The following is a 57492-nucleotide window of genomic DNA, read 5'->3' as shown; positions in this document are numbered from 1 at the left end:
AGCGTAGTATCTCCAAACGAACCATTTTTTACTAAAACAAGCGGACGTATCCGCATAGCAATCCGGCTCGCAAAAAAACCGCCATTCGCGAGATTCTTCTCCGAATGGCGGTTAGCTCCTTGCCTTATGTTGCTTTGCTGGATTAAGAAGTCCTTCTATTCTGCCCTAGCTGCCTCCCAATCCGAACGCAGCAGACCCATCTCGAGAACATCGACATATCGGCCTTTCTTATACTGTCTCTCGCGCAAGCGCCCTTCCTCGCGGAAGCCGCAGGAGCGGTAGCAGCGAATGCCGCGTTCGTTGAAGTCGTATACCTCCAGCTCCAGCCGGTTGAGCCCGAGATCGAGAAATGAATAGTCGATCAGCAGCCTCATCGCTTCCGTGCCGTAGCCTTGCCCATGATCGTCGGCATTGCCGATGACGATGCCGATGCGGCCGACCCGGTTTTTCCAATCGATGGAGTCCAGGTTGATCTGTCCGATATAAAGCTGCGTGTCGGCATGAGCGATGACGAATCCGGCCCGATCCGGCTTGCGTTCCATCATCGCCTGAAGGAACGATTCCGTCGCCTCGACCGTCTGAGGCATCAAGAAGATATCCGACAGCGATTCCACGATCGAAGGGTCGTTGACCCAATGGCGGATCGGCACGAGGTCTTCATAGCGGTATTCGCGAAGCATGACTTTCCGGCCGAGCAAATACGGCATCTTTCTCCTCCTCTAACCTAATGGCTTAGCGGCATGTTTTCTGGAGTTAAGCCTCCAGAGTTACGCCTCCAGAAATCCTTTGACTTGCGCCCTCTGCAGCAGGTCTTTAATGAAGGAAGACAGAACCGGCGATACTCGATCGACGAAATCGATTCGTTTCAGCGCTTGCGATAGGCGAATGCCGTTCTCCTTCCAGCTGAAGCCTTCCGTGTAGTAGTTGTGCAGCATCGGCTGAAGCCGATCGATCGCCGCCGCGAAGATTGCTTCGGGCGTCCTCATCTCCTCGAACTCGCGCCAGAGCGCCATCAGCTCCGAAGCTTGGTCTTCCGGCAGCAAGCCGAAGATCCGGTTCGCGGCCTCTTGCTCTCGGGCCTCTTTATCAGTATAGCCCTGGACATCGTAAGCGAAGGTGTCGCCCGCATCGATCTCCACGATATCATGGACGAGGAGCAGCTTGATCGTATGATTCAAGTCCGGCTTCGGATCGGCCGTATATTCGTGAAGGGTCATCGCCATCAGCGTGATATGCCAGGAATGCTCCGCCGTGTTCTCCCGGCGGCTGCGGTCGGTAATCAACGTACGCCGCAGCACCGTCTTTAAACGATCGATCTCCATCAGAAAAGCAATTTGCCGGTCCAGCCTGGCCATCCCCCAGGTTTCTTGTTGCTCCGCCATCGTACGTCTCTCTCCTTCTCTCTCTTCTTTGCTCTTCATTGCTGCCTTAACAAATCCATCCAATGAGCGGGAAGCGCGATCGCTTCTTGCGCGATATGCTCCGGCGACCACAGAGGAAGCAGCTCGCTCGGCTTCATCGCCTCCGGCTCCGGAATCAAGCCGGTCGCCCAGGCGATCAGGCCGACGATTCGCTCGGCGGCAATGCCCTCCGCCCGGAGCTCGGACAACGCGACCGAGCCGTGCCGCTTCGAGAGCCTCTTGCCGTCGTCGCCGAGCCACAGGGGTCCATGCGCGTAACGCGGAGCGTCTGCGCCTAAAGCGTCGAATAGGGCGAGCTGCCTAGGGGTCGAATCGAGCAAGTCCCACCCCCGGAAGACGTCGGTGATTCCCATGGCGATGTCGTCCACGACGACGGCAAGCTGATAGCCGACGATGCCGTCGGCCCGCTGCACCGCGAAATCTCCCGCGCTAAGGAACGTCCTCTCTCCGGCTACGCCGTCCGCGAACGAGATCGCCCGATCGGGCATCGCGAAGTGTAAGGACGGAGACTTGATCTCGGCTCTTATTCGCCGCTCTTCCTCGGAAAGTTCTCTGCACCCGCAGCGGGGAGGCGAGCCCTCCGATTTCAAGCCATGAGGCGCGTTCGCCATCATGAGCAGCTCAGCCCGGCTGCAGTAGCAGAAATACAGCCGCCCGTCTTGCTTAAGCCGTTCGATCGCATCCCGATAAAGCTCGCCACGCTCGCTCTGCGTATAAGGACCGTACGGTCCTCCGACGTCCGGACCCTCGTCCCAATCGAGTCCGAGCCAACGCATCTCTTCTATTAATAGTTCCGAATAGGCGGGTTTGCATCTGGCTCTGTCCAAGTCCTCCATGCGGAGAATCATCGTTCCCCCGGCCGCTCTCGTCTGAAGCCAGGCGAGCAGCGCGGTGGAAGCATTGCCGAGATGCATTCGTCCGGACGGCGTCGGAGCGAATCGGCCCCTCGCCGGTTGCCCGTTCCTGATTGTCACCGGTATCCGCTCCCCCTTTCTTCCTCTATTGTAACATAGAACAATTCATATTCAGTTCATATTGTTCGATCATGATGGTGTCGTTCCATCCGTGTTTCGTTAAGAAGCTCGTTATGTCGACTCGGCTGAGTTATGATAGACCAAAGGGGTGTTATTCGTGGCAAGAATACTCATCGTGGACGATGATCCGCATATTCGGGAGCTGGTGCGCGTCTTTCTGGAGCGGGAAGGCTTCGAAATCCGGGAAGCGGCGGACGGCGTCGAGGCGCTTGCGCTTCTGGAGTCCACCCAGGTGGATATGGCCATCCTCGATATCATGATGCCGAATATGGATGGCTGGGAATTGTGCTCGGAGCTCAAAGCCCATTATGATTTTCCGCTCCTGATGCTGACCGCCAAAGGCGAGACCTCGCAGAAGGTCAAAGGCTTTCAGCTGGGAACCGACGATTATCTCGTGAAGCCGTTCGAGCCGGTCGAGCTCGTGTTCCGCGTGAAGGCGCTGCTTCGCCGCTACCATATCTCGACCTCCCAGTCGTTGCAGCTCGGACGCGTCCAATTGAACCATAAGACATACGAGCTTACGGTCGACGGGGTCGCCCATACCCTTCCGCTCAAGGAATTCGAGCTGCTCTACAAGCTCGGCAGCTACCCGGGCAAGACCTTCTCCAGAGAACAGATCATCGAACAAATCTGGGGGTACGATTACGAAGGCGACGAGCGCACGGTCGACGTGCACATCCGGCGGCTTCGGGAACGCTTCACCGAAGAAGAGCACGGCTTTCGCATCACGACCATTCGCGGCCTCGGCTATCGGCTGGAGGTGCTCCCTTGAAGCAAGACGGACCTCGGGACGATTGGCGCAGCGGCCACTCTTCTTTTCATGATCGGATCAGTCGGCACGAGGAGCATTTAAAGCGGCGGCTTGAGCGACTGGAACGGAAGATCGCATCCAAGCAGCAACGATTCGCGGAGCGAAGCCGGAGAATCGAGGAGCGGCGGCGGCGTATCGAAGAACGCAGGAAGCATCAAGCGTTTCGCCAGGAGTTCGAAGGCGGCCATCAGCCGAAGTGGTATCACGTGGTGTTCGGCGTGCTCGGCTTCTTCGCGTTCTTCTCCTTGTGCTGGATGGCCGCGCATTTCCTGACGCGGCTCCTCGATCAATATTGGGCATACGGTCGAATTCACACGACGGTTCGCGAGTACGTCGCCATCGTGATCTCCCTGTTCCTGTTCGGGTTCGCGATGAAGCTGGTCAGCCTGATCTTCCGTCCGGGTCGACGTCGGGTGATCAACGTCTTCACGATGATGATCGACGCGATGCAGCGAATGTCCAAAGGCGATTTCAACGTCAACCTGGAGGCCGATCCCCGCTACGCCGGGCAATTCTCCGTGCTGATCCGCAACCTGAACCGGATGGCGAACGAGCTCGGACAGCTCGAGCAGATGCGGCAAGAGTTCATCTCGAACGTGTCCCACGAGATTCAATCGCCGTTGACGGCGATCAAGGGGTTCGCGCAAGCGCTGCAGGGCAACGATCTGACTCCCGAGCAGCGGCAGCATTATCTGGAGATCATCGAGACCGAGAGCGATCGCCTCTCCCGGTTAAGCGACAATTTGCTTAAGCTGACGTCCCTCGAATCGCAGCATCATCCTTATCAGCCGCACAGCTACCGGTTGGACCGCCAGCTTCGGCAGCTCGTCCTCTCTTGCGAGCCTCTATGGGAGGCGAAGCAATTGGAGCTCGACGTTCAATTGAAGGAGCTCGTCGTGAACGCGGACGAAGAGCTGCTTAATCAAGTTTGGAGCAACCTTCTGCACAACAGCATCAAATTCACGCCCGCTTCCGGTCAATTGACGATCAAGCTGGAGCAGGAGGACAATCAAGCGGTGGCGAGTTTCGCGGATACCGGAATCGGCATCGATGAGCACAATCTCCCTCACCTCTTCGAACGGTTCTTCAAGGTAGATCGGTCGCGCAATCGCTCTGCGGGCGGCAGCGGTCTGGGGCTGTCCATCGTCAAAAAGATCGTGGAGATGCACGAAGGAACGGTGAGCGTAACCAGCAAGCCCGGAGTCGGGACGACCTTCGTCGTTCGTTTGCCTCTCCAGCAACAGCCTCCTTCGGAATCGTCGACATAAAACAAACCTCCTCGCCATTTCCATGGCGAGGAGGTTTGTTGTCTATGCAGTCGGCAGCAGCGACCGGAGCACGTAGTTGAAGAACAGGGCTTGCAGAGAACGGGAGGAATAGGTATTCGTCTTCTTCATCATGCAAGCCAGATGATTCTTCAACGTCTTGGGAGAGATGTGCATCTGAGCCGCGATATCGTCATTGCGCATACCTTCGATCACCAGAATTCGCATGACTTGCGTCTCTCTCGGCGTCAGTCGGTAGTTCTTGGCAAAGGACATGAAGAGCGGGTTCAGCAGGCTGACCGGAACGTTCGGAGCTTCGTAATTCTGGCTGTCGGTAGGAAAGAAAGTATTGAGCATTTTCATGGGTGGTGGACTCCTTCGTCTATTTGTGAGGGTGTGTGATATCCAATCGGAAAGTTCTGACCAAATCCTGCAGCTCGGCGGCTACCGTCGACAGCATCTGGGAGGACGCCGAGATCTCCTCGCTTGAAGCCAGCTGCTGTTCCGTAGCCCCTGCGACTTGTTCGGCGGTAGATGCGGTCTTGTTAGCCAGCTCTCCCATGCTGACAATGGAGGCTGCTACTTCTTCGGAGCTCGCCGACAGCTGCTCGGCAGCGGCTGCCGCCTCTTGAATGCGAAGGTTCACGTCCTGAGCCGATCGGGCCAGCGAATCGAGGGTCGATTCCGCCGACTCCACAGCCGCAACGCTCAGTTGCACTTCATCCAACCCTCGCTTCATCGTAAGGACGGCTTGAACGGTGCTGGCTTCGACTTCCTTCGATAATTCCGTAATGTTGTGTACGGACTCATCCGTCTGGGCGGCCAGCTTGCGGACTTCGCCTGCGACGACGGCGAACCCGGAGCCGTGCTCACCCGCATGGGACGCTTCGATTGCGGCATTCAGGGCGAGCAGGTGAGTCTGAGCGGCAATCTCGCCGATCAAAGCCGAGAATCGGCCGATCTGACGGGCTTGCTCCTCCATTCTCCGCAAGTCGGCGCTCGCTTGCTGAACCGACTGACGCAACGATTGCATTCGATCGACGATAAGCCGAATTTGCCGAACTCCGTCTCCCGCCGATTGGGACGCGCTGCCGCTAAGGTCGGCCACCTCGGAGGTCGTCTCCGCGATCCGTTGCACTCCTTCGGCCATCTCTTCGACGACCCGTTCCATTTCCCCGGTGACCGCTGCCTGCTTCTCCGCATCGGAGGCGACCTGCATGATCATCTCGGCCACGTGCTGAGAGGCGCTCGTGTTCTGATCCGAGCTGGCGTAAAGCTGGTCGGCCGTGGACGCTACGTCGCCCGCGCTATCCTGCATACGCTCGACCGAGGCTTTGAGATGCTGAACGGTGCCGTTCAACGACTCCATCATTTTCCCGAATTCGTCTTTGCGGTTGACGGCCATCTTCTCGACGGTCAGATCCCCGGAGGAGATTCTCCTCATCGCTTCTTGGGCCGCCAGCAAAGGACGAGTGATGTTGCGGATGAGAATAAACGCGATCGACGCCAGCAGAACCAACGCCAGAACGGTAATGCCGATCGTGACGAGAAGAACGAGCCGGTACTGCTCTTGCCCTTTCTCCGAGCTCTCCATGGCGCCGTTATGGTTGAATTCGATCATCCTGTCGAGCACTTCGTTAGCCTGTTGGAAAGAAACCGCACCTTGAGCCGAAGCCTCTTCCGAGCTTTGGCCGTTCGAGCCGCCGGATGCGGCCGAGAAGCTCTTCCTGAACTCTCCCCAATGCTGGCGCAGCAGCTCATAGTTGGAACGATCCTCTTCGTTCGAAATGGCGGACTCGTAGCTATCGACCAGCTGTCCGACGGATTCGACCAGGGTGCCCATCATGTTCGTGTATGTACTTTTTTGGTTCTCGTCGGATTCCAGCATGAGCTGGTAGTACTGGTTCTGGAACTGGCTCAGCCCGACCTTGATTTGGTTGACGGTCTCAACCCCGTTTAGCCAATGGGTCGTTACCTCCTTTGCATGCTCTCTTTCCGCTCGAATCCCTAAAATGCTTACGATTGCCGAAAGGGCAAACAGAAGAAAAATCGAGGCGAACACGGAGAACATTTTTCTGCGAACGGTTCCATTCATCCATTACTTTCCTCCTGGGGACTGTGGCCTATTGCCCTTCACAAATGTCTTACTTACGTTATGATAAGGACAAAGCATTAAATTTTTTACCTGATTCTTATTTATCATTTGTTAGTTTCGCTCACACTTCTAGGAGGATTTGCATGACTAGATCGCTTAGGCTTACAATGGTGGCTATGTTCATCCCCCTTCTCGCGCTGTCGATATTGTTTCTCTTTTTGATCGGCTGGCTTAATCGCGATATCGCTTCCGGCATCAAAGCGGAGCCCCTCTGGCTCTTCCCCTTGGCCGCAAGCATCGTACTGACGGCTGTCGCTTCGTTGTCTTATTGGGTTATGCGCCTTAAGCTTCAACCTATCCTGGAGCTTGAGAAGCAAAGGAAGAACGAGCGTGAAAGACGCCGTTCGATGATGAGCGCTTCCGTCCATTCCGTCCTGCTCGTCGATTCCGCCGGACGAATGCGGTATGTTAATCCGGCCGCGAAGCGCCTGTTTGGGATCGATCATCTGACGGAAGAGGCCATCTTCATAGATGAGTATTTGACGACGAACAGCGGGCTGCGAATGAAGCAAGGAATCGCGGAAGTCATGGACACGGGTTATGTTTCGCTGTCGCTAGAGCTTCGAAGACCGGACGATTCCCGGGCGAACGTCGATGCGTCCCTTTCTCTCCTGTCTTCGCTCGATTGCGATAACGAACGCTGCATCACCGTCGTTATGAAGGACTTATCCCCGCAGATTCGCCTGGCCGAGGAATATAAGGCGGCCATGGAGCAAGCCGAGCAATCGAATCGTTCGAAGAGCGGCTTTCTCGCCCGCGTCAGCCACGAGATTCGTACCCCTCTTCATGCGGTTATCGGGCTGTCTCAGTTGATGGACGATTCGGAGCTGGGCAAGCAGCAGCAGGAATACTTGAGTCAAATCAGGGTCATCTCCCGCAATCTGGTGAGGACGCTGAACGATCTGCTCGATTTCTCCAAGCTGGAGTCCGACAAGCTCTCGATGGAGAACGTGGAGTTCCGCTTGGAGCACACTCTGGACCACCTCAAGCACATGATGCTTGCTCTTGTCGGAAACAAGCCGATCTCCATCCGCATTTCGAAGGATCGCGCCGTTCCCGATACGCTGTTCGGAGATCCGGTTAGAATCGAGCAAGTTCTCTACAACCTGGCCAGCAATGCCATTAAATTTACGGATCATGGAGAAATCGAGCTTCTAGTCGAATTGGAACGGGGGGAAAATAACGAACTTTACGCGCTTTACTCGGTTAGGGACACCGGCATCGGGATGACGGAGCAGCAGCTGATGCAGCTATTCATTCCTTATCGGCAGGTGAATTCGACCCTGCAACGTCAATATGGCGGAACCGGACTGGGCCTCGTCATCTCCAAGACGCTGGTCGAGCTGATGGGCGGACAGCTCGAAGCGGCAAGCGAACACGGTCAAGGGAGCGTGTTCCGGTTCCGGCTTCCGATGATCGGCTCCTGCCAAGAATCCGCTCGGGGGCATGCCCCGAGGACAGGCTCGTCGGACGGCCGGCTTCTGGACAAGCTGGCGAGCGTTCTGCTTATCGAGGATCACGAGATCAGCCGAATGATCGCTTCCAAGATGTTAAGAAGCCTTCACTGCGAGGTTTACGAGGCCGAGAACGCGAACGAAGCGTTCGAGCTGCTCAAGGATATCGGCTCGAGGATCGATCTGGTGCTGATGGATCTCCACATGCCCGGAATAGACGGCATCTCGGCCGTGAGAACGATACGCTCGTTCCCGGAGTATAAGAGCATTCCGATCGTGATCCAGACGGCCGATACGACGATGGAACAGCACAATCGCTGTCTGGCCGCGGGAGCGAACGAAGTGTTGACGAAGCCCGTGGAGATGGTTCATCTCAAGCAAGTACTGGAACGTTGGATCGGCGCTGCTCTTCGCGAACAAGCGCCCGCAAGCGCGCCCGATCCCCAAGCCTCGTTAAAGCTCGAAGGACTGAACGTGGCCGATGCGATCGTTCGGGTGGATGGGCGAATTCCCTTCTATGTCGCGATGCTGACTCGGTTTCAAGAGCGCTATCGGGAATTGATTCCGGCTCTGCGGCGGTCGCTGGAAGCCGAAGAATTCGCCGGGACAAGGCGCGTTCTTCATACCTTCCGGGGAGCGGCGAGCCATCTGTCCGCACAGGAAGTCTATGCGGCGGCTACCCGCTTGGAGGACTCGCTGAAGACTCCTCGCGAGGACCGCATGGCGCTGCTCGACGAGCTGGACGTCCAGCTTCAAATCGTGTTCCAGTCCATTGATAAATATAAGAAAAGTATTAGTTTAGCTAACATTTCAGACACAGGTGGAGATTTGCATTGACGAAGATTCTGGTCATTGAAGACGATCCAATTCTCGGCGAGATGCTGACTTTGTATTTGGCCGAAGAACAGTTCGATGTCATCCGAGTGGAGTCGGCTGGACAAGGCTTCCGCGCTCTCGTCGAGTTTAAGCCTGAGGTCATCATCTTGGATTTAATGCTTCCGGACGCGGACGGGCCTGCTCTATGCACCGTTTTCCGCGAGAAAACGACCGTTCCGATCATCGTCACTTCGATGAAGAACACGGTCGCCGATCGGATTCAAGCGATTAGCTTGGGGGCGGACGACTATTTAACGAAGCCCTACAGCGTTCAAGAATTGAAAGTCAGAATCCAAGCCGTATTGCGCCGAATATCCGTCTCGCAAGCGGATTCGGAGACGAGCGTTCCTCCTAGCCTGGACCGAATCGCCTTGAATACGGAACGACGTACGATCGTGCTGGAAGGCAACATCATCGAGACGACGTTCTCGGAATACGAAATGATGAAACTTTTTACCCAGTACCCGGGTCGCGTATTCAGTCGGGAAGAGCTGCTCAATTCCGTACGTGGGATCGATTCCTTCGTTAACGAAAGGGCTATCGACGTCCATATTACGAATCTTCGGAGAAAGATCGAGAAGAACCCCAAAGAGCCCCAGCACATCAAGACCGTGTGGGGCATAGGCTATAAATTCTTGAAATGATTATTCGAAAGATTAATCCAGCTCGTTAAGAAGCTTCTTATTCGGAAGATAATGAATCGCGCGAATAAACCGAATGGTCCGGGTCTTCGCTCGCATGACGATGGAATGAGTCTCGGCCCGTTGCTCCGACAAGTAGCGGACGCCGCCCAGGAATTCTCCGGGGGTAACGCCCGTAGCCGCGAAGATGACATCGTCCGTTCCGATCATATCGTCCATCGTCAGCACCCGGTAAGGATCTTCGATCCCCATCTCGACGCAGCGCTTGTATTCGTTCCCGTCCGACGGCATCAATCGTCCCTGAAGCTCGCCTCCGAGGCAGCGAAGCGCGGCCGCGGCGAGCACGCCTTCCGGCGCTCCGCCCGAGCCGACATAAAGATCGATGCCGGCCTCCGGGAAAGCGGGAGCCATGGCGCCCGCAACGTCGCCATCCGAGAGGAACTTGATCCGCACCCCAACCTTGCGAAGCGTCTTGATCATGGATTCGTGTCTCGTTCGATCCAGAATCATTACGGTTAAGTCGGACACTTTCTTATGCAGGTGAGTCGCCGCCTTCTGCAAGGTCAGCTCCAAAGGATCCGTCAGGCTCAGCTTGCCGGCGAGCTCCGGACCTACGGCCAGCTTCTCCATGTACATATCGGGGGCATGAAGCAAGTTCCCCTTGCCGGCGACGGCTATGACCGACAAAGCGTTGTTCAGTCCCTTCGCGACGATCTCCGTTCCTTCCAACGGATCGACGGCGACATCGAGTTCCGGCCCGTTGCCGCTGCCCACCTCTTCCCCGATGTACAGCATGGGCGCCTCGTCCATCTCCCCTTCACCGATAACGACCGTCCCCTTCATGGAGACCGTATCGAACATCGATCTCATCGCGGAAGTCGCGGCCCCGTCCGCGCTGTTCTTGTCCCCTCTTCCCAGCCATGGCGCGGAAGCCAATGCCGCCAGCTCCGTGACGCGTACAATCTCAAGCGCTAATTCCCTCTCCATGTTCGTCCCCCCTGTTTATCTAGCCGACAACGCTCTGCCAGCGTTCCAGTATGATCCCCGCCGTCTCTTCGATCGCTCGTTCCGTCACGTCGATGACCGGGCATCCCAGCTTCTTCATCATCTCATCCGCGTAGCGAAGCTCCGCTTCGATTCTCTCCAAGGAAGCATATTGCGCATGAACGGGAAGTCCGAGCGCCTTCAGCCGCTCCATCCGTATCTTAAGAAGACGTTCCGGCTGCATCGTCAAGCCGATCGTGATTCGCTCGGACGGAACGGCCGGAAGAAACAGCTCGGCCGGCGGCTTCACCTCCGGCGTCAGCGGATAGTTCGCCGTACGATAGCCTTTATGGGCCAGATAAATGCTCAAAGGCGTCTTGGACGTTCGAGAGATGCCGACAAGGACGATCTGGGCGTTCACCAACCCGCGGACATCCTTGCCATCGTCGTAACGGACCGCGAATTCGACGGCTTCGATTTTGCGAAAATAATGATCGTCCATCTCATGCAAAAGCCCCGGCTTGTACTTCGGCGAATCGTTAAACGTGTCGATGAACGCCTGCATCATGGGGCCCATGACGTCGACGGCTTTGACGCCGGCGCGAATGGCCTCGTCCCTCATCGTCTCCCGAAGCTCGGGCTGGACGAGGGTGTACGCGATAAATCCGCCGGTTCGAGCCGCTTCGATGACGAGCGCGCGAACCTCTTCCTCCTGCTTTATGCCGCCATATCGTTTGATCTTTACGTTCTCTAAAGCGAATTGGCGGACAGTCGCCTTGGCCACCGCCTCGGCCGTCTCTCCCACTGCATCCGAGCAGACGTAGATGATTTTCAACTCTTCACCCGGCACCGCTTCTCCTCCTACCCTGCTACAAATCCGAGGCTAACTCGACCATTGCTTGAGTGATATTCGTCTTGGTGATGCGTCCGACGACTTCCTGCTCTTGTTGTCCTTCCGACGGAGATCGGACTTGCACGACCGGCAAGCTGTTCAACTGATGCGCCATCATTCGTCTGGCCGCTTCCAGCAAGGTGTCCTCCGGAGCGACCGTCACCAGCTGCGAGTGCTTCGTCATGACCATCCGAATCGGAATCGTCGACGCGCCCTGGTTGCCCATCGTGAACTTCAGAAGGTCCTTCGGGGTTACCATGCCGATCAAATGATCGTCTTCGTCGGTCACGATCAAGCTCCCCACATTCTCCACGAACAGGCTGATGACGGCGTCTCCGACGTTAGCCGTGTCGCGAATGACGACCGGGCGGCTCATTCGGTCCTTGACCTTCCATTCGAGCATCCGATTGCGAGCCGAGCGTTCCGGCTTGAGCGCTTTGCCCAGGAAGTAGCCGACCTTCGGCTTCGCATCGATATAACCGAGCATCACCAAGACGGACAAGTCCGACCGAATCGTAGGGCGGCTGACTCCGAGAGTCTCCGCGATCTGCTCGCCGGTGATGGGCGCTCCGCGCGTTACCAAATCGACGATCTCCAATTGACGGGAAGTGAGTTCGATTCTCGCCCCCTCCTTCTTGTCCCTCTATAACCATTACGTTAAAAATCCTATTTATTGTATATCATAGTTTCATTTATGATACAACAATAAATTAATTAGTATGTCATATATAAACATGAAGGCCAAAAAAAATCGCCCCTCGCGTTCGTTTGGGGCGATTGAAATCCATTATTGGTTTACCGATCCAGGTTCCTCAGGCTGTATTCGTAAGTCGGCGATTCCCTGAGGCTCCTGCCAATCCACCCGCGAAACGCCAGAATCATGAGGCTGACCCAGAAAGCGCTCAGCAAGAAGCCGGCAAGAATGTCGCTCGGATAATGAACCCCGAGATAAATGCGGCTTGTTCCCATCAATAAGAACCAAGCGGCGGCCAGCACGAGAAGAGCCGAACGCAGGATCGGATGCGAGACGTGCTTCCACAGAAGGTATGCCGTGATGACGGCCAAGGTGAAGGAAGCCATCGCGTGCCCGCTCGGGAAGCTGAAGCCTTCTTCCTCTACCAGCCGATGGATCGTCGGACGATCGCGCTCGAAGAGAGGCTTCATTACATTATTGAGGATCGTGGAGCCGCCGAGAGCCGCGACAAACAGAACGAGTTCCTTGCGATGGCCGAGGAAGAACGCCATCAGCGACAGAAGAATCAACGCGATAATGACCGTATACAGGGTCGAGCCGATGGTGGACATCGTCTCCATGAAGCTCGTTAAGCCGCTTGATTCCCAGCCCTGTACGGTCTCGATAATCGGTTCGTCGAAGCCGGTCGCGGAATCCGTTCCTACGAAGACGGCCATGAGAAGAAAGGCGGCTAAGCTTAATACGCAGGCGGTTCTCACCCGTTAATCCCCCTTGAAGCTTACTGTGATATGGATAATCTCGCTGCGGCTGGCGAGCCTTATCGGCGGTCCCCAGGTTCCGAAGCCGGAGGACACGAAGGCGTGCATGCTTCCTTTAATCAAGTAGCCCCAGTCCAACTCGAACAAGCGGCGGGTGATCCAATGATTCGGCGCGAATTGCCCGCGATGCGTATGGCCGGAGACCAGAATGTCGACGCCCGCTTCCGCCGCTGCCGCATATTGATAGGGCTGATGATCCATGGCGATAATCGGCAGGTCGGGATTCAACCCTTCGACCAGCTCCTTCATGGACAATCGGCCCGACGGATTCATCGACTCGGCGGTCTTATCCTTCCGTCCGGCAATCTGAATGCGGCCTTCGGCGACTAGCGCCGTCTCGTCTTGGAGAACCGGGATGCCGCTTGCCTTCATCCGGCCGACGAATTCGTCGACATGGCCGCCGTAATATTCGTGGTTGCCGAGCACGGCAAACGTGCCGTAGCGGGCTCGAAGCCGAGCAAGGCGCTCATCGTTGCGATTGCGAACGATAGGCTCGATGTCCTCGTCCATCACGTCTCCCGCCAATAGGATGAGGTCGGGCTCAATAGGATTAACGACATTAATTAATCGATCGAGATGGCGGTTGCCGACCAGGTTGCCCAGATGAAGGTCGGATGCGACGACCAGCTCCAGCTTCGCCAGATCCCCCGCCTTCTTGTCGACGGACACTTGATATCGGCGAACGATCGGAACCCAGGCGTTCCAAGAGCCGACGGCAAGCAGGATAACGAGCAAAGCCGCCGCGACCGTTCCCGCAACGAGGATGTATTCGGAAGCGGGAATCCCGAGCAGAAGGCCGACTAGCGCTAGCAAATCGGCGATAATCGATAGAAGGATAGCATATTCGAACACCGCGAAATAATAGGATCCGATCACCTTGAGGAAACGCGATAATGGCCGGGGCTTGAACTTGCTCCGGCCCAGGAAGTAGCTGAAGGCGATGACGGCCGCTACGCCCCAATACCATGCGACCGGGTAATCCGGCCAAATCTCGGCGAGATACAAGCTGCCATTCCATATGATATAGAATGATAGAGCGCTATAAAGAAGTAAAATGGGCAAAAAAGTCATCAAAACGCGTCGGTTCATTCGGACGGCAGCTCCCCTAGAAGGAAGGATTAGTAAGCTGTGAGCTATTATATCACAACATCCCTCTCCTCCCCAATCGCCTTCTCCCCGCCGTCTAGACGATAAGCGCGCTCGGTTCGCCTTGGTACAGCACCTTCAATCGGTGCAGGGCGCGCGTGCAGGCGACATAGAGCAGCTTCGCATCCTCGGCGGCGTAGCTCTCCCGATCCGCATCCGCCAGGATCACGGCATCGAACTCCAGCCCCTTGGACAAGTACGAGGGCAGGACGGTGATCCCGCCATGATAAGCTTGCTGGTCCGCTTGCAGCAGCGAAGCCTCTACTCCCGCCTTCTGCAGTTCCGCATGCAGAAGCTTGCTCTTGGCCGCCGTCCGGCAGAGAACGGCGATGGTCGAGATGCCCGTTCCGCCGCTCCAAGCCTGGATCGTGCTTGCGATTTCCTTGGCAAGCGCCGAGCTCGATGCTTCTACGGCAACGGTCTCCACCGGATCGCCGCTTCGGAATACCGGTACGGCCGGCTTTACTTCGCCTTCCATGCCGGAGAGAATCCGATTGGCGAACTCGATGATCTCGGTCGTCGAACGGTAGCTTCGGTCCAGTTCATAGTAAGCCGTGTCGTCCTTGGCGAACAGATCCGAGAGCTCCGTCCAGGAACGGATTCCCGCGTAATCGTGAATCCCTTGCTGAAGATCGCCCAGCACCGTCAGAGACGGGATTCTCTGCCTCCCGGCCAGCACGGCTAACTGCAAGGGGGAATAGTCCTGAGCTTCGTCGATGACGATATGATCGTAAGCGGGTTCGGCCGAGCCGTACAATTGCAAATGGATGTAGGCAAGGATCGGAAGATCCTCGGGAGGAATGACGATCGGCTTGCGCTTCGATGCCGCCGGCCGGTACGTTGCCTCATCCGGAAAATACGCGCGGTAAAATTCCGCCGCCGAGAGCGGAGGGATTTTGCCCGAGTAGCTCTTCCACTTCGCCATGGCCGCCGCTTTGATCGTTTTATCGCTCCAGCGCGCGCGTCCCAGCTGGATTTCCATCCATCTCTTCAGCCGATTAAGCAGCCGTTCGCGCCGCTTCATGACCGGCTCGTCCGAAGGCTCCTCGCGGAACCATTCCCGAATTCGGTCCGCCTGCAGCTCGACCCCGGCGGCGGGACTGAACGTATCGTCCGGGATCAGCTTCTCCTCGAAGCGGGCTAGCGCTTCGCGAAGCCGTCCTACGTAAGCCGCGCTGCCTTTGACTCGTCCGGGAGCGCTCTCCCGCTCCTCCTTCGAAGCCTTGCGCTCGAACCATTTCTCGAGAGAGCTTGCGGGACTCTCGGGGACGACGGTTCCTCCCAGAAGCTCGAGAGCCCATTCCTCGAAGGTCGTCTGGCGAATGTCGCCCACGCCGAGCTCCGGAAGCACGCCCGATATATAGTCGAGGAACATCCGGCTCGGAGCGAGGATCATCATTCGTTCGGCGCGTACTCGATCCTTGTAGCGATAAAGAAGATAAGCGAGCCGATGGAGCGCGACGGTCGTCTTCCCGCTTCCCGCCACCCCCTGAATGAACAGCGCTTTGTTCTTTTCCGTACGAATAATGGCATCCTGCTCCTGCTGAATCGTCGAGACGATGTCCTTCAGCTTATTGTCCTTGCTTTCCCCAAGACGGTGGAGCAGGAATTCGTCGGTAGCCAGCGCCTCGCCTCCCTGGCCTTCCTCATAGCTGTCCACCACGCGCTGCAGCTCGCTTTCCCGAATAAGCAAATTGCGCTTCAAAGAGACCCTTCCGTTCACGATTCCGTCGGGAGAGTCGTAGGTCACGGAAGGATCTCCTCCGGTGAAGGAATAGAACAAGCTCGAGATGGGAGCCCTCCAGTCGATAACGAGAGGCTTCTGCGTCTCCTCGTCGCCGACTCCGGATTTGCCGATATATAGAGGCTGCGCCTCGCTATGCCCTTCCTCCTGGAAGTCCAATCGTCCGAAGTACGGTTCGCGCTCCGCGATTTCCAGCCTTTTTTTGCGCTGCTGCCTTAGATCGTCCAGCACCTGCTCCGCGATATCCTGACCCGTGTATGGCGCTCCGATCGCCTTGCGCTGCGCCTGAATCTCGCCTAATACTTTCTCCAGCTTAAGCGTTTCTTCTTGAAATTTCGCGTTGGCCGACATTCGTTCTCCTCCCGGATGTATATTCGTCTCTTAAATGTGGACAATTAATGTAGCACACCTTAATAAGGAAATCAATTCCGGAAACGCGTGATGTAAATCACGTTCAAAATCGGCGAAACGGGGTAAGGTGGTTATAGAGGCCAATTGCCCCATACAACGAATAAACGAGGTGTTATCCATGAGTTATACCAACATTCTGGTGGCTTACGACGGTTCCGAGCAGTCGGACAAGGCGCTGAATCAAGCGGTTCAAATCGCGAATCGGTTCGGCTCGAAGCTGACCGTCGTTCACGTCTTCTATCTTCCGGTCTACAACTCCGGGGATCTCCTTATCAATACGTCTGCCGAACTCGCGCAGAAATTGACGGATCAATCCTCCCAGGTGCTGGAGAAGGCGAAGGTTCGGGTTCCGGACAGCATCCCGGCGGATTACAAGCTGCTGGAAGGCAGCCCGGCGATCGCCATCCTCGACAAGGCCGATCAGATTCAGGCCGACCTCATCGTTATCGGCAGCAGAGGATTGGGACCGATACGCGAATTCGTTCTGGGCAGCGTCAGCCACAACGTCGTGCAGCATTCGAAGCTCCCGGTTCTTGTCGTTAAATAAGCAAATAAGCTTATAAGCAAATAAGCTCTTATCAACAAAAGCCCTCCGCAGCGGATTCGCCGTTGCCGAGGGCTTTATCTTTTTCTTGTTTTAATCGGTCCGTCTTATTTATCCGCTTCGCTCCAAGCCTGCTCGGCCGCGTCGATCAGGCGGAAGAACAGGTCGTCGTTCGTATCGAGCTCCGCTTCCACCGCTTCGATCTCTTCTTCGCTTCCCGATTCCCCCAGGAAAAAGAGCGAATGGCTCCACTCGTTGCCGCGATCGCTTTGAAGCGTAGCTTCATACGGCTGCTTGTGTCCTTCTACCTCGAATTGCACGTGAGCTACATAGCCGTTTGCTTCGTCATAGTTCATTCTTGCCCCTAGAATATGCAGCTTCATCGCCTGCCACGTCTCCTTCTGAACGTTCGTTCTTCACCTCTATCCTATCATATCCCCGGGCCGAGCTCCAAAGCCGATTTCGGCGGCAAGCCGCCGGGCGAAGAAGATTCTGAGAATTTTCTTATTCGATTTTCATCTTTCCATCCGTTTGCCGCCGCAGCAGCCTTTCCCTTCTTATAGGGAATTCCTGCTTTTATTTATCGTGATATAGTAGTTTGGCACCAAGAGAAACGAGGAGGTTACACGAATGAACGCAATCAAATCCATTATCCGTCATATACGCAAGTTCGCCGTCGCCGGTCTGGCCATGTCCGTCCTCATTGGGGGAGCGGCAGAGATCGTCGCCCCGAAGCAGGCTAGCGCCGCAACGACGACCTCGTCGACGAAGGCAAGCAAGATTATCGCCAAGGCCAAAACTTATCTCGGTAAACCATATAAATTCGGAGCGACGACAGGCAAGACCGCCTCGTTCGACTGCTCTTCGTTAACTCAGTATTTGTACAGGCTGAATGGCGTTTCTCTGCCTAGATCGTCCGCCGCTCAGTCGAAATCGGGCAAATACGTCTCCAAGGCCAACCTGAAGCCGGGCGATCTGGTGTTCTTCTACTCCCCGATTCACCATGTCGGCATTTACATCGGGAACGGCAAAATCATTCATACGTACGGGAAACCGGGCGTTACGATCGACTCGATCGATTCCGGCTGGTGGAAAACGCACTACAAGACGGCCCGTCGCGTCTTGTAAGCCGCTTGCGGCAAAGAAGGCTATCCGGCTCGATCGGATAGTCTTCTTTTTTCGTATCCTTTAACTTTTCCTCATCTTCATCTTCCCGGAATGAATCAAATGTACCTTCACGTCGAGCTCGACGGGCAGCTCCGCGAAATTCGTCTTTCCGCTCTTCATCTTCTTCCATCTGGCATGGTGATAACGATAAATGTGGCCTTCGAAGTTGAAGAGATCGACTCCCCGGCTCCTTGCTAACCGAAGGGTCGACTCGATCTGTTCGATGACCTCCTTGGTCGCCAGTTCTTGGATTTCGTTCTCCGCGAGATTCTTATCGTATTCGGTCAGGATCGCCCGCACTCTAAGCTTCAGTTTCATGGAAGGAGTCGGCGACTTACCGAAATGGTAATCGTTCGACGATCTCTTCACCTGCAAGACGGAAGCGATTCGATCCCGTTTCTTGAGCGTAATGGTTTGGCCGTGAGTGCTTCCCATAAACCAACGCGCCCCTTCGAGCTGTTTTTCGGTGAACTTTCCGGCATAGCTGCCGTTATTCAGGACGAAGGCTCCGTCGAAGATCGGCGTCCTCAACCTCTTGCCGTCGTTGCCCACCCAATGGTTCTCGTTCAGCTTCAGTTTGGGAATATAAACGGTGCAAGGGCAGCTTTTATAGGCGCGGACCAAATCCCTCATGTCGTTGTTCGTCGTGAACGGCAATCCCCGCTTATTCGAATTCGGCTGGTATATATTCGTGTTCAGCGGAGATGTCGAGATCCTGCCGGTCGTTTGGAACATATCCCCGATCGGATTTTCGCTCCCGAGCACGTTGATCGTATAGCGGATAGCGCTGTTCCGGTTGATTCCGTCCAGGAGCTCGTCCAGATTCGCAATGGAGGATTCGTCCAACAGGACGGTCATCATATGATCCAACACCGGATTCATCTGCATGGCTTTAAACAGACGGTCCAAGGCGATGCTCGGAGACTCCCCCTTCTCGTGACCGAAGACGGAATTGCTTTTGCTGCTGCTCGCCTCCTCCTTCTGGGCTACGGCAGCCACATCGATGACTTGGCCGTACAATTCGTATTCTTTGGCCTGCTTGTCGTACGAGAACCCCATGGCGGTGAAGTAATACAAATCCTGAATCGTCACTTCATCCCAGCAGCCGGTCAATCCGATACATAGGAGAAGCGTTACGCATAACTTCCCAATCCTTCGGTTCATACCATTCCCCTTATTTCTTGGAATTCTTCTTGAGAGGCTTATACGGACCTGGACTTAAATTAGATGGAAGCCGGAATAAGGTAAGGATCGCTTTCTTGAGGTCAAGCGGACCGAACGGGAACAGATACGGCACCCCGAAGGACCGTATCGAAGCGAGATAAGTCAAGACCGCCATCATGGCCACGAAAAATCCGTACATCCCGAAGATCATGCAGAGGATCAGCACGAGCAGCCTCATGATCGTAACCGCCCCGTACAGCGACTGATTCACGAGCGTAAAGGAAGAGACGATCGTGATCGAGACGACGACCAGCATGGTCGGGGAAGTGAACCCCGCCTGGATGGCCGCCTCCCCGACGATGATTCCTCCGACGACCGCTACCGTCTGGCCGACCGCCCTCGGCAGCCGAACGCCCGCTTCCCGAAATACCTCGAAGAGAGCAAGCATAAGAAGCATCTCCATGGTCGTAGACATCGGGAGCCCGATTCGCGAGAGAATGATGGTGGACAGCAGAGGGAATGGAATTTGATCGATGTTGAACGCGGACATCGCGACCCAGAAGCCGGGCAAAAAGATCGTCGCGATCAGGGAGACCGCCCGAACGAGCTTCTCGATCGTCACGAAATGATACGGCATATAGTTGTCTTCCGGAGAACGCAATAACGAGAACAGATTCACCGGGGCCAGGAAGATCAGCGGAGATCCGTTAATAAGGAAGACGACGCTTCCCGTCATCAGCGCGTCGGCCGCGGAATCCGGCCGTCCCGCATAATCGATTAAGGGAAAAAGGGAAACGGATCGGTCTCCCAGCATCTCTTCCACTTGAGCCGCGCCGTTTATTCCCTTCACGTGAATTTTTTCGATCCGCTTCCTAGCCTCCGACACCCACTCCGGCTTCGAGATGTCCTGCAAATAAAGAAGCGCCATGTCGACCATCACTTCGGTTCCCAGCGTGAACAATTCCACCTTCAAGCTCGACGTCCGGAGACGTTTGCGGATAAGGCCGATATTGACGCTGATCTCCTCCACGAATCCGTCTCTAGGCCCTTTGATCGACAATTCGGAGCTCGATTCCTCCGGTTGGCGGCCGGGCAGCTTCGAGATGGAAAGCGCGTGAATCCTGTCTTCTATGAACAAGAGAAGATAGCCGGAGAAAAGCTTCATGATAATATGCTTGCGTTCGTGCTCGGTCTCGAACCGAAGAGGATCCAGGTCGTACGCCTCCGAGAAGTCGCTATGGTTCTCCAAATCGGACAGAATGCGGGGAAGGATGCTCTCCGTAAGCAGCATTTCGTCCACCAGACTCGGAGTGTAAGACACGGTGATGCCGTTCCCATTGCTGCCGACTACCCTCCGTACGACGACGTCTCCGCAACCGGTCAGCTCTTCGTCCAACCATTTATGCCCCGTTGCTAGCGTCATGAGAAGTTTCTCCTTTCCGTCCGAATGCCGCGATCAACGCCAGCAAAAGCATCAAGCCAAGGAAAACGCAGAGCATGATCGGCGTGTAACGTTCGTAGAATCGGTACTCGATCGAATCGTCGAATGGGATGATGGACATAACTACGATGACGATGCCTATCACTCCGCCCAGTATGCCCCGTTTGATCCGGTTCTTGATGGCGAGCAAGTCCATGATCAACGCCATCGAGCACGCCGTACGAACATAAGACCCCGATATCCATTGGAACATCGCGAAGAAGTCGACATGCTCGAAGTATTTGCCGATCTGGACCAGCCTCCACTGGATAAAGGCCGGATAACGCTGAATGACCGCTTCATAGGGCCCGAATTCCGTCAGAATCCCGATGATCGGTCCAAGCGTCAGGATGACGACGATGCCTGCAGTGACGAATAGGTGATGAGTTCGGAACGGCTTGTCGACGTATCCCTGAAACAACGCGAAGAGACTCAGCTCGATGAATCCTCCCGCGACCATCACCATTCCGCTTAAGACCGGAGACCAGCCATGCTCCAGGATCGGCAGCAGTTGGCTGTAATCCTTGCGGTGCATATTGGCTCCGGAGACGAAGAAGCCGAGCGTGCTGACGACCGGAAGCAGCAGGCACGACACGTAGGCGATGACATGGATTCCCAGGACGGCGCCTATCGCGCACAAGGCTGCCAATACGAAAGAAAGCGCGAACGGGGGCGTGTTCGGAAGATACATCGACTCCGCCCATTGAACCGTATCCAAGGCGGTAGGAATCGCGATCATAGCGAGCAGCGCGCAGAGAACGGCAATGACGATTCCTTTGGCGGCTTTGCCGGCCCGTTCCTCCAGCCATGCCGGCAGCGCTTGCGTGCCGATGGCGCGAATAACCGGTCTGAACAGCAGAATCCATAGAGGAAGAAGGGCGGCGGTAAGGATCACGGCGAGCCACGAATCCCTGCCGGCTTGATTCAGCACCATCGGCGCGATCATGACATGGTTCATAAGGCCGATCGATAACAGGATCATCATGATGCACGGAACTCGCCCGATACGGATTAATTCGTATTCCATTTTTACCACCTCTTGCCTTACTATTCCCTCGGAACGGCCCCCCATGCGCGCATGCCGGAGAATGCGCAAAAAGAAACAGCCCGCGCGTGAGGCGCAGGCTTGATTTACGGGCTAACTGTTTTAAACGGATGAGGCTACTCCCAGCTTGAGCAGGCGATCTTCCAGGTCGGACCGGGAGAAGTCCTCGCCGATAAAGACGAGCACGTCGTGAACGGTCTTCTGCGGCGTAATCCTCATAAAGTCGCTCTCCTTGTACGCGTATTGGAACAGGAAGCGGCTAGGCGTATCCGTGAATGTCACGATTCCCTTGGCTCGGTAAACCTCGTCCGGAAGCTCCTTCAGGAATTGTTCGAAAAGGACGCTGTCCAGCGGAAAATCCAAATAACGAGTCCAGACGTTAATGTGTTCGTGGTCGTGATGGTGGTCGTGTTGGGGATGCAGGTGACGCTCTTGATGGCCGTGGTCCGTCACCGGAGAGGGGCGATCGATTGACTCGGTTAGGATTCCCGTAGCCCCCGCCTCATCGGTACGCGTCCACAGGGAAGACCAGTCTGCCTCGCATCTCACCGTCTGCACGATATCCGCATGGGGATTCCATTCGCGAAGCTGCTGCCGAAGCTCCCTAAGCTCCTTCTCCCCTACCAAATCGGATTTGTTCAAGAGCAGCGTAGAGGATACGCGAATCTGCTCCTTCATAAGCTTAAACGTCTTGCCGGAACCGATGCGAAGGCGATCGAGCAGGTGCCGGGCATCCACGACCGTGAGCACGCCCTGTAGCTCAAGCTTGGCATAAAGCGAAGTCTCGGTAACCGCATCGATAATTTCGAGCGGCTGCGCGACTCCCGTTGCCTCGATCCAGACGATGTCGGGCTTATGCGTCTGAACGAGCTCAAGCAGCTCCATTCCGACGTCCGACTTGATGGAGCAGCAGATGCAGCCGCCCAGCAGCTCGGACATCGGGACCGTATCGTCCAAGGCCAATCCGTCCAGATTGACCTCCCCCGCTTCGTTCATGAGGACGGCGGACTTCTGTCCTCTCTTCTCCGCTTCTCGTATGAGTTTTTGCAATAAGGTCGTTTTGCCGCTGCCCAGAAATCCCGACAGCAAATAGACGTAAACCGGCTTCTCCATTCCTGTGTCCTCTCCTTCCAGCTTGCGGGCCATGCTTAATCAAAACAGCCTCCGCGGTTTCGGTGGCCGCAGAGGCTGTCGCTTTATCTTCTCATTGCAGCGAATACGGGGCGAATCGGCTCCGCGCAATCCGGCGTCTCCAACGTAAGATCGTTAATGTAACCGCCGACGGGAAACGCTTCAAGCTGATCTACGGGCAGCTCCCGTATGGCCGGATAGACCTGGCGGTATTCCTTGTTGTCTTCGCTCAGCCAAGCGTCGATTCCGTCCTCGTCGAGGATGGCCGGCATCCGATTGGAATAATCCGCAACGAATCCGCTTGCCGGCGTCGTCAGCATCGTGAACGCCTTGATCGCTCCTCCGTCCACTCGAGGCCATATCTCGTAGAAGCCGGGGATCGCGAACGTTCGCTTGTCCCGGTATACGATGCGCATCGGCTGCCGAACCTTCTTGTCTTCCCGCCAGCCGTAGAATCCGCAGCACGGGATGACGCAGCGCTGCTTGTTGACGATTCTCCGATAGATGAGCCGATCGCCGATCGCGCTTCCGTCCGCATTGACGCCGTCCTTCGACCAATACGGCATGAAGCCCCACCGGAAGCTGTCCAGAATCCGTTCCTTGCGGTATTCGTACAGAATGGTGCCGTCTTGGGTAGGCGACAGATTGTATTTGGGCCGGTACGATACGGACGCATCGACCGTATCGATCCGGAATTGCTCGATCAGCTCAGGCAATCGAGCCGTAAGGGAGTATCGCTGACACATGGGGAGCACCGCCTTTGGCTAGTCTCTCCCCAGTATCTGCTATTCCTGGTTTAATATGCGTCCGTTACAGACGCGGCTTATGCCTGCTGAACGAATACGGCCGTTCCGCTTGCCGCGACCATCAGCATGCCGTCGCGCACGACCTCGTAATCGACATCCACGCCCACGATAGCATTGGCGCCCATTCTCTGCGCTTGGCTCACCATCTCGGAGATCGCGGTGTCGCGCGCTTCCTTCAGCTTATTCTCGTAAGCGCCGGAACGGCCGCCTACGATATCCGTGATGGAAGCCATAAAATCGCGGAACACGTTCGCTCCCATAATCGTTTCTCCGTTTACGAGACCGTAGTAGTTCGAAATTCGGTAGCCTTCAACGTTCGAGGTGGTGGTGACCAGCATGGGAATGCCTCCTAGAATTCGGTTATGGTCCGCGACCGCGGACTTCCCCTCATTTTACCATAACCGAAATCCCCATTCACTTTAAATAAGATAGCGGCTGGCGCCGAATCCGCTCGAATATTGCTCCCGGGCTCGTCCGCGCATCTCGTCGTCGAATCCGTCCAACTCGTCCAGAAGGGAGAGCGGATCTTCCCGGGAACGTTCGGCAGCGGCATAGAGCAGCCAATCGACCAGGTCGTCTGCCGCCCGGGAGCGATCGAATCGATGATGGTAATAAAGGGAGGCTCGTTCAAGATACAGCCGAGAGGCGAAGGGCTGGAGCGCGATGGCCCGGTTGATCGCCTCGATCGCCTCGTCGTACCGGCGGAGATTGGAATAGATCGTCGACAGGTTGAGCAGCCCTTGCTCGTCGTCCGGTACGAGCCGGACATAGTGCAGGGCTTCCTGAAGCGCAGGTTCGTATTCCCCCAACTCCCAATGAAGATAGCTCTTCATCCAGATAAGCCTGGTTTGCTCCGGTACGAGAGCGAGCCCCGCGCGGCAATCCTCGATGGCGGCCGAATAGCTCTTGGCGTTCATCCGGGCGGCCGCCCTCCGTTCATATAAATGCGGATTGTCGTCTTCCAAGCGGATAGCCCGGCTGTATTCCTCGTCGGCCAGCGCGAAATTCTTCATGCCCGCATAGAGCTCCGCGAGCGCGTAGGCGGTCTTGCCGTCCTCGCGGAGAGAGGGCTCGATCGCGATCGCCTCCTGAATATCCAACATGGCGGCTTCGTAATGGCGGGCCATATAACGCGAGAAGCTCCGTCGCATATAGTAATCCGCGCTCCCATCCAGCGCGATGGCTTTCGTGTAAGCCCGATCCGCTTCTTCGTACTGCTCCATATCGATGAACAGCTCCGCCCTCTGCTTCCAATTCAGCGGATCTTCAGGCTCCGCTTCCGTAAGGGCGCTGCTTGCCGTATTCGCCTCGTGCAGCTTCCCGGAGTCGCGCAGCACGTCGACTAGCCAATACCGGACGACCGTCTGGCCGGGGTTGCGCTTCAGCGTATCCTCCAGAATATCTACCGCTTGCTCCCAGCGTTCCTGCCTGCGATAAGTCAGGATCAGCTCCATTCTTGCCGAGAAGTTATCCGGATCCGCCTCCGTCAGCCGGCTCAATAGAGCGATCGCCTCCTCTTCCCGGCCCAGCTGGCGCAACAGCACCCCTTGGCGGATAAGAAGAAGCTCTTCCCCCGGGTATTCCTTCAAGCCTTGTTCGATCGTTGCGAAGGCTTCCTCCAGATAACCCGCCTTCTCGAGCAGTTGGGATTCCTTCATTCGGAAGCCGTACTCCGAATCCACGATCGCCATCAGCGTCTGAATCGCGGTATCCGAATAACGGGTTCTCTCCTTTAAGAACTCGGCTCCCCCGTCCTTGCTAAGACGAAGACGGCTCTGCATTCGCACGGCTTTGCGAAGCTCGGCCAGCGCTTCGGATTCCCGGCCCGACGACTCTAAAGCTTCGGACAGGCGATAGAGATGGAGTGGGATCAATGTCTTCTCTTGTCCGGCAACCTGTTCCAGCAGCTGAATAGCCCGGTCGATCCGCTCCAGGCGGAGGCAGATGCAGGCCAGCTCGTAGCCGGTCGAGGAGCGGGATTCTTCCCCGCTTCTCTCCAGCGCCATCTCCATGCTTGCGGCGGCTTCTTCGTACTTCCTTAAGTTGCTATAGGAGATCGCTCTCGTATACCAATAAATATACTCTTCCGGCTCTTGGCGGATCGCCTCGTCCAGGTCGCGAATGGCCTCTTGCTCTCGCCCGGTGTCATTATAGACGAGAGCTCTCTCCAACAGAGCATCCGTACGGTTTGATAAGGCAATGAGCTCGCTTAGAATGCGAACGGCCTCGTCCATGCGATCCTGCTCGTGCAAGAGCTTCGCATAGATCAAACGGTCATCTTCGGTCATCCGCCGTTCGCCTAATCGGCTATACCAGAAGAGGGAACGCTCCGGTCTCCCCTGCGTCCTATGTCTCTCAGCCAACCAGCGGGCCCAAGCTGCACCGATCCCCATTCCTTCCCTCCTAGCGCGAGAAGCTGCCGGCTGATGCCGGCAGCTTCTTATTGCGAATAACCGTCCGAAGACGGAACGTCTTCTTCCAAGGCAAACTCGTAATCGTCGATATCATAGAGAAGAACCGGAATGCTATTCTGAATCGCCTTGTCCTGGAACTCGATCTGATCGGTCAGGATCGGGCATTGCAAACGCAGCGAAGTAAGGATCAGCTCCGTCTCGATCGGATCGAACACTTCTCCGTACTGCATATTCTCGACGGAATTAACCACGATAAAAGTAACGTGCTCGTTAATGGGCAGAGGCGGGCTCTCGCGCCACGGCGCAAGCAGCGCCCTTTCCAGCTTCTTCTTATTAAACGGGTCCTCGAAGAATTGAATCATCTCCGCTACCTTCGCCTTGACGTGGCGATCGTCCTCCGGTTCCGGCATGATCGGCTCCGGACTATCCTTCATATCGTATAGCTCCATGATCGTGGAGTAAGGAATCCTGTATTCGACAGGACGTTTCGGCAGAAGCAGCTGGCCGTAAGTGGCGATCATGACCGCCTCGATGACAAAACGTCGTTCCATTGATTTGTTCCCTCCCGAGGACTCTCGCACTATCCTTGATTGCGTATCCTTGATTGCGTTGACTATCATTATATCACAAATACAAGGATCGTGATGACGGCCATTTCACCGGAATTGGAAAACAAAATATTGGCTGAAGATCGAACGAGGAAAGCCGAAAAGACGGTTAACCGGGACCAGCCCGGTTAACCGTCTGACGAGGGATCAGCTTACGATTCCGAATGCGGAGGGAAACTGCCGGATGATTCCTTGCGTCATCACGTCCGCCATCTCCAGCGCCTGCCTCTCGATCGGATCGGACGTCGCCGCGTTCGCGACATAATCGGCTCTTAATCGGGAGGCAGCCTCCAAGGTCAGCAGCCTCAGATGCTCGTTCATCATCATGACCCATTCCTGGCGGGACCAATAAGGATTGATCCGGCCGAGAAACTCCGCGATGTCCGCCGCATTGGCGTACCATCGCTTCTGCGCGTCGGCCGCTTCCGCCTGCTTCCCGTCCCGCAGATCGGTGACAAACTCCGCGGCGATGGTCAGGTGATCCCGCAGCAGCGCGGCGAAGCGGTCGGCGATCGCCTTGCCGTAATACGGCTCCAACGCCGCGCCGAAATCGGTCGGATTGCGGAGCAAACGGGCGGTTGCCGCCTGTTGTTCCGGGTACCTCCCGACGATGCTGTTCACGGTCAGGCGAGTCCAATAGACATGCTGCTCCCACAGCATGCGCAGCGTTCGGTTTAACTGAACCGCGGCCGGCGTCCAATCCGCCGCATTCGTCCTTACCGGATAGGCATAAGGGTAAGGAAGCCCGAAGTAAGAATCCATCGATCGAACGGCTCCTTCACTGTTGTCTTATCGACAGTTTATAATGCGGGAGCCCAATCGGTGCACGTTCGCCTACCCGAGTTTTCAGGGCGAATGGTTATTCCGCAGGCTCCGCGAGCAGCTGCCCGCCTCTCATAAAGATCCGCAAGGAAGGATCGTTGCGCAGCTTCACGTTGCCGAGCTTCGCTTCCTGCTCCGTAATCAGCGTGATTTTCCACCGGCTCAGCTCCTGCACCTGCTCCCATTCCGCCGCGTGCCTCTCCTTGATGATCGTCTCCGGGGCCAAGGCGCGGAACCGCTCCGACTTCATCAGCACGTCGAACCTTTGCTCCTCGTCCGGCTCGTCGTCCCATAGAAGCAAGCCGTAGTAAGCTAGCTGATACGCGTTCGCCTGCTTGCCCGCCAACAGTTCCCCGGTTCCGATATGCCTAAGCGCGTAAGGCATCTCCGCTCACCGCCTTAGAGATAAGGGCTCTCATGCTTCGCCTTCAGCACGGCCCATCTCCGCTCGATTTCGTTCTCGAATTCTCTCAGCGTCTCTTGATTCTCCGGTTTGGACATGTGTTTCGTCTTGCCCATCATTCGCAGCCAATCGAGAACCGAGCTCTTCTTGCCCTTCTCTTCCGGGTTGTACGTAATGTTCGTGACGCCTCTCTCCACCTCGTAGAGCGGGAAGAAGCACGTATTGACCGCCTGCTCGATGATCGTGGAGCCGTCCCTGTCTTCCGACAGCCAGTTGAGCGGACAGGTGATCAGGATCTTCCCGTACACCATCCCTTCGTTCCGGGCGTACCATTGCGCCTTCGCCGCCTTGCGCACGAGGTCGATCGGATTCGCTTCGCTGCCCGTAAACACGTAAGGGATATTCGTCGCCGCCATGATCTGTGCCGTATCCTTGTGATGGAAAACCTTGCCCGCCTGCTGCTTGCCGACGTTCGAAGTCGATGTCCGGTGCCCGAGCGGCGTCGAATAAGACAGCTGGGCGCCCGTGTTCATGTAGCCTTCGTTATCGTACTCCAGAATAATCATCTTATGGTTGCGGAGCGCCGCGCCGATGGCCGGCCCCATGCCGATGTCCATGCCGCCGTCGCCGGTGATCATCACGAACGTGAAGTCTTCCTTCAGCCCCAGATGATCGAGCTCTCCCCGGCGCTTGCGTTCGTAGAACATCTCCACGACGCCGGACAGAGTGGCCGCCCCGTTCTGGAACAGGTTGTGGATATAGGTCGCCTTGTGAGCGGAATAGGGGTAGCCGGTCGTGACGACCATCGCGCAGCCCGTATGGAAGAGCGCGATCATGTCGCCCTCGATGCCTTTGAAGAACAGCTCCAACCCGGAGAAAATGCCGCAGCCCGGGCAAGCGCCGTGTCCCGGAGCGATTCTTTTCGGCTTCTTGGTCAGGCTGCGCAAAGGCGGCACGCGGACGTTCAGCTTGCCGGTCGTCTCGTCGGGAGTGACGGTGATGAGGCCCGTCTTCAGCTCCTCGAACTTCATTGGCGTAAGCACCCGCTTCGGAGCCTTGGCCGGATCGCCCGCCGTATGGCCGTGGTAATCGAACGGCTTCGGGGAGGCCGCCCCTTCCGCGGCCGCCGCTCCGTCCAGTCCCGCCGCCGCGATCGCCTCCTCGAACAGCTTCAGCCCGTCCTCGGCATAGAAGTCTTTGCCGCCGAGCCCGTAGATTCGGCTGATTACCTTCGTCGTATGGTTCTCGTACGTCTGCAGAGCCGCCTTCACTTCGATCGTCATGTTGCCGCCGTGCCCTCCGTACGAATCGGCGCGGTCGCCGACCGTGACGGCCTTGACCCCGTGCAGCGCCTCCGCGATCTGCTTCGCCGGGAACGGGCGAATGATGTTCGGCGAGACGGAGCCGGCCTTGACTCCTTTCTCGCGAAGCTGATCCACGACGTCCTTGACGATCTCCGCCGACGAATTGAGCAGGAATACGGCCACCTCGGCGTCGTCCATCCGGTAGAGGTCGAGAATCGGATAATCCCGGCCGGTCAGCTCGGCGTATTCTTGGCGAATCCGGTCGTAAACCGCTTCCGCCCGGTACATCGCCATCGACTGCTGGTAGCAGTTGTTGATATAATCCGGCTCGTTCATGTAAGGGCCGACGGTAATCGGGTTGTCGCGGTCGAGCACGTGGGCGAAGCCCTCCGGCGGCTTCTCCCCGACGAACGCGAGCACGTCCTCGCGATTCGCGAACGTCATGACGCGCCGCTTCTGGTGGCTCGTGAAATATCCGTCCGAGGCGACGAGCACCGGCAAGCGGACCTCGGGGTCTTCCGCCAGCTTAAGCGCGATGATGTTCATGTCGTAGACCGCCTGCGGATCGCGGCACAGCACGATCGGCCAGCCCGTGTTCAGCGCGAAATACAGGTCCGAGTGGTCGCCGTGGATGTCCAGAGGTCCCGACACGGATCGGCAGACCAGGTTCATGACCATCGGGAAGCGGGTGCCCGATTGGACGGGCATCTGCTCGAGCATGTACAGGTACCCGTTCGCGCTCGTCGCGTTGAACACGCGGCCGCCCGCCGTGGAAGCTCCGTAGCAGACGCCCGCGGAGCCGTGCTCCCCGTCCGCCGGAATGAGCACGATGTCGTGCTGACCGTTCGCCTTCATCAAGTCGAGGAATTGAGCCACTTCGGTCGAAGGCGAGATCGGAAAATACCCCATGATGTGATAGTTGATCTGGTGAGCGGCGTAAGCGGCCATCTCGTTGCCGGATTCGTAGACGATTCGCTGCTCGATCTTGCCCTTGGGGCTTGTGGTCTTGCTTAAATCAATCGCCATCCTAAGCTCCACCCTTCTTAACCAACTGATATGCGGTTAATTCAAGAGATCGCCAGATCGAATCGGTGCGGAACGCGGCTGCCGTCGGCATAGCCCTCGGTTTCGAGCTCGCCCGTAAGGGCGGCGGTCGGGCAAGCCTGCACGCACTTCAGGCAGCCTTTGCAATATTGATAATCGATGCCCTGCAGGAACATCTGCAGACGCCCCTTCTTGTCGGGCAGCTCCTCCCAGACGAAGCAATAATCCGGGCATACGTTGTCGCAAGCCGCGCAATGGATGCACTTGTCGTCCGCGAAGTGAGGCAGCCGTCCGGCTCTGGAGATGCTCAGATCCTTCAGGATGCTGTTGCCGGGGTTGGTGATAAGCCCGCCGATCGGCTGAGTCTCATACCCCAGCACCGGCGTGTCCATGCGGACGAAGCCGGGCATCTCCTCGCCTTCCGGAAGCGCGAACGACTGGAACTTCACTTCGTCGTAGCCTCTCTGGAACGTGTTCAAGGCAGGCTGGACGGCGCCCGGGTATTTCTTCTCCAGAGACTTGCGGACGACTCCCTTCATGAATTCCGGATCGAGGAAGCCGCATAGCCGGAACAAGCCTCCGAGCATGCCCATATTGACGCGGTTGTTCTCTTCCAGCGCGATGCCCGTCGCGTCGACGACGGCGATCGTTCCGCTCTTCAGCTTCAGTTTGTCTTTCAGTTCTTCGGGAGATTTCTTGGAATTCACGAGGACGATGCTGTCCTCGTACATTCCGGAGATGACGTTGACGGTGCGGGATAGGTTCTCGTGGAAAATGCCGATGACGTGAGGCCGTTCTACGGGAGAGGTGTCGCGAATCCGGGTGTCCGGATCGCAGAAGCGGATGTGCGCCTTGACGGGCGAGCCTTTCTTCTCGGAGCCGTACGAGCTGAAGCTGACTCCGTTCAGCGAGGCGCCCATCACGCCCGCCTCCGCCAGCATCTTGCCGGCAAGGTTGGCGCCGAGACCGCCGATCGATTCCAGGCGAATCTCAAAAAAACCGAGTTCGTTCCATCTAGGCAGCGAGGTCATGTGCCTTCGAATCCCCCTTCGCATAGTGGTGACTACAGACGAAAGAAGCGAATGAAACGCTGGATGTTCTCTTATCCCCATACCTTTCGCTATCGTTCCGGGATTTTCCTGCCGAACTTGACGGAAATTGGTAAACGCTTACGAAGAATGGGCAAAAAAAAGGAGCAGGACGGGCCGGACCGGGCGCTCGCGTTCGCCTCCTGCTCATCTGCTCCTATTCTATGTCGCAACCTTCCTTCGATTGCATAGGTTGTGCCCGCTTATGCGAACTCGCCCTCCGGCTACTCGACGTAGATCATCTTGCGGGTCATGCCTCCGTCTACCGTCAGGTTGATTCCAGTCACGAAGTCGTTGTCCGGATCGGTCAGATAGAAGCAGGCGCGGGCGATGTCCATCGTCGTCCCGACCCGTCCGGCCGGGTGCTGCTCGTGGTCCTCGGGGCGCAGCTCGCCGAACTTCCCGTTGTCGATCCAGCCCGGGCTGATCGCGTTCACCCGAATCCGGTCGGGACCGAGGGACAGCGCGAGCGCATGCGTGATCGAGAGAATTCCGCCCTTGGAGGCGGCATAGGCCTCCGAGTTCGGCTCGGACTGGACCGCTCTCGTCGAAGCGATGTTCACGATCGCCCCGCCTGTCCCCTGTCGCTTCATCACCTTCGCCGCTTCCCGCGAACAAAGGAACGTCCCGCGAAGATTGACGTTCAGCACCGAGTCCCACTCCTCGATCGACAGCTCCAGCGGAGACTTCCAGATGCCGAAGCCGGCATTGTTGATCAAGATATCGATCCGGCCGAATTCTCGCTGCGCCGCATCCATGATCAGGGCGGCCGATTCGGCCTCGGCGAGATCGGCTTGGTAGAAGGTTGCCTTGCCGCCGGCCGTCCTCAGCTCTCGGGCGAGCTTCTCCCCCTCCCCGTTCGGAAGATCGGTCAGGAACGCGGAAGCCCCGAGCTCGGAATAAGCGCGCGCCAAGTCGCGGCCGATGCCGCCGGTCGCTCCGGTGATGAGAACGGTCCGTCCCTGGAATCGGCTCATCCCTCTCCGCCTTCCAATCTCGCCAGCCTCTTCTCGAACGTGTTCCTCCAGCTGTCCGCAAGGACGTCCAACGAGAGCATTTTCCGCAATCCGTCCTTGTCCGTACGATCCCGATGCATGATGCGATTCGCTTCCGTTACGGTAACGCGCGCGGGATGGAGCTCTACCCGTTCGAGGATGCCCGTGTCCACGGTTCCCGGCGTCAGCACCCGGAAGTAGAAGCCCGTCGCTCCCTTCTCCGACACGAGCACCGGCAGCTCGTCGAGCCCCCACTTCATCGCCAGCTTCCAGCAAGGCTGCCTCGGCTGGCTTACTTGAACGACCGTCTCCCCGATCCGATAGACGTCGCCGATGTGGACGTCGTCCTCGGAGAGGCCTTCGACCGTGAAGTTCTCCCCGAACGCGCCGTCCGGAAGAGATCGGCCAAGCACCCGCTCCCAATGCGGATAATGATCGCGGATGTATACGCAGACGGCTTTATCCGGACCTCCGTGGTTGATCGGATCCGCTTGCTCGTCGCCTTCTATGCCGGTTTGTCCAAGCCGGAGAGACCGGCCGGCCGGCTCCTTGTAAATGCCGGAATGGGCTTCCTTGCCTTTAAAGCTTCCGGCCTGAACCTTGCCCGTATTAATGGAAACGACTGTGGCTTGCCCGAGATTCGTATTCATGTCTGATTCCCCCATTCTAATGCGGCGTCCCATGAAATGCCGGGAATAGCGGTTCCGCGCGGACGTCAATCTAAGAAATGCTCGTCAACTTCGTTCATCAGGAGGGTGCCCAATGACAACATCCAAGCATCGTCGCGAGAACGCCTGGAAGGTCCGCAAGCAATCCCAGCAACCGCACGGCAAGATCGCTTCCTTGCGCGATCTCGCCGCCGGACGCACAGAACGAGTCTAAGCTTGACCGAGCGCGGGAGACCGGACGAACCGGTCTCTTCTCTTACTCGCAGAACGCCAGGAGCATATCGTGCCAATCCACTCCGCCGTGCTCGCTATGAACGAGCCCCGTCGCGTGAAACCCTCTCGCCTCATACCAGGGCACAAGCTCCCGCTGGCTCATCAGCATGACCGATGACAACCCGCTGCTCGCCGCGAGCGACACGATCCGGTCCAGCAGCCCGGTTCCAAGCCCGCATTGGCGATAATCCGGATGAACCGCGACCGACAGAATGCATAGCTTCCTACCGTCGACCCGCCCTCCGTGACGCTGCTTGATGCCGACGTCGGTGCAATCCTTGGCATCCGTCCGAACGCCGCACGCAAGCCCGACCAGCTCTTCCCCGTCCCAAGCGCCCAGGAAGAAATCCGGGAACGTCGCCTGGCGATATCGAAACGCTTCCAAAGCGGCCGCTTGATCGGGCGGATAACATAGCGTCTCCAGCACGTGCGCTTCCGGAATCCTATCGGACGATATCGGTTTAATGATTATAGAATCGTTCACGAAAGCCTGACCTTCTCGGCGCCGGTCAATCTGCGGCCTCTCACCTTGAGCTCGATCTGGCCGTCCTTCAGACCCCAGATCTCGTCGGCGAACTTCTCCGCCAGCTCCAAGCGGTGCATGGCGACGACGACGGTCGTCCGGTTCTCCTTGCAGATCTTCTTTAGTCTCTCCATGATATCCTCTTGCGAATGCGGATCTAGACCCGATACCGGCTCGTCCGCGAACAGCAGCTCGGCGCCGTGCGCGATCGCTCTGGCGATCGCGACGCGCTGGCGTTCGCCGCCGCTCAGCTTCTCGGCGTGCTGGTGGGCCCTGTCGATCAAGCCGACGGACTCCAGCGTCTCCATCGCGCCCATATAATCGTCGTTGCGCACCATGCCCGTCACCCTGCGGAACCACGGCACCTGGCCGATCGCTCCGATCAGAACGTTTTTGAGCGCGGTTTTTTTCTCGTACAGAATCGGTTTCTGCTCCAGATACGCGATCTTGCGGCGCGCCTTCCACTTGGCGATCACGCCGCCCTTGAGCAGATTCTGGCCGTCGAACAGATATTCCCCTTGGGACCACGGCTCCTTCAGAGCCAAGCATTTAAGAAGAGTCGACTTCCCGCTTCCGCTAGGTCCGACTACGGCGATAAACGCCCCGGGCTCCAGTTGGCCGCGAATGTCCTTCAGCACGACTTTGCCTTGGGGAAGCTTGCGGGTCAAGCCAGCTATCGTAATCATCGATAATAGGTGCTCCTTCTGAATGACGGATAGAATTTCGTGATTTTTCGAGATAAATATAGTTTATTGTATTCCGGAACACCTTTCCATACGAACAAATGTTTGCTATAATGAGAACAAGAACAATTGTTCTCATATCATCTGCCAGGAGAGGTGGATCAGGGATGGTTAACTGCGAACATTTCCGTTATATGGAGCCTTCGATAGGAAGCCGCCCGTCTCAAGATCTTACGTTCAAGTTTTACGCCGACGGGAAGCTTATCATTGTGGATAATGACACCGGGCACACGATAAACCCCCGCGAGCTTCGCGGGGGCAGCTACGACTTCTATGTGCGGCAACGAATCGCCTTCATACGGCGCGATTTGAACGCCAAGCGCGCTAAGTACGCCTAACAAGGCATTCATGCTTTTCTATCGGTAAGGCAACGGGCTGCGGCTGCCATGCCGCAGCCTGCCCTTACGGCAGGTTCTTGTTGATCTTGTTCAGACTCGGCGGGTAACGGGACATCTTGTCCAGCCTAATCGAACGTGATTTTTCTCGTATGGACGAGGCGTTCTGCTGATCGTCGATTTTGGAGCTGCTGTTTCTTGGCATGCGGCTTCCTTCACCTCCTGCCCGGATGGATCGATCGTCGTCGATCCTTCGCCCCTTATCGGGGCTATCCTTCATTTTGCCACTTTCATCGGATTTACAAACGTTATCCTCATTGCCATAATGTAGATACCGTTGTTGATTCATGGCATGGAATGGAATGAAGGAGCATGGAAGATGAAGCAGACTCTCTTGTTCGATCTGGACGATACGTTAATCTACTGCAACAAGTACTTCAACCTGACGCTGGAGCAATTCGCGGACACGATGCTGGATTGGTTCTCCTCCGACTCTCCATCCCGCGCGGCCATCTTGGATAAGCATACCGAGATCGACATCGCCGGGGTCAAAGTACTGGGATTCCAAAGCGAGCACTTCCCGCAATCGTTCCTCGACACCTATCGTTACTTCAGCGAGCTGTACGGTCGAGATCAGGATTCCGCCGAACAGAAGCTGTTATGGGATCTTGGCATCAGCGTTTACGAGCATGAGGTGGAGCCTTACCCCCATATGGAAGAGACGCTGAGCTTTCTGCGCGACAGCGGTCACGATCTGCATCTATACACGGGCGGAGATCCCGTCATTCAGAGGCGGAAGATCGAACGCCTTCAGTTGGAACGGTATTTCGAAGATCGAATCTACGTTCGCATGCACAAGAACACGGATGCGCTGAAGGAGATTCTGACGGAAGGCTCCTTCGAGCAAGGGCGGACCTGGATGATAGGCAATTCGATCCGGACGGACGTCGTTCCCGCCTTGGAATGCGGATTGAACGCGATCTACATGAAGCGGGATCAGGAATGGATGTTCAACATGATCCCGATCGATGCGGCTCCCCAAGGCGCCTTCCTGACGCTGACGGATCTCTCGGAAGTCCCTCCCGCCATCGAACGATACCTGGTTAGCGAGAAGGAACCTGGCGTCTGACGCACAGGTTCCTTCTTTTTGCGAATATATTAATTGTCGGTCGGCTTGACCAGATGATCTTCCTCCGGTACCCAGTCCTTGACCCCGTTGTCTTCGATGATGCCTAAGTTCACGTCCGAGATCGAAGAATCTTGAAGCAGACGGTCTCTAACGCTGAACTTGATATCGTCCGCATCCGCCAGCGACAATCCTTTTCTCAGTTCGATCATGCCCTCTACGTGATAGTATCGGCCTTCTTGCATGATCCGCAGCTTATTGATATCCACCACGTCCGGATTCGAGAAGATCAGATCGGCCACCTTCTCCTCCACTTCCCGAGGAGCGGCGACGCCGATCAGGCCGACCATATTGTCGTAGCCTACTCGGAACGCGACGAACACCATCAGAATTCCGATGAGGATCGAGGAGATGCCGTCGATCTGGTGGAAAGCCGTCAACGAGGTGATCACGACGGCGATCAAGGCGAACAACGCTCCCAGGGTCGCGACCAAATCCTCGTAAAATACGAGGCGGGTCGGCGGAGCCGCGCGGCCTACGTTGCGGAATGCGGCCGGAAGCAAGGCTAGTCCTTTCGCTTCTACCGCGGCCTCGTGTCGGATCTCCTTCATCGCTTTTATCAGAACGAATCCATCGACGCCTAATGCAAGCAGAAGGACGATGAGGTTCAGCCAGAAGCCGGAAGCCTCCGAGGGGTGATTCAGCAGGTGAATGCCTTCATGGATCGTCTCGTACGCCATGATCGTGACGACGATAACGGCTACCATGCAAAAGATATTGATCACGCGGCCGAAGCCGGTCGGGAATCTTCGGGTCGGCCTCTTCTCCGCCATGACGCTGCCAACGAAGACGAACAGCTGATTAACGGCATCCGCGATGGAATGCATCGTGGAAGCGAACATGGCGCCGCTGCCGGTCAAAGCCGCGGCAATTCCCTTGACGATCGCGAGCAGCGTATTGCCTATTGCCGCCGTTCCGGAAGATACGTTGCCTTTGCGGATCAGGGAGAAAAATGAATTCGATGGATCGGGGACGGACGATGCTTCTGCCATTGCTTTACGGACAACCTCCTGAATGTTGCTGCACTTGTCTGATTTTGGTATGTACAGCATAAGTGTGTATATGGACCATGCTTGGTATACGTTTCATTCATAAATTTAGAAAGAGCGGTTCCCGCGAGGAAAACGGAAACCGCATAGTAAACCCAATAATCGTCCGATAACGCCGGTTTACGAACCGGACTTCAATAACTCCTCCACCTGCCGGGTCGCATCCTCCACCGAGCTGGCATGAAGGACCGTTTCCCTGCCGGTCGCATGCTGACCGGAGCTGTGTTGGTACCTAGGGTCGTAATAATACAACAGCAGCAGTTCCGCCGCCCGCTCGTATTTCTCATTCCGGAGACAAGTTTCGATCTCGGCCGCAATCGGCGTATGAATCTGGGACTTGATGACCCGGAACGCGCTCATGATTTGCTCTTTATGCGCCCAAGGCCGATAGTCCTCGAGCAGATTGCTAACCCGGACCTCGAGCGGAAGCTCGAGCCAAATCTCCTTCGCTTCCTCCCTCTTGCGGATCAGCACCTCCGGCTGGACGATCCTGCCGATTCGTTTGCCCTCGGCTTCGAACAACAGTGACGGCGCTTGCCGATAACGAAGCAGCTGCTCGAAGAGCAACGCGTCGAACATCTTCTGGTTGTTCGCCTTGCGACCGATCTCGCCGAAGATGGAGCCGCGATGGCCGGCCATTCCTTCCAGGTCCAGAACGGCGTGCCCGCGCGAGGCCAGAGCGTTCAGGACTTTCGTCTTGCCCGATCCGGTGAGCCCGTTCAGAACGAAAGCGGGAGGCTCGATGGTCATCGTCGCGAGATTGTCCAGAACCCAGTTCCGGTAAGCCCGGTAACCGCCCGTCAACCGGTAGACGTGAATATCCATCAAGGACAGCAGAGTAGCCGTCGTGCGGCTGCGCATTCCGCCCCTCCAGCAGAAGACGCTCTTCTTGCCGGGAATGGCTCCTATCTCGCGGATGAGGGACGGAAGCTTGGCGGAGATGACCTCCAGCCCCCGTTCCTTCGCCGCTTGCACGCCGACTTGCTTGTACAATGTTCCGATCTCTGCCCTCTCTTCATTATTGAAGAACGGGACGTTGACGCTGTCCGGAATCGTCGATTCCTCGAATTCTCCCGGAGACCGGACGTCTATGGTCGTCATTTCTTTGGCCTGCCGCAGCGAAGCCCATTCGTCGATCGTAATGTCTTGGAACATAAGCGAATCCCTTCCCACACGTCAAACCACTCGGATTCGGCCCGGGTGCTCGGAAGAAACTTCGCCGATAAGGCTCGCTTCCACGCCCGCATCGAGCAATTCCGAGAGCAGCCGTTCGGAAGCGTCCGCCTCCACGGAGATGAGCAGCCCGCCCGAAGTGACCGCGTCGCAGAGAATCCAACGATCGATCTGATCCAGCTCTTCCGGGAAGTCGACGTCGTCCTTCACATGGTTGAAGTTGTTCTTCGTGCCGCCCGGAACGAACCCGTTCTCCGCAAGCTCGCGAATGCGCGGCAGCTTGGGCACCTCGCCGTGACGGATAATTAGGCCGGCTCCGCTCCCCTTCGCCATCTCCAGCGAGTGGCCGATCAGGCCGAACCCGGTGACGTCGGTGCACGCGTTGACGGGATAAGATTCCATAATCTCCGCGGCTGTCTTGTTCAAGGCGGCCATGACATGGGTCATTCGTTCGATCTCATCTTGGGTTAGCTGATCCTTCTTGACGGAAGTCGTCAGGATGCCGACCCCGATCGGCTTGGTCAGGATCAGCTTATCCCCGGGCTTGGCGCCCGCATTGGTGCGGACGCGATTCGGATTCACCAGGCCGGTGACCGCGAGCCCGAACTTGGGCTCCTTGTCGTCGATGGAATGCCCGCCGACCAAGGTAGCTCCCGCTTCGCGAACCTTGTCTCCCGCTCCGCGAAGAATGTCCGCTAGGATTTTCTTGTCAAGCGTGGATATTGGAAAAGCGACGATATTTAACACCGTTAAAGGCTTGCCGCCCATCGCATAGATATCGCTGATGGCATTTGCTGCCGCGATCTGACCGAAATCGTACGGATTATCGACGATCGGGGTAAAGAAATCCACCGTTTGAACGAGCGCCAGCTCGTCGTTCAGCCGATAAACGCCCGCATCGTCGCTCGTATCGAGCCCGACGAGGAGGTTCGGGTTCGGCTCGGACGGCGGGAGGTTCCGGAGAACCTGGCTCAAATCCGCCGGCCCTATCTTGCAGCCGCAGCCGCCCTTGCTCGAATAGGAGGTTAACTTCACTTGTTCGTTCGAATCCATCTGGGTACTCATCCTCTCTAAACTTAGGCCATTCTCTAATCGTACAGGATCGAATATTCCAAGGCAAACCCCTATTCGTCAGAAGCGGAATGCGAAGGGAGAAATCTGCTCTTATGCGGCGACCGCCGGGTGGCCGATTCGATAGTCGTAAGCGCGCAGCGCCACGACCGTCGCCATCTCGCGAGTCACGCGGCCTTGCGGATCGAACGAATTATCCTGCCCTTGCATGAGTTGGGCGGCGATCGCCTTCTCGACGTCGGACTTCGCCCATGCGGAGATCTTAGCGGCGTCCTTGACGGTTACGAATCCGGACGAGCTTGCGACGCCCAATGCCTTGACCAGGATCGAAGCCATCTGTTCGCGGGTGATCGATTCATTCGGTTGGAAAAAGCCGTTGTAGCCGCTGATGAATCCGGCTTCGCTAGCCGTGTTCACATAAGCGAAATACCATTTCTCCCGGGTAACGTCCTTGAAGCTGCTGCTCGTCGACGTCGACAGATCCAGCCCGAGAACGTTGACGAGCAGCTTCGCGAACTCCGCTCTCGTGATCGTCGCCTTCGGATTCAATTTGCCTTCGCTGCCTTGAAGGTAGCCCTTGGCCACTGCCGTCTCGACAGCGTTGACAGCCCAGCTCGAGATCGTCCCGGCATCCGCGAATCGCTTCTTCCAATCGACCAACTGCGCCAAGCGATCGTACGCCGAATCGACGCTTTCCTGCGTGCTCTCCAGATTCTTCAGAACGGTATAAGCGTTGTCGTAGGCAGCCTTGAAGTCGGCTTGCTGCAGCTTGTCCGCTTTGTCCGCCGAGCTGTTGATCGAGGCGACCAGAGCCGTCAGATCGTCCTTGTCGGCGAAGTCGATATAGCCTTCCGCCCATTGGCTCGTCGTGAAGTCGCTGCCATAGCCGGATACGGTGAACTGATAACGGATGACATCTCCGTCTTGCGGGCGGTAGTCCGAAGGACCGACATCCGGCGGAACGTTGTTGATTACGGACATCCAGCCGGCTTCCTTCGAATAATCCAGCTCGCCGAGCCACTCGTCGCCGCTCTCCCTGGCGGTTGGCTCCGCCTCCATATGGGACAGGATATAAGCCGGAATCTTCGCTTCGACCGTCGAGTCCTTGAGCGAGGTCATGTAGAAGTTGCTCTCCGCCGTGCCTTGGTACTTCATGTTGTCTTCCCCAAGCACCCGAAGCAGGAGGTCCGCCCCGTTCTCATCCTTGTAGAACGGAACCTGGATCGGCTCCAAAAAATAGCCTTGTCCGATCGTGAATTTCTCGACGGACAGCGTTACTTCGCCGAGCGCGGATCCGCCCGTTGAGGAGGTTGCGGCGCTTGCCCCTCCTACATTCGACGTTACTCCGATTGCGATCAAGGCCGTCGATAACAGCCAGCCTGCCTTTTTCTTGAATTTCATTGTCTAACTCCCTTTCAGCTATATTTGAATTTGATAATGCCATATGGGAAAATCGCTTACGGCTCAATGAGCCCGTATTTGGTCTTGATTCGATCCAGCTTCTCGATCATGGGCCGAGAGAGGAAGAACAAGAAGACCACGGTCGCGACCGCATGCACGAGATCGAACCAGAAGCCCGTCGCGTAGGTCGCCATGAGCGTCGGCCAACTAAGCTTTGGAGTGAACATCATTACCGAGCCGATATTGATGATGCCTCCATATATGATTAATGTCGTTAATCCTCCGAATACGCACAGCGAGAGTCGAGATCTTCCCAGCCATCCCTTGCGATACAGCAAGCCGGCAATGAAGCCGATGATGCCGAAGCAGAACATCTGCCACGGAGTCCACGGCCCTTGGCCGAAGAAGAAGTTCGAGACGAAGCCGGCGGTCGCCCCGACGAGAAAGCCGGCTTCCGCTCCGAAGCTGACGCCCGCGATAATGACGATCGCCACGACGGGCTTGAACTGCGGAAGCATGAAGAACGCGGCTCTCCCGGCGACGGCGATGGCGGCAAGCACGGCGATGACGATGAGCTCTCTCGCCTGAGGCTTCCGACTCTCGTACACCAGAGCGAACGGGACCATCGTGTACAGGATAATGAGCAGGCTGACGAAGTAATATTTCCGGTCGTCCAGAACGAAGATGCCGAACAGGATCGTTGCCGGAATGACGACAAGGATCATGAGCGCGGCCAACAGCGTGCGGCGGGTAAATCGGCGATCCGATACCGGTCGGCTCTGCTTATTCATGGGCTTGTCCGGCATAAGCGGATCACCTCCTCCTCCGTAACCGCCATCGGATCCAGATGGCGCGCCATCCGGTTGGCGGAGGTCGTGTAGAACGAGTTGCCCGCGAAGAACTCGGCCGTCTGATTCGACGAGATGACGCTTCCGTCGAAGAACATCGCGCATTCCTCCGCGTATTTGGCGCAGAATTCGATGTCATGGGAGACCATCACGATCGTCTTGCCTTCCTCGTTCAATCGCTTTAGGAGCTCTCCCAGCTTCTCCTTGAAGAAGCCGTCCAGTCCCTTCGTCGGCTCATCCAGAAGCAGAACGGTCGGCTCCAGAAGCAACACCTTCGCGAGAGCGGCTCTCTGCTGTTCTCCTCCGCTTAGATCGTAAGGATGCGACTGCAGCAGGCTCTCCAGCTCGGCGAACCGGACGACCTCCCTGATTCGCTCCTCTTTCCGCTCGGCGGAGAGCTTCTCGCCGGCAAGCATCTCCAGTAGATCGAGTTCCACCGTCTTCTTGACGAACAGGGCTTGCGGATTCTGCGGCAGCACGCCGAGGCGACCCCGGAATAGCTTGCCGGGGCGCGCCTGGCTCGGGTCTTCGCCGCCAACGCGAATCTTGCCTCGGTACGGCTTCAGAATGCCGCTGATCAGCGACAGAGTCGTCGTCTTCCCCGTTCCGTTCCCGCCGACGATGCCGAAGAACTGCCCTTCCCTTACCTTGAGGGACAGATCCTTGATCGTATCCGGAGCGTGCTTGTCGAACTTGAACCAGACGTCCTTCAGCTCGATGGCGACCGGTCTCTTGTCCTCCTTGTCGCTCCGATGGTCGACCTCGCGTTTCTCGATCGGCGTTCCTGCCAGGACGCCATCGAGCCACTGCCGCCCTTCCTTTACGGTTAACGGCGCAGGAGTTCCGCCGCCGACTCCCGCATGGATCCGCATCGGAGATGGCATCGAGCGGAACATCGGATGCTCGAGCCTTTGAAGCTTCTCTCCGGCCGCTCGCGGCGTATCGTCCGCGATCACGCTCCCTTGGTCCAGCACGATCAGCCGGTCGGAGACGGGAAGCACCTCCTCGAGACGGTGCTCCGTCAGCACGATCGTCGTCCCAAGCTCGCGATTGATCTTGCTAAGCGTTCCTAGAAACTCCGCCGCCGCGATCGGGTCGAGCTGCGAGGTCGGTTCGTCCAGAACGAGCACCGCCGGATGCATCGCCATGACGGACGCCAGGTTGAGCAGCTGCTTCTGCCCGCCGGACAGCTCGGCGACGTCGCGGCGGAACCAGGTCTGGATGCCGAAGAAGCTGGCCATCTCGGCGACGCGAAGCCGGATCGTCGGCGTATCGAAGCCGAGGCTCTCCAGGCCGAAGGCGAGCTCGTGCCACACTTTGTCCGTGACGATCTGATTGTCGGGACTCTGCAGGACGTAGCCGATCTCCGACGCCAGCGTTCTCGCATCCCACTCCCCGATCGTTTTGCCTCGATAGAGGATTTCCCCTTCCCGTCTACCGTGGGGGGTAAGCGCCGGCTTGAGATGACGGAGCAGCGTGCTCTTGCCGCAGCCCGACTTGCCGCAGATCGTGACGAACTCGCCGCTTCGGATGCTCAAGTCGATGCTCGAGAGGGCGCTGTTCTCCTGTTCCGGGAAGGAGAAGGTTAGATTCTCGATGCGATAGATCTCCATTTGATATCCTCCATGATTTGAATGCCGACGGGCAGAAGACATAAAGCGCCGTAAGCGGCGTATACGATTCCGCCGAACGGAGCGATCGGCTCCATCCGGATCGAAGGGAAGAAGCGGATCGTATTCTCGCCTAGCGCCGCTCCCGCTAGGATGACGGCGATAAGAACGGCCTGGAGGCCGAGCGTCAGACGATCCCGGCTATCGAAGCGGTAAAGCGAGAAGCTCGTCCGGTTCGGCAGCCCGTACCCTCTCGCCTTCATCGAATCGGCCGTCTCGATCGCGTTCTCTAGCGCCCAAGTCGTCATGATCGAAACGATACGAATTCCGTTGCGAGCCCTTTGTAACGGCGAACCTTGAGTCGCGTCCCTTCCGACGCTTCGCTGCGCGTGCGAGATTTTGCGGATCTGATTTTTGTAACGCGGCACGAACCGAAGCACCATCGAGAAAATCAGCGATAAAGCGGGAAGAATCCGGCCGAACAAATAAATGAACTTATCCGACGTCATCACGGCGTTGTAGCAGGAGAACCAGATGATGACCGTCACGAGCATGACGGCCGCCGCGATGCCGTAGAGGATCGATTCCAGCGTGATCGGATTGCCGTTCTTCAAGTAGAACAAAATCGTGACCCCGGCATGGTTGAACGCCGGATTGATGAGGGCTGCGATCAGCAGCAGCGGCAGCATATACAGAAGATTGAACTTGAGCGCCCTCATCCCCTTCAGCATCAACGAGTAGATGACGGAGCTCGCCAGCGCGATCCCTTGGAATACGGGGTGCATGAAGAGCATCCCGAATGCGATTACCGCGGCAAAATAGACGAAGTTGACGATGGGATGATAACCGGAGAACGCGTCCCGCTTCACGTCTGAGCCCCTGCCGCCTGCTCTCCGCCGACATCGCGGCCGAGATCGCACGTGTACACCCACTCCACGACGTCCCCGTCCTTCAGTTGATAGCGGCTGCTCCCATAGTTAGGGAACCAACCGTTCACCTTGTACATCCACCCGCTGAGCTCTCCGCAGTCGAATTCGTAGATGTTGTTGATTCCTTCAATGTAATTGCTATTGTAGATAGGCGTCATGGAAAATTCCATATGAATCTTGTTCTTCTTCATCTCCCGAAGAAGTACGTCGAACACGGACTCTCCCTCGTAAAAAGTCACTTTCCGAGCAGCGTAGATAACGCCGTCGTCCGGCAGCACTTCAAGCTTATCTTCGTTGAACATATCGAGGTTATCGAGGATCGTCTTCGCGCTTACGGACAGCGTGGCCGTCATCGCTTTCTTCTTGTCGACGACGGCGTCTTGGGGCTCGATCGGCTCCGGTTTGCCTTCCGGAATCGGATCGGTCTGGTATTGGTCCTTCTTCCCGCCGGATTCCGAGGGAGACGCCGAAGAAGATGGGTTGGCGGCAGGCTTCCCTTTGCTTGGACTAGGGCTTGGGCTTGCGCTCGGCTTCGGAGATGCCGGCTGCTCGCTTGGCTTCGCCGTCGATTCCTTCCCGGGAGCCGGAGATTCCGCGATCGCAGCTTGTTCCTCCGGGTGCTGAGTCGGACTCGAGGATGGTTCAGATTCAGGCTCAGTCTCGGATTCGGCCGGAAGCCCCCCCGTCCCTTGAGCAGCCGACTCTTCGGACGCTTTCGCTGTCGCCGGGCTAGAGTCCGGCGAAGAGAACGGTGAGGCGTTCGCTTCAATTGTCGAGGAAGCGGCCGCAGAAGATGGCTCCGTCGAATCCGATTTGCCGGAAGGACGATCGCCTCCCCAGTAGAAAGCAAGCGCCAGAACGCAGACGATGCCCGCCGCGACCAGCCATTTCTTCGGTGTCATTTTCATTGCTTTATTCACTCTCCATACGACTAAGCAAGGGCACGTGAATGCCCTTGCTTAGCTCTACTCGCTTAAAATCAAACGTCTGTCAGATCATAGAGACGATTGCGGCCATTCACCAAACGGTCGTACGCCACGAGAGCATACATGGCTTGATCGGTCGCCATCGCGTCCACATCTCCGGGAGTCGCTCCTCCATTGGAGGTGCCCCCGGCCTTGATGTGATAGAATCCGCCGTTCGGCGCCGCGAAGCCAAGCAAGGCCTCCAGCGCCGAACGCCCGTTTTTCACGAACCTAGCGTCCATGTGCGGATCGATTCCGAGGCTCGTCAGGGCAACGACGACTTGTGCGATGCTTTCGGAGTTTACGGTTTGAGAGCTGCTGTACCCTCCGTCCGCAAGCTGAGCCTTGGACAGCCACTCGACTCCTCGGTCGATCGCAGCTCTAACCTTATCATTCGTCCCGTAATACGGCGCCAACGCTTGGATCGACATCGAGGTGATGTCCGAGTCCGACTCCTTCGCGTTCGCCCCCAGCGCCCATCCTCCGCCGGCAATCTCCCGGTTTAGGATGAAGTCGATCAGCAGATCTCGCGTCGTTTGCGTCTTGACGCCGCTAACGTTAGGAATCTCGTACTTCTTGCTGTCGAGCGCGATCAGGGCGAAGATCGGACCGTTGATGCCTTGCTTGATCAGAGTATCATAATCCGCCAGCTTCTCCAGCAAATTATATCCAGCCGCATCGGTTACGCTCTTATTCAGAGCGGTCAGCGCCAGTATGACCCGATCGTATTCGGTGTACTTCACCGAATGGAGATTGCCGCCCTTCTCTTTGAGCGTCTTCTCCAAGTTGGCCAAGTACTTCTCATAATAGGCGTTCGGCACTTCTGCTCCGGAGCGGGCAAGTCCGAATACCGTCCATTCTCCGCCGATGCTGTTCACGGTCGGATCGGCAATCGTTTTCTGCATGAACGCCGCGGTGGCAGCGATTTGGTTCTTCGCCGCAGCTTGAACCTCGACTGTCGACGATCCGTTCCCGGTCGAATGCTCTTGCCGGTATTCGTACGCCCTCATGGCCACGACGACGGCCATCTCGCGGGTTACGGAATCCTTAGGCGCGAACTTGTCGCCTTGGCCTTTCATGATCTGAAGGGAGAGAATCTTTTGAACGTCCGATTTTGCCCAAGATGACACTTGATTCAGGTCGGCGACGGACGCCGTCTCGGCCGAAGAAGACGCGTTCAGCGCTCTTGCCAGAATGGAAGCCATCTGCTCCCGGGTAATCGTGTCGTTCGGATTGAATTTGTCTCCGGATCCGCTTACGAAGCCGGCTTGATAGGCCGTGTTCACATAGGCGTAGAACCATTTGTCGGCCGTAACGTCCTTAAATCCGTTCGTCTTCGTCTGCGAAGCCGCCAATCCGAGCACGCTTACGAGAAGCTTCGTGAATTCCGCTCTCGTAATCGTCGTCTTCGGGTTCAGCTTGCCGTTGGCGCCTTGAACGAAGCCTTGCTTGGCCGCTTGGCCCATCGAGTCGAGCGCCCAGGCCGAGATCAGAGAGGCATCCGGGTAGAGCTTCTTGAGATCGTAGGCTTCTTCCGCCGCCGTCAAGGTTGAATAAGTCACATACGTGGTAAAATGGTTCGTCTTCACGATCAAGTTATCGCCATCCACGTAAGCGTAAGCGAACTTCTCCTTGCCGGTAGACGCGTAAGCTCCCTGCTCTTCCGATTTGTAGATCGTGATCGGAGTGAACGTCCCGTTCTCGATAAAGCCGACTTGCCGGTCCTTAGCGCCTTTGATCGTGAGCGTGACGGGCTTGTCAAAGACGAAGGATGCGTCGGAAGCGCCCATTGAGAAGGCGTTCGAGATCCCTTGGAGTTCAGCTCCCTCTCCCAGTCCCGCTTGAACGAGCTTCGACAGCTCCGCAGCGCCGGGGTCTGCTGCCGTGAACATCTCGAGTACATCCCCACCTGCTATCAGCTTCGTGCCGTAATCGATCGCCAACGAGTAGTTGGCTTTATTCACGATTAACGCAGGGATAGCTGCCTTGACGTTCTTCAGGTTCAGGAAGAACTTGAACTTGGAATCCGTCGGAATGTTGTAATAGACCTTGCCGTTTTTGTTCGGCGGGTATGCTGCTTCATAGGTGAAGTCGCCGTTTAAAGACGACGGAATGGTAACGACCACGTCGTCCTTGCCGGTGCCAGAGCCGCTTCCGCTTTCCTGCCACTGGTTCGGATTCTCGCCTAAATCTTCCCCGAGATTCGTCGTATAGCGCCACTGGACGGTATCGCCGCTTTGAAGCGTATACTGGCTCGCCCCATAATTCGGATAAACGCCGTTTACGTTATACTTCCATCCGCTTCCGGTTCCATGGTCGAATTCTCCATCGCCGGCGATCGATTGAACATAAACGCTGTTATATTCCGCGGACCATTCGTAGCTATATGCAATTCCTTTTGCGTCAAGCTCTCTCTTCAGCACGGACCAAGCCGTATCTCCCGCTTGCAGGTCGATGCTGGATGGTTCTATGACGTAACCTTTGCCGATCGTCTTCTTGTCTACGGACAGTGTTACTTTATTAGTCGGAGTCGGAGTGACAACTCCGCCGCCGCCCGGCTCTTGCCCCGGATCCGAAGTCCAAATATCCGACATATCGTAAAGCCGCGATTTGCCCGCCTTCATCCGTTCATAAGCGACAAGCGCGTAAGTGCCTTGATCGGTTGCCATGCCGTCCACGTTGCCGGTCAGGACGTGCTTAAATCCTCCCGTTGGCACCGCGAAAGCCATTAGGGCGTCCAAAGCGGAGTAACCGTTCTTGACGAACCTGGCATCCGTAGCGGAATCGATGCCCAGTTCGGACAAACCCGCGATGACTTGAGCAACGCTCTCGCTGGAAGTCGACCCGAAGCTCGTGTAACCTCCCGTTGCGTTCTGCGCGCTAGACAGCCATGCGACCGCTCGATCGACCGCAGCCGTCACTTTGGCATTCTTGCCGTAATAAGGAGCAAGCGCCTGAAGGGCCATTCCCGTGAGATCGACATCCGCCTTCGTACCGAATAACGCCCATCCTCCCGTTGAGGAGTCGGGATCAATTTCCTTCTCCAGAATGTACGATATAAGATTGTCTCTCGTCGCCTGATTCTTCCCATTCTCCGCTTGCGGGAAGTTCAAAGCGCGGGTATCCATGGCGATGAGAGCGTAGATCGGGCCGTTCATGCCTTGCTTGATAACGTAATCGTAATCGGACAAGGCCTTCGTGATGTCGTATCCCGCAACATCTTCAGCCTTATACCCGGCTGCGGCTAACCCTAGAATCAATCTCGAATGCTCGGTGCTCTTATTCTTGTCCAGCACTCCGCCATTCGCCTTCATCAAACTATTAACGCTATTAATTACATTCTGATAATAGGTTTGATAATAGTCGTTGGGTACAGAATATTCGGCGCGAGCCAGCGACAGTACGCTCCACTCGCCCCCCGACGTTCCGAACTTCGGATTCGGATAATCGGCTACGATTTTCGCCAGGTTTTTGCTTAGTTGATTGCTTACATTGCTTTGCAAATCATAGAGGACCGTAAAGCTTCTCTCCGTCCGATTCCCGGCTGCGTCCTTCGCGGAGACGACGATGCTATTGGCTCCCGAATCCAGCAATGCGGTATAGGCACCATTGGTTCCCGTCAGTTCGACTCCATTCAGAGCAACGATCGGTACGAGGCCTCCATTGACGTTATCCGTAGCGGCGACTTGGAAGTCGATCGATTTGGCGATGGCCGTCATGGAATCCGACAGCCCCGTTACAGTCAGTTCCGGCGCTACCCTATCCTTAGATACTTCTTCCTCGAGTGCATTCAGCGCCGAATCGACTTCCGCCTGGGTGCTCTCCAGATTCTTGAGGACGTCATTGGCGTCTGCGTAAGCTTCGGCAAAACTCGGATCCGACAGCAGAGCTTTCAGCTCCGGAATGCTGTTGATCTTGGCCACTTCGGTCGTCAGGTCGTCTTTATCGGCAAAATCGATAAGGCCCGGCGCCCATTGGCTGGCAAAGATGTCGCTGCCCCAACCATAGATGGTCAATTGGTTGCGAATCACGTCTCCGTCATGGGGAACGTAATCCGAAAGCCCGACATCCGGAGGAACGTTATTGACGGTATTCATCCATCCGGCTTGAGTCGAATAGTCAAGCTGCCCGAGCCACTCGTCGTCTGCCGCTCTCGGCGTCGGGCTTTCCAGAACCGAGAGGATATACTCCGGAATAACCGCTTCCGCAACCGGATCCTTTACTTCCTGCAGGTAGAAGCCGCTATCGGCAGTCCCGCCGTAATGAACGTTGCTTTCGCCTACAGCACGAAGGAGCAAGTCTGCCCCGTTATCGCCCTCGAAGAACGGTACCAATACCGGCTCCATGTAATACCCTTGGCCGATAGTGAACTTCTCGACGGTCATCGTAACCGTTCCGAGCGGCGTCGCTTCCTCGGCCGACGCCTGACTAGGCGCTATATTCGAAGTTATTGCTGTAACGAATAACACTAAGGCTAACAGCCAGCCCATCGCTTTCTTCTGTCTCATGCCCCTTCAACCTTTCCACTTTCCGAAATCATTGCAGTCCATCCGCGATTCTTCTAAACCTTCGTAACATGTTCCGACGCATAAGCAAACAAGCCAAAAAACCTCTTAACCCAGTAGGTTAAGAGGTTCGATCCATGCGGCCGCCAAGATATGCAGACATGAACGGAACACCCCCTATCGCTCGTAGAGTTGATGGTGTTGTCATTCAGGCAGGTCTTCTGGCTTAAGGTTCGTCGCTCTTGCTGCCTTCCCGGTTGCCCAGTGGCCTGATAGCAAGAACTCCCCTCATACAGCGGCGGGACCGCGCGGGATTCTCACCCGCTTCCCTATTATTCCTTGCGCGCGAGGCGAAGGAACCTGAAATCCTATTCGATTAGTCTCTATCTTAACGAATTATGATGTTTTTGTCATTGAGAAATGTCACAGTACCATTTCGGATTTACGTGGCGGCTCTTTTGACGATTTCGATTTTGCGAATGCGGTTCTTGTCCCGATCGCGAACGATATAGCTGAAGCCGTCATGGAGCCAAGCGCTTCCGGTCGGCAATTCCGGCTGGTGATTGTACAGCCATCCGCCGATGGAGTCGACGTCCTCGTCTTCGATCGTCGAGCCGACGACTTGGTTCACTTCCTCGATCAAGGCCGTTCCTTCCACCAGGAATCGGTTGTTGCCGAGCGGCTCGATCTCCCGGCCTTCGTCCTTATCGAATTCGTCGCGGATTTCTCCGACGATCTCCTCGAGGATGTCCTCGATCGTAATAAGCCCCGACGTTCCGCCGTATTCGTCAAGCAGCAGCGCGATATGAACGTTCTCCTGCTGCATTTTGCGAAGAAGGGTCTTGACCGGCATCGCTTCCGGGACCGTCATGACCGGCTGGATCAGCGTCTTGTAATCGAAGCTCGGATCGTTGTCGTAGCTCAGGAAGAACTGTTTCGTATTTAAAATCCCGATGATGTGGTCCTTGTCGCCCAACGCCACCGGAAAACGCGTATATTGCTCTTTCTTGATAATCGCCCGGTTCTCCTCCACCGAACGATCCGCGTATAAGCAGACCATATCCGTACGGGGAACCATGATTTCGCGAGCCAGCAGCTCGTCGAACGTAAAGATTCGATTGACGTATCCGTATTCGGTCTTGTTGATCTTCCCGCTCTGATAGCTTTCCGAGAGAATGATGCGGATCTCGTCCTCGGAATGGGCTTCCTCGTGCTCGCCGACCGGCTTCAAGCCGAACAGCTTCACGAAACCGCGGGCCGAGCCGTTAAGCGCCCAGATGAACGGATACATGACTTTGTAGAAGAAGATGATAATCGGAGCCGTAAAGAGCGCAACCTGCTCGGCTTTCAGAATCGCAGCGGACTTAGGAGCCAATTCTCCAAGAACCACGTGCAGGTAAGTCATGATGACGAACGCTACGGCAAACGAAATGATATGGCTCGCGTTCTCGCCCAATGCCAAGTATTCGAACAGCGGATGAAGCAGTTTTTCGATCGTAGGTTCTCCAAGCCATCCAAGTCCTAACGCGGTAATCGTAATGCCGAGCTGACAGGCCGACAGATACGCATCAAGGTTAGTGGTGACTTTCTGTACCGCTAGAGCATTCTTTTTCCCTTCCAAAACCAACTGATCCACTCGGCTGGAGCGAAGCTTAACGATGGCAAATTCGGTAGCGACAAAAAATGCGGTTAACACGATGAGAATAACAACCAAAAACAAGTTTAGGCCCAATCCGATCTTCCTTTTCCCAATTAATAGTTTATTTAAACCATTGTCCTAGTAAGCTTCTACGTACGATTACCCTGAATGGTTCCAGAAGAATCGCTTCGTTATTCAACGCAAAGAGCCGACTCCCTTCGGAATCGACTCAGGATTATCGATGAGAATGGCTCTCCGACGCGCTCTTGGAGGTCCTGCCCGTTAACAGCAGCATGAGAAAAGAAACGACGACGATCGTCCCGGTCCAAGCCCATGCCAGGCGCATATGACCGGAGTCGACGGCTACGTAGATCGCGGTCGGAAGCGTCTGCGTGCGTCCCGGAATGTTCCCGGCGATCATGAGCGTGGCTCCGAATTCCCCTAGCGCTCTAGCGAACCCCAGGATATAGGCGGTGACCAAGGAACGATAACTGAGCGGGAGAGTAATGAATTTGAACACCTGCCACTCGTTCGCGCCATTCGATCGAGCCGATTCCTCCAGATTTCGGTCGACGGAATCGAATCCCACCCTCATCGACTGGTACACGAGCGGGAAAGCGACGACGACCGCCGCGACGACCGCCGCCCACCAGCTGAAGATGACCGGAGCGTTAAACGCCCACTCGATGAACTGCCCGAGCCAGCTTCTTCTCCCGAGCAGCACCAGCAAGATAAATCCCACTACGGTCGGCGGAAGCACGAGCGGCAGCATAAAGAGCGTCTCTAGCAGCACTTTGCCCCTAAAGGCCGCCCGGCTCATCCATCTGGCCATAAGGGTGCCAAGGATCATGACGATAACGCTGGCCAGAAGCGATACCTGCAGCGACAGCTTGATCGGCGTTCCGTAATCCGACCAATCCATCGTTAATTATTCGGAGCCGAGAAGCCGTATTGGGTGAAAATGTTCATCGCTTCCTCGGTTTGAAGGTAATCGTAGAACGCTTGCGCCTGTTCCGAATGCGTCGTCGCCTTGACGATGCCGATCGGGTATTCGATCTTCGTATAGGTAGCCGGATCGACCGCGAAGGCGACCTCCACCTTGTCGGAGACGAGCGCATCGGTCTTGTAAACGAACCCGATGTCCGCGTTGCCGGTCTCGACGTATTGGAGCACCTGCTTTACGTCCTTCCCTTGAACCAGCTTGCTCTGAAGGGAATCCCACAAGCCCGCTTGCGTCAAGGAATCCTTCGCGTATTGGCCGGCCGGCACGCTGTCCGGAATGCCGACCGCGATGAATGTTACGGCGTCCGAAGTCAGTTCCGATACGCCGGAGATCTTCGCCGCGTTGTCCTTCGGAACGATGGCGACCAATTCATTGTTTAGGAGCGTCGTCGTTCGATCCGATGCGATAAGCCCCTTGTCGACCAGCGCCTTCATGTTCTTCGTCGCGGCGGACAGGAACAGGTCGGCAGGCGCGCCTTCCTCGATCTGCTTCTGAAGCGCGCCGGAAGCGCCGAAGTTGTATGTAATCGTGACGTTAGGAACGACGTTGGCATATGCCTCTTTGATGTCGTTCAGAGCATCGGTCAAGCTGGCCGCGGCGGAGACCGTCAGCTCTGCTTTCTCGGCCGACGCCGCCTCCTTCGATTCCGTATCGTTGCCGCAAGCCGCCGCGACCGCGATAAGCGCGACCATCAGGACAGCCAGCAGGCTTTTTCTCCACATCCGCATTCTCCAGCACCCTCTCCATTTATATCTAATTATAATCAATTATAACTAAACATCATCTTACAGAGGCGAACATGGTTTTACAATCCCCCTATCGTTTGATTGTGTTACAATACGGTTTACGAAGGTTGTTTTTGTAAACTCGCCCAAGGAGAATACCGATGACCGAAGACATTTCGTATACGACGGAAGAGATTGCGAAGCTCCTCAAGATATCCAAGCTGACGGTGTATGACCTGATCAAGAAAGGCGAGCTCCCCGCTTATCGCGTCGGGAAGCAGATGCGGGTCGATGCATCCGATCTGGAAGCATACAAGAGAAAAGCCAAAGGAATCAAGGAACCGTCCGAAGAGCCCTCGCGGGCCGCGCCCGGGACGATCGGTACGACCGGGTCCGCCTCCTTCCCTCTCTCGCCGACCGGAGGCCAGCGGCCGATCGTCATTACCGGCCAGGACATCAGCCTCGATATTCTCGCGAAGCACATGGAGAAGGCGATTCCGGGAATTCGTCCGCTGCGCGCCTATGTCGGGAGCCTGGACAGCCTGATCGCCATGTACCGGGGAGAATCGGACATCGTCAGTACTCACCTTCTCGACGGGGATACCGGCGAATACAACCTGCCCTACATCCGCAAGCTGCTAATCGGTTCCTCTTACCTTGTGGTTAATCTGTTAAGCCGCCGTGCGGGCCTATACGTGCAGCGGGGCAATCCGAAGAAGCTTCGGGACTGGAGCGACCTAGGCGGCGCCGGATTAAGACTCGTTAACCGCGAACGCGGCTCGGGCGCGCGCGTTCTGCTTGACGAGCAGCTCCGGCTGCATGGCATCTCCGCCTCCAAGCTGGATGGGTATGACCGGGAGGAAAACAATCATTTGGGAGTCGCGGGCAAAGTCGCTTCGGGCGAAGCGGATGTCGGGGTCGGCATCGAGAAAGCGGCGGCCATCGTCGGAGGAGTGGATTTTATCCCGCTCATTCAGGAGCGTTACGACTTGGTGCTTCTTAAGCGCCCGGACAATAGGGAATGGATCGAAGCCGTCCTGCGCATTCTTCGCTCGGAGCCGTTCCTAAGCGAGCTTCGGTCGATCTCGGGGTACGATTTGTCGCTTGCCGGACAGGTTCTGTTCGAGACTTGATAATTTTTTGAAACGGAATGCATCAGACACGGTATTTCTCTCGTTCTTAAGCTGAAGCCGATTGTAACGGAACTGGGAGCCCTTATTTCGCTTCAATAGTCCGATTTATTTATTTAACGGAAGTGAACGCCGCTATTTTGAAAGATAACCTGTAAAATAGGCAATTCGAGCAACAATAAGGGCTCCTATTTCCGTTAGAATGTAAAAGTGCGGCATTTAGCCCAAATAACGGCTGTCATTTCCGTTACAGATATGGAACCTAACGTACAAAGAAGAAGACAAGTCAATCCTTGTCTTCTTCCGCTAGGTCCCACCGGTCCCGAACCTTCAGCAATTCCGGGCGAGGCCGCTCCGGCATGTCCGTTAGAATGAGCCGAAGCTTCCCGATCCATTCCCCGAAGGAGGAGAAGGAAGCGAACGCGTTCGCCATCTCCGGCGTCAGAAGTAGGAAGTAAGGCGCCGGAAGCGTCTCCGTCAGATGGCGGAGCGCATGGTCGATCGGCGTGTATTTTTTTCTCTTGCCCTCCCACCCGTCGATCGAGATCCACTCCTCCTCCCTCTCCTCTTTCCACTCGTACAGCTTCTTTTCCCGCTTGTAATACGCCAGGATGGGCTCCTTGGACATTCTCTTCATCGTTTCTTCGTGAACCGGATAAAGAACGAGACGCGAGAAGGTACGCTCCTTCGCCAGTTCCGCCGCGCGGTCCAACTCTTCGCTTGTAACCCTCTCGAAGGAATCGTAGAAAATCAGCGTTCCCTTCGTCCGTTCCTCCGGAGGCTCGTATCCGTAAGGTACCTTCTGCGTCGTTACCGCCAATGTTTATCCCTCCGTTCCCGTCAACGCATCCAGAAGCTCGCGCGCTTCGGCATGCTCCGGCTCCTGCTTCAGCGCTTGGAGAAGGTATTCCGTCGCCCTTCCGGCCTCCTCCTGCTCCAGGCAGCAGATCGCCAGGCAGTAATAAACCATCGGATCCGGCAATTCCGTCGCTTCGGCCAGCGAGGCTTCCAGGAACCGGCGCGCATCTTCGTAACGGTCCATCTCGAAGAGCAGCATGCCGACATCGAGCGCCAAATCGTACTTTTGCTCCATGACATAATAAGCGGACCACATGTGCCGGATTCCAAGCTGCAAATCCAGCTTCTCCTCGTCGCTCGACTCCGGCAGGAGGACCGACATTCTTCGGCCGCTCTGGATGAACCACTCCGCGTCGTAACGTCCGAGCCGCCAGAACGCGAGCAGCTCCTGCAGGCTCATCTCCTCCAGATGCTTGTCCATCCATAGCTTGAGGCTGAAGAAGTCGTCCGGCCCGAACCGCCCGGCGGATCGGCGATAGGCAAGCCTTGCATTCGCGTAGCCGGCCGCATCGCTTACCATCAGCAGGCAGCCGACGTTGATGTTCTTGTAATGATGCTCGGGAAAAAGCGCCAAAGCGCCCCTGTCCTCGAATACGCGGATAATCGCATGGTAATTGGCCGTGAGCGAGAAGCTTCCGTGCAGAATCAGCTTGGGCGGCTCTGCGAATCGCCAACTGTCCGCCAGATGGTCGCCTTTGTCCGCCGTAAGCAAGATGAAGCCTTCCCGGGACAGCGCTTGAAGCCTCTCCAGGCAACGCAAGCCCGCTTCCGGGAACAGGATGTGGGAATCCTCCAGCTCCTCCCGGTAATACTCGATGACGTCCCGGTATGGATAATCCGAACGCTCGTATTCCGGCGCCCGCCGGTTGACGTAGTTCAGCTCCATCGCTTCCAGCGCTTCGGACGGTCCCAGCATCCCCATCTTGCCCGGAGCTCGAACATCCACCTCGCACTCATAGATTTCCCCGTCCGCGACATAAATCAATTCCTGAGGAATGCTGTCAAAAAAATAATTCGCGACGATTAGCAGAGGTTGAGCCAGCTGCCCCGTAGTTACGGTCGTGCCCGATACCGCCAAATGCAGCTCCGTGTCGTTGACGGCATCGAACCGGGCGAAATCCAGGCAGCCGCTCTCAACGTAAGGCTTCAGCGCGGGATGGCGCCGCCAACCGGCGACGTTCTCCGCGGGCAAATCCGTCATGATATAACGGAATTCGGGCAGTTCCAGCCCCGAATAGTCGATCAGCTCTCGCAGGGAATGCAGGACGTGATTCGCCAGCCGTCCAGCCCCGGCTCCGAGCTCGACGATGTACACCGGTTCGTCCCGCTTCCCCTGCGCGGCCCGGTCTTGGAGGATTCCGAAGAGGATGTCCGCGTATGCCGCTCCGATCATCGGATTGCTCGTTACGTATTGGGGAACCTGGTCGTTGACCCAGGCTTTGAGGCCTTGCTCCTCGAAATATTGCCGCTGCAGCTCCCAGATCGGGGCTTCGCTGAAGCGATAACGCTTCGCACTCGTTTCGTTCATTCGCTCGGTACCGCCTTATAAGGTAAGATGTCACTGGAATCGTACCATATAAATTCATTTTGCCCAAATGGAACAAATCCCCCGGAAGCGACGCAAAGCTTTATACAATCAAAAAAGCCGTCCGGCAAGTCATCTTGGATGACCGCGGGACAGCTTATCGTCGTAACGCTCGTTAGATCAAGGGTTTAATCAGCGAATAGCCGATGATGACCAGCATGATAAACGTCATGTGATACAGGGAGTAAATAAACATCGTCTTGGACCAGCCGCTCTCGGGCATGCGCCGATAGCCGACGATGCTGAGAACGAGCCATGCGACGCTGACCACGGCGTTGACGATCGCGATGGCCGGGCTGAACGACCAGAACAGGGCGCTGGTCGCGATGAGCAGGATCAGGTAGAAGTTCTGCTGGTAATACGTCCGGCGAAGGCCGTACACGACCGGAAGCATCGGAATGCTCGCCGCCTTGTACTCCTCCATGCGCCTAATCGCGATCGCATAGAAGTGAGGCATCTGCCAGACGAGCATGAGCAGGAAAATCGCCAGCAGCGCGGGATGGTTCAGATCGCTCGAGATGGCCGCCCAACCGATCAGAGGAGGCGTCGCGCCCGACAGGCTTCCGACTTCCGTGTTGTATACCGTTCGGCGCTTCGTCCACATCGTGTAAGGCACAACGTACAGGAACAGGCCGAGGAAGCCGAACAGCGCCGCCATCGGGGATGCCCAATACAGCAAAATCACGCCCAGGACGGACAACGCCGATCCGACGAGAATCGCGTTCTTCGCGCTGACCTGGCCCGTTACCGTCGGTCTCTTCTTCGTACGCTCCATGATAATGTCGATGTCCCGGTCGTAGACGTTGTTGAAGGCTCCCGCAGCCCCGATGACGAAGGTCGTCCCGATCAGCGCCAGTACGATGTCGCCGATTTTATCGAAGAACGATGCTTCCGACACGTACAGCGCCATGC

General features: G+C 56.5%; 54 protein-coding genes and 1 riboswitch (1 of these 55 only partly in view). Of the genes, 10 read left to right on the top strand and 44 right to left on the bottom strand.

The genetic code is table 11. From position 1 onward, the window contains the following. Positions 1-155 precede the first annotated feature (155 nt). Genes H7B67_RS23080 through gluQRS form a run of 3 tightly spaced genes read right to left on the bottom strand, consistent with a single transcriptional unit; the run spans position 156 to position 2395 of the window. Complete coding sequence (locus tag H7B67_RS23080; protein ID WP_185122211.1) at positions 156-707, bottom strand: GNAT family N-acetyltransferase; 552 nt, start codon at positions 705-707, stop codon at positions 156-158. Positions 708-767: 60 nt separating this feature from the next. Further along, positions 768-1382 carry an HD domain-containing protein gene (locus H7B67_RS23075; RefSeq protein ID WP_245363364.1) on the bottom strand — a complete coding sequence of 205 codons (615 nt, stop codon included), beginning with the start codon at positions 1380-1382 and terminating at the stop codon, positions 768-770. 35 nt (positions 1383-1417) lie between these two features. Then, positions 1418-2395 (bottom strand): tRNA glutamyl-Q(34) synthetase GluQRS, encoded by a 978-nt coding sequence (gene gluQRS, locus H7B67_RS23070; RefSeq protein WP_342592423.1) that lies wholly within the window; start codon positions 2393-2395, stop codon positions 1418-1420. Positions 2396-2552: 157 nt separating this feature from the next. On the opposite strand from gluQRS, the gene H7B67_RS23065 reads away from it, so the two are divergent. Together H7B67_RS23065 and H7B67_RS23060 are read left to right on the top strand one after the other, a co-directional pair. Continuing rightward, on the top strand, positions 2553-3227 hold the full coding sequence (locus H7B67_RS23065) for a response regulator (protein WP_185122210.1): 675 nt from the start codon (positions 2553-2555) through the stop codon (positions 3225-3227). Next, on the top strand, positions 3224-4534 hold the full coding sequence (locus tag H7B67_RS23060; protein ID WP_245363366.1) for a sensor histidine kinase: 1311 nt from the start codon (positions 3224-3226) through the stop codon (positions 4532-4534). Before H7B67_RS23065 ends, H7B67_RS23060 begins: the two co-directional genes overlap by 4 nt. A gap of 42 nt (positions 4535-4576) precedes the next feature. On the opposite strand, the gene H7B67_RS23055 is transcribed toward H7B67_RS23060, so the two are convergent. Beyond that, a complete protein-coding gene (locus H7B67_RS23055) occupies positions 4577-4894 on the bottom strand; it encodes a helix-turn-helix transcriptional regulator (RefSeq protein ID WP_185122209.1) in 318 nt (105 codons plus the stop codon). Between the two features lie 19 nt (positions 4895-4913). Then, the gene (locus tag H7B67_RS23050) at positions 4914-6626 is read right to left on the bottom strand and encodes a methyl-accepting chemotaxis protein (RefSeq protein WP_185122208.1); all 1713 of its coding nucleotides are present in this window, start codon (positions 6624-6626) and stop codon (positions 4914-4916) included. A gap of 143 nt (positions 6627-6769) precedes the next feature. On the opposite strand from H7B67_RS23050, the gene H7B67_RS23045 reads away from it, so the two are divergent. Together H7B67_RS23045 and H7B67_RS23040 are read left to right on the top strand one after the other, a co-directional pair. Continuing rightward, positions 6770-8977: an ATP-binding protein gene (locus H7B67_RS23045; RefSeq protein ID WP_185122207.1), complete on the top strand. Its 2208-nt coding sequence runs from the start codon at positions 6770-6772 to the stop codon at positions 8975-8977. Continuing rightward, the gene (locus H7B67_RS23040; RefSeq protein WP_185122206.1) at positions 8974-9660 is read left to right on the top strand and encodes a response regulator transcription factor; all 687 of its coding nucleotides are present in this window, start codon (positions 8974-8976) and stop codon (positions 9658-9660) included. Before H7B67_RS23045 ends, H7B67_RS23040 begins: the two co-directional genes overlap by 4 nt. 12 nt (positions 9661-9672) lie before the next feature. Here the strand turns inward: H7B67_RS23040 and glpX are convergent, their stop codons facing one another. The 6 genes from glpX to H7B67_RS23010 all read right to left on the bottom strand — a co-directional run bounded on the left by glpX (position 9673) and on the right by H7B67_RS23010 (position 16286). Next, positions 9673-10644 carry a class II fructose-bisphosphatase gene (gene glpX / locus H7B67_RS23035; protein ID WP_185122205.1) on the bottom strand — a complete coding sequence of 324 codons (972 nt, stop codon included), beginning with the start codon at positions 10642-10644 and terminating at the stop codon, positions 9673-9675. Positions 10645-10663: 19 nt separating this feature from the next. Then, positions 10664-11491 (bottom strand): pyruvate, phosphate dikinase/phosphoenolpyruvate synthase regulator, encoded by an 828-nt coding sequence (locus H7B67_RS23030; RefSeq protein ID WP_185122204.1) that lies wholly within the window; start codon positions 11489-11491, stop codon positions 10664-10666. Between the two features lie 19 nt (positions 11492-11510). Further along, on the bottom strand, positions 11511-12131 hold the full coding sequence (locus H7B67_RS23025) for a helix-turn-helix transcriptional regulator (protein ID WP_185122203.1): 621 nt from the start codon (positions 12129-12131) through the stop codon (positions 11511-11513). A gap of 197 nt (positions 12132-12328) precedes the next feature. Next, positions 12329-12985 (bottom strand): phosphatase PAP2 family protein, encoded by a 657-nt coding sequence (locus tag H7B67_RS23020; RefSeq protein ID WP_185122202.1) that lies wholly within the window; start codon positions 12983-12985, stop codon positions 12329-12331. A gap of 3 nt (positions 12986-12988) precedes the next feature. Then, positions 12989-14134: a metallophosphoesterase gene (locus tag H7B67_RS23015; RefSeq protein WP_185122201.1), complete on the bottom strand. Its 1146-nt coding sequence runs from the start codon at positions 14132-14134 to the stop codon at positions 12989-12991. A gap of 94 nt (positions 14135-14228) precedes the next feature. Then, positions 14229-16286, bottom strand: coding sequence for a HelD family protein (locus H7B67_RS23010; RefSeq protein WP_185122200.1), 2058 nt, complete (start codon positions 16284-16286; stop codon positions 14229-14231). Between the two features lie 178 nt (positions 16287-16464). Between H7B67_RS23010 and H7B67_RS23005 the strand changes: the two genes are divergently transcribed. Continuing rightward, entirely contained in the window at positions 16465-16893 is a 429-nt protein-coding gene (locus H7B67_RS23005) for a universal stress protein (protein ID WP_185122199.1), read from the top strand. A gap of 104 nt (positions 16894-16997) precedes the next feature. On the opposite strand, the gene H7B67_RS23000 is transcribed toward H7B67_RS23005, so the two are convergent. Then, positions 16998-17273 (bottom strand): hypothetical protein, encoded by a 276-nt coding sequence (locus H7B67_RS23000; RefSeq protein WP_185122198.1) that lies wholly within the window; start codon positions 17271-17273, stop codon positions 16998-17000. A gap of 247 nt (positions 17274-17520) precedes the next feature. On the opposite strand from H7B67_RS23000, the gene H7B67_RS22995 reads away from it, so the two are divergent. Further along, complete coding sequence (locus H7B67_RS22995; RefSeq protein ID WP_185122197.1) at positions 17521-18018, top strand: C40 family peptidase; 498 nt, start codon at positions 17521-17523, stop codon at positions 18016-18018. 60 nt (positions 18019-18078) lie between these two features. Here H7B67_RS22995 and H7B67_RS22990 read toward each other — a convergent pair whose 3' ends face one another. The 14 genes from H7B67_RS22990 to H7B67_RS22925 form a co-directional block, all read right to left on the bottom strand. Next, a complete protein-coding gene (locus H7B67_RS22990; protein WP_185122196.1) occupies positions 18079-19221 on the bottom strand; it encodes a Ger(x)C family spore germination protein in 1143 nt (380 codons plus the stop codon). Between the two features lie 10 nt (positions 19222-19231). After that, complete coding sequence (locus tag H7B67_RS22985) at positions 19232-20644, bottom strand: spore germination protein (protein ID WP_185122195.1); 1413 nt, start codon at positions 20642-20644, stop codon at positions 19232-19234. Then, positions 20622-21728 (bottom strand): endospore germination permease, encoded by a 1107-nt coding sequence (locus H7B67_RS22980; protein ID WP_185122194.1) that lies wholly within the window; start codon positions 21726-21728, stop codon positions 20622-20624. Before H7B67_RS22980 ends, H7B67_RS22985 begins: the two co-directional genes overlap by 23 nt. 120 nt (positions 21729-21848) lie before the next feature. Further along, positions 21849-22859 carry a CobW family GTP-binding protein gene (locus H7B67_RS22975; protein WP_185122193.1) on the bottom strand — a complete coding sequence of 337 codons (1011 nt, stop codon included), beginning with the start codon at positions 22857-22859 and terminating at the stop codon, positions 21849-21851. A gap of 83 nt (positions 22860-22942) precedes the next feature. Continuing rightward, entirely contained in the window at positions 22943-23623 is a 681-nt protein-coding gene (locus tag H7B67_RS22970; RefSeq protein WP_185122192.1) for an SOS response-associated peptidase, read from the bottom strand. Positions 23624-23700: 77 nt separating this feature from the next. Then, the gene (locus H7B67_RS22965; protein WP_185122191.1) at positions 23701-24021 is read right to left on the bottom strand and encodes a YbjQ family protein; all 321 of its coding nucleotides are present in this window, start codon (positions 24019-24021) and stop codon (positions 23701-23703) included. Between the two features lie 81 nt (positions 24022-24102). After that, a complete protein-coding gene (locus H7B67_RS22960) occupies positions 24103-25971 on the bottom strand; it encodes a tetratricopeptide repeat protein (RefSeq protein WP_185122190.1) in 1869 nt (622 codons plus the stop codon). Positions 25972-26123: 152 nt separating this feature from the next. Next, on the bottom strand, positions 26124-26648 hold the full coding sequence (locus H7B67_RS22955) for an ADP-heptose synthase (RefSeq protein ID WP_185122189.1): 525 nt from the start codon (positions 26646-26648) through the stop codon (positions 26124-26126). Positions 26649-26852: 204 nt separating this feature from the next. Continuing rightward, on the bottom strand, positions 26853-27467 hold the full coding sequence (locus tag H7B67_RS22950; protein WP_209649167.1) for an acetylglutamate kinase: 615 nt from the start codon (positions 27465-27467) through the stop codon (positions 26853-26855). 97 nt (positions 27468-27564) lie between these two features. After that, the gene (locus tag H7B67_RS22945; protein ID WP_185122188.1) at positions 27565-27912 is read right to left on the bottom strand and encodes a hypothetical protein; all 348 of its coding nucleotides are present in this window, start codon (positions 27910-27912) and stop codon (positions 27565-27567) included. A gap of 14 nt (positions 27913-27926) precedes the next feature. After that, positions 27927-30260 carry a thiamine pyrophosphate-dependent enzyme gene (locus H7B67_RS22940; RefSeq protein ID WP_185122187.1) on the bottom strand — a complete coding sequence of 778 codons (2334 nt, stop codon included), beginning with the start codon at positions 30258-30260 and terminating at the stop codon, positions 27927-27929. 41 nt (positions 30261-30301) lie between these two features. Then, positions 30302-31309, bottom strand: coding sequence for a 2-oxoacid:acceptor oxidoreductase family protein (locus H7B67_RS22935; protein ID WP_185122186.1), 1008 nt, complete (start codon positions 31307-31309; stop codon positions 30302-30304). 281 nt (positions 31310-31590) lie between these two features. Then, positions 31591-32343 carry an SDR family NAD(P)-dependent oxidoreductase gene (locus H7B67_RS22930; RefSeq protein WP_185122185.1) on the bottom strand — a complete coding sequence of 251 codons (753 nt, stop codon included), beginning with the start codon at positions 32341-32343 and terminating at the stop codon, positions 31591-31593. Next, positions 32340-33011 (bottom strand): MOSC domain-containing protein, encoded by a 672-nt coding sequence (locus H7B67_RS22925; protein WP_185122184.1) that lies wholly within the window; start codon positions 33009-33011, stop codon positions 32340-32342. The genes H7B67_RS22930 and H7B67_RS22925 overlap by 4 nt, the downstream gene beginning before the upstream one ends. Positions 33012-33123: 112 nt before the next feature. Between H7B67_RS22925 and H7B67_RS30680 the strand changes: the two genes are divergently transcribed. Beyond that, on the top strand, positions 33124-33243 hold the full coding sequence (locus H7B67_RS30680) for a DUF6254 family protein (RefSeq protein ID WP_221468859.1): 120 nt from the start codon (positions 33124-33126) through the stop codon (positions 33241-33243). Between the two features lie 42 nt (positions 33244-33285). Here the strand turns inward: H7B67_RS30680 and H7B67_RS22920 are convergent, their stop codons facing one another. Continuing rightward, entirely contained in the window at positions 33286-33786 is a 501-nt protein-coding gene (locus tag H7B67_RS22920) for a GNAT family N-acetyltransferase (RefSeq protein ID WP_185122183.1), read from the bottom strand. Continuing rightward, positions 33783-34511, bottom strand: coding sequence for a phosphonate ABC transporter ATP-binding protein (locus H7B67_RS22915; protein ID WP_185122182.1), 729 nt, complete (start codon positions 34509-34511; stop codon positions 33783-33785). The genes H7B67_RS22920 and H7B67_RS22915 overlap by 4 nt, the downstream gene beginning before the upstream one ends. Before the next feature lie 164 nt (positions 34512-34675). On the opposite strand from H7B67_RS22915, the gene H7B67_RS22910 reads away from it, so the two are divergent. Next, positions 34676-34906, top strand: a complete 231-nt coding sequence (locus tag H7B67_RS22910; protein ID WP_185122181.1) for a hypothetical protein — start codon at positions 34676-34678, stop codon at positions 34904-34906. Between the two features lie 64 nt (positions 34907-34970). On the opposite strand, the gene H7B67_RS22905 is transcribed toward H7B67_RS22910, so the two are convergent. Beyond that, positions 34971-35108, bottom strand: a complete 138-nt coding sequence (locus tag H7B67_RS22905) for a hypothetical protein (RefSeq protein ID WP_185122180.1) — start codon at positions 35106-35108, stop codon at positions 34971-34973. Between the two features lie 174 nt (positions 35109-35282). Between H7B67_RS22905 and H7B67_RS22900 the strand changes: the two genes are divergently transcribed. Next, positions 35283-36032 carry an HAD family hydrolase gene (locus H7B67_RS22900; RefSeq protein ID WP_185122179.1) on the top strand — a complete coding sequence of 250 codons (750 nt, stop codon included), beginning with the start codon at positions 35283-35285 and terminating at the stop codon, positions 36030-36032. Positions 36033-36061: 29 nt separating this feature from the next. Here the strand turns inward: H7B67_RS22900 and H7B67_RS22895 are convergent, their stop codons facing one another. The 12 genes from H7B67_RS22895 to modA all read right to left on the bottom strand — a co-directional run bounded on the left by H7B67_RS22895 (position 36062) and on the right by modA (position 53010). Continuing rightward, positions 36062-37081: a cation diffusion facilitator family transporter gene (locus tag H7B67_RS22895; RefSeq protein ID WP_185122178.1), complete on the bottom strand. Its 1020-nt coding sequence runs from the start codon at positions 37079-37081 to the stop codon at positions 36062-36064. A 177-nt stretch (positions 37082-37258) separates the two neighbouring features. After that, positions 37259-38293: a tRNA 2-selenouridine(34) synthase MnmH gene (gene mnmH / locus H7B67_RS22890; protein WP_185122177.1), complete on the bottom strand. Its 1035-nt coding sequence runs from the start codon at positions 38291-38293 to the stop codon at positions 37259-37261. A gap of 21 nt (positions 38294-38314) precedes the next feature. Beyond that, positions 38315-39364 (bottom strand): selenide, water dikinase SelD, encoded by a 1050-nt coding sequence (selD, locus tag H7B67_RS22885; protein WP_185122176.1) that lies wholly within the window; start codon positions 39362-39364, stop codon positions 38315-38317. A gap of 111 nt (positions 39365-39475) precedes the next feature. After that, positions 39476-40783: an S-layer homology domain-containing protein gene (locus tag H7B67_RS22880; protein WP_185122175.1), complete on the bottom strand. Its 1308-nt coding sequence runs from the start codon at positions 40781-40783 to the stop codon at positions 39476-39478. 56 nt (positions 40784-40839) lie between these two features. After that, on the bottom strand, positions 40840-41589 hold the full coding sequence (locus H7B67_RS22875; RefSeq protein ID WP_245363370.1) for an ECF transporter S component: 750 nt from the start codon (positions 41587-41589) through the stop codon (positions 40840-40842). Then, entirely contained in the window at positions 41571-43244 is a 1674-nt protein-coding gene (locus H7B67_RS22870) for an ABC transporter ATP-binding protein (protein WP_185122174.1), read from the bottom strand. Before H7B67_RS22870 ends, H7B67_RS22875 begins: the two co-directional genes overlap by 19 nt. Then, positions 43217-44110, bottom strand: a complete 894-nt coding sequence (locus H7B67_RS22865) for an energy-coupling factor transporter transmembrane component T (protein WP_342592425.1) — start codon at positions 44108-44110, stop codon at positions 43217-43219. Before H7B67_RS22865 ends, H7B67_RS22870 begins: the two co-directional genes overlap by 28 nt. Continuing rightward, positions 44107-45078, bottom strand: coding sequence for a DUF4430 domain-containing protein (locus H7B67_RS22860; protein WP_185122173.1), 972 nt, complete (start codon positions 45076-45078; stop codon positions 44107-44109). The genes H7B67_RS22865 and H7B67_RS22860 overlap by 4 nt, the downstream gene beginning before the upstream one ends. A gap of 71 nt (positions 45079-45149) precedes the next feature. Further along, positions 45150-49643: an S-layer homology domain-containing protein gene (locus tag H7B67_RS22855; RefSeq protein ID WP_185122172.1), complete on the bottom strand. Its 4494-nt coding sequence runs from the start codon at positions 49641-49643 to the stop codon at positions 45150-45152. 191 nt (positions 49644-49834) lie between these two features. Beyond that, a riboswitch (cobalamin riboswitch) is annotated at positions 49835-50019 on the bottom strand. Positions 50020-50082: 63 nt separating this feature from the next. Then, positions 50083-51372: a hemolysin family protein gene (locus tag H7B67_RS22850; protein ID WP_185122171.1), complete on the bottom strand. Its 1290-nt coding sequence runs from the start codon at positions 51370-51372 to the stop codon at positions 50083-50085. Positions 51373-51514: 142 nt separating this feature from the next. After that, positions 51515-52201 carry a molybdate ABC transporter permease subunit gene (gene modB, locus H7B67_RS22845; protein ID WP_185122170.1) on the bottom strand — a complete coding sequence of 229 codons (687 nt, stop codon included), beginning with the start codon at positions 52199-52201 and terminating at the stop codon, positions 51515-51517. 2 nt (positions 52202-52203) lie between these two features. Next, complete coding sequence (gene modA, locus H7B67_RS22840; protein WP_185122169.1) at positions 52204-53010, bottom strand: molybdate ABC transporter substrate-binding protein; 807 nt, start codon at positions 53008-53010, stop codon at positions 52204-52206. A gap of 158 nt (positions 53011-53168) precedes the next feature. On the opposite strand from modA, the gene H7B67_RS22835 reads away from it, so the two are divergent. Next, positions 53169-54140, top strand: a complete 972-nt coding sequence (locus H7B67_RS22835) for a helix-turn-helix transcriptional regulator (protein WP_185122168.1) — start codon at positions 53169-53171, stop codon at positions 54138-54140. A gap of 283 nt (positions 54141-54423) precedes the next feature. Here H7B67_RS22835 and H7B67_RS22830 read toward each other — a convergent pair whose 3' ends face one another. The 3 genes from H7B67_RS22830 to cyoE all read right to left on the bottom strand — a co-directional run. Further along, positions 54424-54957 (bottom strand): hypothetical protein, encoded by a 534-nt coding sequence (locus tag H7B67_RS22830; protein WP_185122167.1) that lies wholly within the window; start codon positions 54955-54957, stop codon positions 54424-54426. A gap of 3 nt (positions 54958-54960) precedes the next feature. After that, entirely contained in the window at positions 54961-56523 is a 1563-nt protein-coding gene (locus H7B67_RS22825) for an SAM-dependent methyltransferase (RefSeq protein WP_185122166.1), read from the bottom strand. 172 nt (positions 56524-56695) lie between these two features. After that, positions 56696-57492 carry the 3' portion of a heme o synthase gene (gene cyoE, locus H7B67_RS22820; RefSeq protein ID WP_185122165.1) on the bottom strand. Its footprint extends 124 nt past the window's final position, so 797 of the gene's 921 nt are visible here — the last part of the coding sequence; its start codon lies beyond the right edge, outside the window — the gene reads right to left on this strand; its stop codon occupies positions 56696-56698.

Origin of the sequence: Cohnella thailandensis, assembly GCF_014212135.1 — a bacterium.
GTDB classification, from domain to species: Bacteria; Bacillota; Bacilli; order Paenibacillales; family Paenibacillaceae; genus Cohnella; species Cohnella thailandensis.
Note: the sequence above shows the minus strand (reverse complement) of the source record. Positions and strands in the feature narration are given on the sequence as shown.

Coding starts and splice junctions, on each gene's coding strand:
- H7B67_RS23080 (WP_185122211.1), bottom strand. CDS start 707: ATGCCGTATTTGCTCGGCCGGAAAGTCATGCTTCGCGAATACCGCTAT.
- H7B67_RS23075 (WP_245363364.1), bottom strand. CDS start 1,382: ATGGCGGAGCAACAAGAAACCTGGGGGATGGCCAGGCTGGACCGGCAA.
- H7B67_RS23055 (WP_185122209.1), bottom strand. CDS start 4,894: ATGAAAATGCTCAATACTTTCTTTCCTACCGACAGCCAGAATTACGAA.
- H7B67_RS23050 (WP_185122208.1), bottom strand. CDS start 6,626: ATGAATGGAACCGTTCGCAGAAAAATGTTCTCCGTGTTCGCCTCGATT.
- H7B67_RS23045 (WP_185122207.1), top strand. CDS start 6,770: ATGACTAGATCGCTTAGGCTTACAATGGTGGCTATGTTCATCCCCCTT.
- glpX (WP_185122205.1), bottom strand. CDS start 10,644: ATGGAGAGGGAATTAGCGCTTGAGATTGTACGCGTCACGGAGCTGGCG.
- H7B67_RS23015 (WP_185122201.1), bottom strand. CDS start 14,134: ATGAACCGACGCGTTTTGATGACTTTTTTGCCCATTTTACTTCTTTAT.
- H7B67_RS23010 (WP_185122200.1), bottom strand. CDS start 16,286: ATGTCGGCCAACGCGAAATTTCAAGAAGAAACGCTTAAGCTGGAGAAA.
- H7B67_RS23005 (WP_185122199.1), top strand. CDS start 16,465: ATGAGTTATACCAACATTCTGGTGGCTTACGACGGTTCCGAGCAGTCG.
- H7B67_RS23000 (WP_185122198.1), bottom strand. CDS start 17,273: ATGAAGCTGCATATTCTAGGGGCAAGAATGAACTATGACGAAGCAAAC.
- H7B67_RS22995 (WP_185122197.1), top strand. CDS start 17,521: ATGAACGCAATCAAATCCATTATCCGTCATATACGCAAGTTCGCCGTC.
- H7B67_RS22990 (WP_185122196.1), bottom strand. CDS start 19,221: ATGAACCGAAGGATTGGGAAGTTATGCGTAACGCTTCTCCTATGTATC.
- H7B67_RS22985 (WP_185122195.1), bottom strand. CDS start 20,644: ATGACGCTAGCAACGGGGCATAAATGGTTGGACGAAGAGCTGACCGGT.
- H7B67_RS22980 (WP_185122194.1), bottom strand. CDS start 21,728: ATGGAATACGAATTAATCCGTATCGGGCGAGTTCCGTGCATCATGATG.
- H7B67_RS22975 (WP_185122193.1), bottom strand. CDS start 22,859: ATGGAGAAGCCGGTTTACGTCTATTTGCTGTCGGGATTTCTGGGCAGC.
- H7B67_RS22970 (WP_185122192.1), bottom strand. CDS start 23,623: ATGTGTCAGCGATACTCCCTTACGGCTCGATTGCCTGAGCTGATCGAG.
- H7B67_RS22965 (WP_185122191.1), bottom strand. CDS start 24,021: ATGCTGGTCACCACCACCTCGAACGTTGAAGGCTACCGAATTTCGAAC.
- H7B67_RS22960 (WP_185122190.1), bottom strand. CDS start 25,971: ATGACCGAAGATGACCGTTTGATCTATGCGAAGCTCTTGCACGAGCAG.
- H7B67_RS22955 (WP_185122189.1), bottom strand. CDS start 26,648: ATGGAACGACGTTTTGTCATCGAGGCGGTCATGATCGCCACTTACGGC.
- H7B67_RS22950 (WP_209649167.1), bottom strand. CDS start 27,467: ATGGATTCTTACTTCGGGCTTCCTTACCCTTATGCCTATCCGGTAAGG.
- H7B67_RS22945 (WP_185122188.1), bottom strand. CDS start 27,912: ATGCCTTACGCGCTTAGGCATATCGGAACCGGGGAACTGTTGGCGGGC.
- H7B67_RS22940 (WP_185122187.1), bottom strand. CDS start 30,260: ATGGCGATTGATTTAAGCAAGACCACAAGCCCCAAGGGCAAGATCGAG.
- H7B67_RS22935 (WP_185122186.1), bottom strand. CDS start 31,309: ATGACCTCGCTGCCTAGATGGAACGAACTCGGTTTTTTTGAGATTCGC.
- H7B67_RS22930 (WP_185122185.1), bottom strand. CDS start 32,343: ATGAGCCGATTCCAGGGACGGACCGTTCTCATCACCGGAGCGACCGGC.
- H7B67_RS22925 (WP_185122184.1), bottom strand. CDS start 33,011: ATGAATACGAATCTCGGGCAAGCCACAGTCGTTTCCATTAATACGGGC.
- H7B67_RS30680 (WP_221468859.1), top strand. CDS start 33,124: ATGACAACATCCAAGCATCGTCGCGAGAACGCCTGGAAGGTCCGCAAG.
- H7B67_RS22915 (WP_185122182.1), bottom strand. CDS start 34,511: ATGATTACGATAGCTGGCTTGACCCGCAAGCTTCCCCAAGGCAAAGTC.
- H7B67_RS22910 (WP_185122181.1), top strand. CDS start 34,676: ATGGTTAACTGCGAACATTTCCGTTATATGGAGCCTTCGATAGGAAGC.
- H7B67_RS22905 (WP_185122180.1), bottom strand. CDS start 35,108: ATGCCAAGAAACAGCAGCTCCAAAATCGACGATCAGCAGAACGCCTCG.
- H7B67_RS22900 (WP_185122179.1), top strand. CDS start 35,283: ATGAAGCAGACTCTCTTGTTCGATCTGGACGATACGTTAATCTACTGC.
- H7B67_RS22895 (WP_185122178.1), bottom strand. CDS start 37,081: ATGGCAGAAGCATCGTCCGTCCCCGATCCATCGAATTCATTTTTCTCC.
- mnmH (WP_185122177.1), bottom strand. CDS start 38,293: ATGTTCCAAGACATTACGATCGACGAATGGGCTTCGCTGCGGCAGGCC.
- selD (WP_185122176.1), bottom strand. CDS start 39,364: ATGGATTCGAACGAACAAGTGAAGTTAACCTCCTATTCGAGCAAGGGC.
- H7B67_RS22880 (WP_185122175.1), bottom strand. CDS start 40,783: ATGAAATTCAAGAAAAAGGCAGGCTGGCTGTTATCGACGGCCTTGATC.
- H7B67_RS22875 (WP_245363370.1), bottom strand. CDS start 41,589: ATGCCGGACAAGCCCATGAATAAGCAGAGCCGACCGGTATCGGATCGC.
- H7B67_RS22870 (WP_185122174.1), bottom strand. CDS start 43,244: ATGGAGATCTATCGCATCGAGAATCTAACCTTCTCCTTCCCGGAACAG.
- H7B67_RS22860 (WP_185122173.1), bottom strand. CDS start 45,078: ATGAAAATGACACCGAAGAAATGGCTGGTCGCGGCGGGCATCGTCTGC.
- H7B67_RS22855 (WP_185122172.1), bottom strand. CDS start 49,643: ATGAGACAGAAGAAAGCGATGGGCTGGCTGTTAGCCTTAGTGTTATTC.
- modB (WP_185122170.1), bottom strand. CDS start 52,201: ATGGATTGGTCGGATTACGGAACGCCGATCAAGCTGTCGCTGCAGGTA.
- modA (WP_185122169.1), bottom strand. CDS start 53,010: ATGCGGATGTGGAGAAAAAGCCTGCTGGCTGTCCTGATGGTCGCGCTT.
- H7B67_RS22835 (WP_185122168.1), top strand. CDS start 53,169: ATGACCGAAGACATTTCGTATACGACGGAAGAGATTGCGAAGCTCCTC.
- H7B67_RS22825 (WP_185122166.1), bottom strand. CDS start 56,523: ATGAACGAAACGAGTGCGAAGCGTTATCGCTTCAGCGAAGCCCCGATC.